This is a genomic window from Streptomyces sp. NPDC003032, from assembly GCF_053591415.1.
In genome coordinates, this window is sequence record NZ_JBSFTT010000002.1 from 169,577 (window position 1) to 225,652 (window position 56,076).

The following is a 56,076-nucleotide window of genomic DNA, read 5'->3' on the forward strand; positions in this document are numbered from 1 at the left end:
ATGCGGAGGCGGGGGCTGTGGGAAGAGGCGCCCGCAGAGGGAGCGGCTACGGGGGAGGCCCCCGCTCCGGAGCCCCGCCGCCTACGACTGGGCGCGCCCCAGTTCCGCGAGGCGGGTCAGGGCGGGCAGGGCGTCCGTGATCGCCCGGCGCTGCTCGGGGGTGAGCTGCTCGACGAGTGGTCGCAGGTGCCGCGACCGGTCGGCGCGGCGGGAGCGGCCGACCTCGCGGCCGGCGTCGGTGATGTGGACCAGGACGGCACGGCCGTCGCTCGGGTCGGGGCGGCGCTCCACCAGGCCGTCCCGCTCCAGGCGGTTGATCAGCTGGGTGATGCCGGGCTGGCTGACCTGCTCGGTCTTCGTCAGCTCGGTCAGCCGCCTCGGGCTGCCGCCGAACGCGAGGGTGTCAAGCACCGACAGGGTCGTGAACGGAAGCTTCTCCAGTACCGGGAGGCGGATGTAGAAGCGGTTGAAGTTCTCCATCGCCGAGGTGAAGGCTTCCACGTCCAGGGCGCTGTCCGAGTCGCTCTCGAGGTCGGCGTCCGGGGCGTCGGCCAAGGCGGTGTGCAGTTCGTCGTTCGACATGTCGTCCACTCTAAGAATGCGTCGCTTACTTATCTAAGCTTCTTATGTTGTTCGGGTGGACGTGGCATGGGGGCAGGGCGAGTCCGCTACCGCTGCCGTGTTACTGGGTCCGCTGAAGGTTGATGGTTCCGCCGAAGCCTCAGGGCGCGAGGGCGATCCGTACGGCGCCGCCGCGCACATCCACCCGGTCGGCCCAGCTCCCGGTGATACGGAGAGGCCGGTTGGGGACCGCCGGGCGTCGGCGGCGGGCGCGGTGCAGGGTCCTGCCGTCCTGCGTGATCTCCAGCGTCGGACGCGCGACGAACTCCGTCGTCCGCAGGGTGAACCCGTCGCCGGGCTCCTCCAGGGTCAGCCGGTTGGGTGCGACCCAGGCGAGCGGGGCCGTGACCCGCAGCGGGACCGAGGCCGAGGGCCAGTCGCCGTCGGAGAGGTAGCGCCGCACGGCGGCTGAGACGGCCGCGCCCTCGCGCGTCACCACACGCGCGGGTTCGACGGCGTGCAGTACGTTGCCCACCGCGAAGACGCCCCGCTCGGCGGTGCGGAAGGCGCTGTCGATGGCGGGGCCGCGCGTGCCGGGATCGAGCGGCAGGCCGCCGCGGCGGGCCAGTTCGTGGTCGGGGACGAAATCGCCGGTGAAGACCACCGTGTCGCAGGCGACGTACGCCGTCCTGCCGTCCCGGTGCCGCAGCCGGACCCCCGACAGACGTCCGCGCCCGAGGAGTTCGGCGACGGTGGCGTCCGTGAGCAGGGGGATGCCGTGCCGCAGCCGGGCATCGGCGGCGCGGCCCGGCGATGCCTGGTGGCGCGGGTGCTCCGTGATCAGCGCGGCGACCTCGACCCCGGCGCGCCGCAGCGTGTCCAGGGCGGCGAAGCTCACCGGCTCGGCGCCGACCACGAGGGCCCGCGTGCCGATCGGCGGCCGGTGCACGTGGACCGCCCGCTGCAACTCCCCGGAGGTGTAGACGCCGGCGGGTCGCGTGCCCGGCACCAGGCGTGCGCCGCGCGGCCGTTCGCGCGCCCCCGTGGCCAGCACGATGGCGCGGGCGGTGATCCGCTCCAGGCCGAGCGGGCTCGTGGTGTCCACGGTCAGCGGGCCGGACCAGTCCGTGACGGTGACGCCGGTCCGCAGCACCGCGCCGACGCCCACCGCCGCCGCCACACAGCGCTCCGCGTACCGCGGCCCGGTCGTCCCGAGGCGGCCGAACCCGCCGTGCGCGCGGTACCGCGGGGCGCCGCCCGCCCGCTGCTCCCGTTCGACCACCTCGACCTCGCCCGCGCCCGCCCCGGCGAGGCCCACGGCCGTGGCGAGGCCCGCCGGTCCCGCGCCCACGACCAGCACGTCGACGATGCGCTCACGCCTCATCCGGACACCGCCTCCCGACCCTGTTCGAAGAGTTCCCGCACCTGGGCCCCGCAGTGAGAGCCCTGGCAGCGTCCGCCGCGCGCCCGTGTGCGGCGCCGCAGCCCGTCCGGTGACCCGGGCGGGACGGTCGCCGCGAGGGCGTCGCGGATCTCGCCGAGCGTCACCCGCTCGCAGTGGCAGACGATGGTGCCGTACGCGGGGTCGGCGGCGATGAGGTCGGCGCGCTGGTAGGGGCGCGCGAAGGCCTCGCCGAGGTTCGGCATGCGGACGGGCGGCAGGTCCCTGGTCCGGGTGAGGTCCAGGCCCGTGGCGGCGAGGAGTTCCGTGACGTGGGCGGCGATGGCCAGGGAGGCGGTGAGTCCGGTCGAGCGGATGGAGCCGACCGTGACGTAGCGCTGTTCCTTGTGGGCGCTGATGCGGTAGTCGTCGTGCTCGGTGGCGGCGCGCAGTCCTGCGTAGACGGCGGTGACCTCCTCGTCGAGCAGTTCGGGGAGGATCCGGCGGCCCTTCTCGCGCAGCGCGGCGATGCCTTCGGCGGTCGAGCCGGTGGCCGTCTTGTCGTCCAGCTCCTCGGCGGTGGGCCCGAGGAGGACGTTTCCGTACACGGTCGGGGCCACCAGGACGCCTTTGCCGAGCGCGGTGGGTACGGGCAGCAGGATGTGGCGCAGCAGGCCGCGGGCGAACTTGTCGAAGACGATGAGCTGGCCGCGGCGCGGTGTGACGGTGAAGTCGTCGTGGCCGAGCAGACGGTCGATCGCGTCGGCGTGCAGGCCCGCGGCGTTGACGAGGTGCCGGGTGCGCAGGGGGCCGCGGCTCGTGGCCAGCTCATGCCGGTCCGGCGACGCTTCGACGCCCTCCACGCGGCAGTTGAGGTGCAGGTCGACGCCGCCGCGCACCGCTTGAGTGGCGTACGCGAGGGTGGTCGTCCAGGGGCAGATGACGCTCTCGCCGGGGACGTCGAGCGCGCCGAGTGCGCCGGGCCCCAGGTGCGGCTCGCGGGCCCGGACCTCCTCGGGACCGATGATCCTTGCTGCTCCGTAGCCGTTGCGGGCGGATTTCCCCAACAAGCCCTCCAAGGCGCTGAGTTGAGCCTCGTTCCAGGCGACGAGCAGCGCGCCGACCGGCTCCACGGGGATGCCGGACTCGGCGGCGTAGGCGGCGAGGAGCCGCTGTCCCTCGCGGACGAGGCGTGACTCCAGGGAGCCGGGCACGGCGTCGAAGCCGGTGTGCAGGATCGCCGTGTTGGCCTTGGACGTGCCTTCACCGACGTCGTTCGCGGCATCCACCAGGGCGATGCGCAGGCCGTGGTGGCGGGCCAGTTCGCGGGCGATGGCCGCGCCCACGACTCCGGCGCCGATCACGGTCACGTCGTACGTCACGTCCGGCGGCGCCCCGCGCCGCAGCACCCGCCCGGCGGTCCCGCCTTCCGCTCCGGCCTCCCTCATGAGGGCCCGCGTTCGAGAAGTGCCGCGACGGCCGAACGGAAGCCCGCGAGGCACTCGGCCGCCCGGTCCGCGTCGATCCGCGGTTCGTAGACGGCGGCGGGCCGCCACGCGGGGACCGCGTCGGCGAGCGGGAGGGCGGGGTCCAGGCCGATCCGGGCGACGGCGGCCGCGCCGAGCGCGGTGACGTCGGGCAACGCCGACACCTCGACGGGCAGTTGGAGCAGGTCCGCCTGGGTCTGCATGAGCAGCGCCGAGCGGGTCAGGCCGCCGTCGACCCGCAGGCTCGTCAGGGGCCCGCCCAGGTCGGCCGCCACCGCGTCGGCGAGCGAGGCGACCTGCGCGGCGATGCCCTCGCACAGGGCGCGGACCAGGTGCCCGGCGGTGGTGTCCAGGCCCAGCCCGGTCAGCGAGCCGCGCAGGTCGCCGCGCCACCAGGGGGCGGCGAGGCCGGCGAGGGCTGGTACGAAGGTGACGCCGCCCGCGTCCGGGACGGCGGAGCCCACGGGGTCGATGTCCTCGGCGCCGCCGATCACACCGAGGTCGGTGAGCCAGCGGACGGCGGACGCGGCGGTGTAGACCTGCCCGTCGAGGCAGTAGCTGCTCTTCCCGTCGAGCCGCCAGGCGACGCAGCTGACCAGGCCCGAACCGCCGCGGCGGGGCCGCGCGCCGGTCTGGGCGAGCAGGAACGCCCCCGTTCCGTACGTGCACTTGGCGCCGCCCGGCTCCGTCACGTGCTGGGCGAGCAGCGCGGCCTGCTGGTCGACGAGGAGCCCGGTGAGCGGGATCTCGGGGCCGAAGGCGGTGGTGGTGCCGACGGGTCCCGCGGCGTCGACGACACGGGGCAGGCGTTCCCCGGCGAGGCCGTAGAGGTCCAGGGCACGCGGTGACCAGGCGACGTCGTCGAGGTCGAGGAGCTGGGTGCGGCCCGCCGTGGCGGCGTCGGTGACGAAGGCGCCGGTGAGCCGGTGGACCAGCCAGACGTCGCTGGTCGTGACCACACCGCGCCGGGTGAGGTGGCGGCGTATCCACGCCATCTTGGGCGCGGCGAAGTAGGGGTCGAGCGGCAGGCCCGTGAGGTCTCTCAACTCTTCGGCGTGGACGGCGAGTCCGGCGCAGACCGACGCGGCGCGGCGGTCCTGCCAGACGAGGGCTTCGGTGAGCGGTTCCCCGGAGTCGGGGTCCCAGGCCAGGACCGTCTCGCCCTGGTTGGCGAGGCCGACGGCGGCGACCGGTTCGCCCGCGTCGGCCAGTGCCCGCCGTCCGGCGTCGATGACGGAGGAGAGCAGTTCGGCGGGGTCGACCTCCACCAGGCCGCCGGGCAGGAAGCGGGGGCGCACGTCGGCGGCGCCCGAGCCGATCACGCCGCGCTCCGGGCAGACCACGAGGGCCTTCGTCCCCGAGGTGCCCTGGTCGACGGCGAGCACGGGCCGCCGCGCCGGAGACCGCTCATAGGTGATCACCGCGGAAGCCTGCTACAGGGGGCCGGAGGGCGTCAAGGGATCGGTATATCGGTGATGGCACGTCAATTGGGCTGTCAGGCGCGCCGCTTTGACAAAAGCAGGTCATAAAAGATGCAGGAAGTGCCCTGAAACCGGAAAGGCCGGATCTACACTGACCGCCGAACAACATCGTCAACCCCCTTGCGCTCCCCATCAGTTCACACCGCCCCCGCCCTCTTCCCCCAACAGAGGACTCATGCCCATGCCGTCAGGCCGCCCGGTGTATCACCCGGCGGGCCACGACGAACCGCTGCGCGCGGTGCTCCAGGACCTCAAGGCGGGCCGCTGGGTCTCCACGCGCAATCTCCTGACCGAGACGCCCGACTGGGGGCTGTGGACGCAACGTACGCAGATACTGGCGGCCGCCGTCGCCGGTTCCGACGTGGTGCTCACCTGGCGCGCCGAGGAGCCGCGCAGCGCGTCGGCGGCCGTCCTGCACAGCAGGGTCCTGGTGGAGCGGGCGCTGCGCGCCCACCGGGCGGGGCACCGGCACACCAACGACCTCTGGCGCGACGCGGTCGCCGCGTGCGCCGCCGCGTCGTCCCTGTCGCCGGAGGACCCGGTGCCGTGGATCTGCCTGCTCGCGCTGGCCCAGCTGGACGTGGGGCAGCGGTGGGACGAGCACCGGGTGGCGCCTCCGGAGCCGATGCTCTTCCCCGGCCCCTGGCAGCTGCTGGCCGAGGCCGACAAGCGCGACCCCGGCAACCGCGAGGCGTACCACCGGATGCTGCAGTTCGCGTACGGGCGCCACGCCCGGGGCCCGCTCACCGAGGCGTACAACTTCGTGCAGTGGGCGGCGGCGGCCGCTCCCGCCGGTTCGCCGCTGCATCTGCTGCCGCTGTATGTGCGGGTCGAGCGCTACCGCAGGGAAGCCGGCCACGAACGGGCGCTGGACCTGCACTGGATCTCGGAGGACGCCACACGCGCCGCGCTGCGCGCCCTGCAGCTGTGGTTCGATCACGCGCTGCCCTCGGCGACCTCGCTCCTCGACCTCAACCACTTGGCGCACGCGTTGTGGGGAGCGCACCAATTCCACGACGCGTCACGGGTCTTCAAGGCGCTCGACCCCTTCTACACGGTCGTGCCGTGGACGTACCGCACGCACTCCCCCGGCGACGCGGACGCGGCCGCCGAGGTCTTCGTCCAGGCCCGCGCCCGCTGCTTCGCCGTCTCCCGCGGACCGGGCTAGGCCCCGCTTCTCTCCCCGCTCCCCCTCACCGCTCACCGCTCACCGCTCATCCTCCGGAGGTCCCCACGTGTCCCGCACCACCTGGTCGTCGAGCACCGTCCCAGCGCCCCCACGCCAGGACGAGGAGGAGAGACTCAGGGAGCTCGGCTACCAGCCGGTCCTGGCCCGCCGCATGGGCGGGTTCGGCAACTTCGCCATCAGCTTCTCCGTCATCTCCATCCTCTCCGGCTGCATGACGCTGTACGGCTTCGGCATGAAGACCGGTGGCCCGGCCGTGATGCTCTGGGGCTGGGCGGGGGTCGGCCTGTTCGTGCTCTGCGTGGGCCTCGCGCTCGCCGAGGTGACCAGCGCGTACCCGACATCGGGGGCCCTCTACTACATGGCCGACCGGCTGGGCGGGCGCCGCTGGGGCTGGTACACAGGCTGGCTGAACCTGCTCGGGCTGCTCGGCGCGATCGCGGGCATCGACTACGGCGCCGCGCTCTTCACCGGCGCCTTCCTGAACCTGCGGTTCGGCTTCACGCCGACCCCGGAGAAGACCTTCCTGATCTTCCTCTGCGTCCTGCTCCTGCACGCCCTGCTGAACCTGTTCAACGTACGTCTGGTGAGCCTGCTCAACTCGATCAGCGTGTGGTGGCACGTGGCCGGTGTCACCGTGATCGTCGGCGTCCTCGCGATCGTGCCGGACCACCACCAGTCGCCGTCGTTCGTCTTCGGCGAGTTCTTCAACGGCACCGGCTGGGACAACCCGCTCTACGTCACGGCGATCGGCCTGCTCCTCGCCCAGTACACGTTCTCCGGGTACGACGCGTCCGCGCACCTGTCCGAGGAGACCTCCAACGCGTCGGTGACCGCGGCACGCGGCATCGTGCGCGCCATCTGGGCGTCGTGGATCGCCGGTTTCGTACTGCTCGCCGGACTGACGTTCGCCATCCAGGACTACGCGGGCACCCTGAAGACGGAAACCGGCGTTCAGCCCGCCCAGATCATGATCGACGCGCTGGGCGAGTCCGGGGCGACGGCGCTGCTGCTCATCGTGATCGTGGCCCAGCTGTTCTGCGGCAACGCCGAGACGGCCGCCGCCAGCCGGATGGTGTTCGCGTTCAGCCGCGACAACGCGCTGCCCGCCTCCGCGCTGTGGCGCAAGGTCAGCTCCCGCACCCAGGTGCCGGTGCCCGCGGTGTGGCTGTCGGTGGGCCTGGCCGCCGCGATCGCCCTGCCGTCGCTGTACTCGGCGACCGCGTACACCGCCGTGACCGCCATCAACGTCATCGGCATCACGCCCGCCTACGCCATCCCGATCTTCCTGCGGCTCCGCGCCGGCGACCGCTTCCAGCCAGGCCCGTGGAATCTGGGCCGCTGGAGCAAGCCCATCGGCTGGATCGCGGTGCTCTGGGTGGCGTTCGTGACGGTGCTGTTCTGCCTGCCGCAGGCCTCGCCCGTGACGGCTGACTCGATGAACTACGCGGTGATCGCGCTGGCCGTGGTGCTGGTCCTGGCCACCGTGTGGTGGTTCGTGGCACGCCGCTCCTACAGCACGCCGCAGGCGTACGGCTCCGACCGGGAACAGGCCGAGGTCGCGGAGGGCATCGTCTGAGGCGGGTCAGCTCCGCGATTCCTCGTGGCGGGCGGCGCGGCGGGCCCCGGCCAGCAGCAGCCCGCTCGCGACGAGGAGGACCGGCCAGGGCGTGAGCAGGAGGATCACGGCGTCGGCCACGGTCCACAGCCCCAGCGTCCAGGCGATGAACGACGGTGGCGTGATGCCGCGGCGCTCCAGCCACAGCACCATCAGCCCGACCACGACGAGCGGCACGCCGAAGCTGCCGAGACTCAGCCAGTACGCGCTGTTGGCCGGGCCCATCGCGGAGAGTTCGTCGTGCCACAGCTTCCCGCCGAACCACGCGCCGGCGTGGTCCGCGGCTCCCTCCACCGTCAACGCGCCGATCGTGTGCGCGGCTCCGTAGAACACGATGAGCCGGCCCGCCCATTTGATCATCACTGCTCCCCCGTGCTTGTACGGTGGCGTACAAGACCGAGAGTAGACCCGTTATACGGGCCCGTACAACTTGCCGGAAGGATGGGTGGACCACCGATGGGCGCGCTGCGCACGCCACGCGAGAAGTGGATCGAGGAGGGGCTGCGGGCGCTTGCCGCGGGCGGCGTCGAGACTGTGCGCGTCGAGGCGCTGGCCAAGGCGCTGGGGGTGACCAAGGGCGGGTTCTACGGCTACTTCGCCAACCGCGGCGCGCTGCTGGAGGCCATGCTGGACACCTGGGAGCGGGAGTGCGTCGACGACGTCCTCGACCGGGTGGAGCGGGAGGGCGGCGACGCCCGGCAGAAAGTACGGCTGGCCGGGCGGCTCACCTTCTCCGGCGATCGCCTGCTCCCCATCGACCTGGCCGTCCGCGACTGGGCCCGCCGCGACGAGGCCGTCGCCGAACGCCTGCGCCGCGTCGACAACCGGCGCATGGAGCTCGCGCGCGACGCGATCAGCACCTTCTGCGCCGACCCCGACGAGGTCGAGGCCCGCGCCCTGCTCGCCTTCTGCATGGCCATCGGCAACCACTTCCTCGCCGCCGACCACCCCGGGCGCACCCGCCCCCAGGTCATGGCCCGCGCCTCCGACCTCATTCTCGGCCTCTAGGTCGTCGTCGGCTGCTGGAACGTCGTCCTCGGCTGCTGGAAAGCGGGGCGGTCGTTGAGGATCCGCTGGAACAGCCGGTGGTCGCGCCAGGCGCCGTTGATGTAGAGGGACTCCGGCGCGACCCCGTACTCCTGGAAGCCGCACTTGGTGAGCACACGCTGCGAGGCGGTGTTGTCGAGCAGGGTGCCCGCCTCGACGCGGTGCAGGCCGAGCCGGCTGTCGGCGACCTCACAGGCGTGGCGCGTGGCCGCGGAGGCGAGGCCCCGGCCGACCTGCTCCGCGTCGATCCAGTAGCCGAGGACCGCGCTGCGGGCCGGGCCGAGCACGATGTTCACCAGGGCGGCGTGACCGACGATCTCGTCGCCCTGGGCGAGCACCCACTGCGCGCTCCGGCCCACCCGCATCTCCTCCAGGTGCCCCCGGACCCGGTCGGCCTGGCCCTCCGCGGTGTAGAAGGCCTCGGGCCGGTCCGGATCCCAGGGGGCGAGGTGGGCGCGGTTGCGCCGATAGGCGCGGGCGAGCGCCTCGGCGTCGTCGAACGTGACGGGCCGCATGAGGACATCCGTTGTGAGTGCTGCCTCTCCACCGATCATGCGACCAGCGTACGAGGGGTCCCGCTCGGGGAGTGTCAGCGGCCGCCCGCGACCCGCAGGACCGTGCCCGTCGTGTACGAGGCGTCGTCCGAGAGCAGCCACGAGACGGCCGCGGCGATCTCCGAGGGCTGACCGGAGCGCCCCATCGGGATGCCCGCCGCGAGCTTCGCGGGACGCTCGGGGTCGGCGTGGAACTCGGTCCAGATGACGCCCGGGGCGACGGCGTTGACGCGGATGCCGTCCGCCGCGACCTCCTTGGCCAGGCCGACCGTCATGGTGTCGGCGGCGCCCTTGGCGGCCGCGTAGTGGACGTACTCGCCCGGCGAGCCGAGGGTCGCGGCCGCCGACGAGACGTTCACGATCGCGCCGCCGCCGTTCGCCTTCAGCTCCCGCACCGCGCGCCGGGCGCAGAGCAGATACCCGAGTACGTTCACTTCGAGCGCCCGGCGCATCCCTTCCGCGTCGGCGTCGGCGAGGGGGCCGACGGGGCCGCTCACCCCCGCGTTGTTGACGAGCCCGGTGACCGGGCCGAGCTCGGCCGCCGCGACGTCGAAGAGGCGGTCGACGTCGGCCTCGTCGGCGGTGTCGACCTGGACGATGACGCAGCGGCGCCCGGCGGCGCGGACCGCTTCGGCGGCCTTCTCCGCCGCGGCCTCGTCCGAGCGGTAGCCGATGACGACGTCGTGACCGTCCTCGGCGAGGCGGGCGCTGACAGCTGCGCCGATACCGCGGCTGCCGCCGGTGACGACGGTGACGGGGTGGTGCTGCACGAGGGCCTCCGGCTGTGGGTGACTGAACTTGCGTGCCGTCCGCTTGCCGGGGGCACGGGGATCGCTACTGGCCGCCGCTTCGCGGCGATGTCTCCCACCCACCCGCCCGGCACTCCGCATCAAGAGGCCCGGGCCCAGCCCAGGCCGTACCGCCTCACCGCTCGATGCAGGGCAAACGGGTGGGTGGGTGGGAAGTATCGCCGCGAAGCGGCGGCCAGGTGGGGCCCCGGCGACACACGACGCCGGACAGCCCCAAAACAGGCTTACCGCCCCTTCGAGGGAACGACGACGTCCTCGGGGGCGGCCTCCTCCGCAGGCAGGCTGTCCATGAAGGAGCTGACCGAGAAGACCGCGTTGCCGGGCCCGGCGGGACCGTAACCGGGCGGCGACGTCAGACCGTTCGCCTCCATCGTCGCGCGGTAGGCCTCAAGGAGCCGCACGTGATACTCCAGCGGAGCGCCCTGCGGATTCGCCTTGCCGAGCGGCGTCGTGGGCTCCGGGCACCACGTGGTGAAGCGGGGCGTGATGCCGCGCGACATGAAGTACTCAAGCCCCTCGACGGTCGATCCGATGGCCTCGTCGACGGTCTTGAAGCCGAACGGCTCCGCCATCTCCACACCCGCCACGAAGTTGGGGATCACATTGCGCGGGCCGAACACCTCGGCGGAGTCCAGGATGCGGCGGTGCCACTCGTCGCGGCCGACGTAGCGCTCCTTGCCGGGGCAGTAGCGCTCGAAGAGATACGGGTCCCACACCTCGTAGTTGGGGTGGTAGATCCGCACGCCGTAGTCGTGGAAGCGCTGTACGTCCGCCTTGGGCAGGGCCTGCGCGACGACCTTGCCGATCCAGCGGCCCGGGAAGCGCTCCTCGATGGCCTTCGCGTACTGCCCGTAGAAGTCCGCCTCGTCCTTGCCGCCGACCTTCGAGGTGACGGCGCCGCCGGTCAGCGTGTACGCGGTGGAGGACTTGTTGGTGTCGTACTTGTCGATGATGGCGAGCGCCTCAAGGACCTCGTCGACCGGCTTCACGCCGGTGTAGGGGCGCCCGGCGGCCTTGTGCTGGCGCCAGTTGTGGTTGATGTCGCAGTACTGGCACTCCTCCTTGGCGCCGAAGTACTGGCAGACCCGGAAGACCGTCAGATAGATGAGATAGCCCCACTGGATGGTGGGGGCGACCTCCATCACGGACTTGCCGTTCTCCAGCGTGTGCCGGTAGTAGTCCGGCATCGGCGGCAGGCCCACGTCGGATATGCGGACGCCGTCCAGGTAGAGGCCGAGTACGCCGTCGTCGTCGGCCGCGACCCGGTAGGGCGACGACGGGTTCACGCGGACCGAGACGACGGTGCGGCGCAGCTCGTACGGGCCGCCGGTGAGGACGATCTCCTCCGGCGGGCGGCGCAGCGCGGCGGCGCCCAGCTCGGGCAGCGTGCCGTGGTCGAAGGAGAAGATGAAGTACGACTTCGGCTTGATCTCCCCGCCTTCGTTGTCGCTGAGCGCCGACTCGTCGAAGGCCATGCCGCCGCGCAGCAGATCCTCCTTGATCACGGCTTCCCGCGGCACATGCGGGAACCGCTCCATGAGTGACTCGATGAGCTGAGTACGGCTCTCGCTGCGGCTTGGCATGGGCCGGGCACCTCGGATCCTGTCGGTCGATCTGTTCCGACCACGCTAGTACCCGCCCGGACCGCTTCGGATCCGACTCCGGTCGCAGGCCGCATCCGCCTCGGGTCTAGGCTTCGGGTGGTGTGCCGTGACCGCGGCCGACGCCGGCGCGCGGCCGCCCGGTACGATCTCCGGCATGCCGCCCGCCGACCCGCACATACCCGCACCGAACTGCGGAAACGGGCCCTGCGCGGACGCCGCCCCCACTAGAATGAACACTGCCGCAGCGGGGCAGCGGGGCAGCGGGGCAGCGGGGCAGCGGGGCAGCGGGGCAGCGGGGCAGCGGGGCAGCGGGGTCCCTTACGGCTCCTCTACGACTCCTCGTCCCGAGGCTGCTTCCCGCCGTGAGAGGCACGTACTCTTCGCCGCAAGGTCGGCGACCGCCCTGCACCGGCTCCTCGACACCCTTCCCGTCTTCGGCGGCGACCACCGCGTCCACCGCTGGTTCACCCTCGTCCCCGGCTCCGACTTCGACGCCGACGCCCTCGCCGCCGTCGAACGAGCGGGCGGCCGCACCATCCCGTGGGCCGAGGCCCTGCTCCGCCGCCACGATCTGATCCTCTCCGCCAGCCCCAAAGGCGACCTCCACCTGTTGCGCGGACCGCGCGTCCTGCTGCCGCACGGCGCGGGCTACAACAAGGCGCTCGCTGACGACGACGGCCATGGCGACTCCGCCTCCGGCCTCGACCGCACACTCCTGCTGCGCGACGGACGCCCCCTGGCCGCGCTCCACGCCCTCGCCCACCCCACGCAGGTGGCCCGTCTCGCCGAGGAGTGCCCGCCCGCCGCGGCGGTCGCGACCGTCACCGGTGACCCCACCTTCGACCGCGTCCTCGCCTCACTGCCGCTGCGCGACCGGTACCGCGCGGCCCTGCGCACCCACGGGCGGAAGCTGCTCGTCCTCACCTCCACCTGGGGCCCGCGGTCCCTGCTCAGGCGCCGGCCCGGCCTGCCCGCCCTGCTGGCAGGGCTCCTCCCGCACGACACGTACCAGCTGGCTCTGGTCCTGCACCCCAACGAGCACTGCCGGACAGGGGAGTTGGAGCTACGCGAGCAGCTGGCGCCCGCCGTCGCGGCCGGTCTCGTCCTGGCCCGCCCCCACGAGGAGTGGGCCACGCTCCTCGTCGCCGCCGACGCCCTGATCACGGACCACGGTTCGACGGCCCTCTACGCCGCCGCGGCCCGGGACCTGCCGATGCTCGCCGCGTGCGACGGAGCGGACGAGCTGATTCCCGGCACCCCCATGGCCGACCTCCTCGCCCGCGTCCCCGCCCTCGGCACGCCCGCGAACGCCGCGGACCTGGAGCGGGCCCTGGCCGCGTGCCGCCCCGGCACGTCGAGCGCCGCGGCCGAACCCGCCTTCGCCGAGCGGGGAAACGCCCTGCGCCGCCTGGGCCAGGAGCTCTACCCCCTCCTCGGCCTGACCCCGCCGACAGCCCCGCCCGAGCCGGCCCCGCTGCCCGATCCGGCGCCCGCGTCACGTACGCCCGCCGCCTTCGCCGTACGGGCGACCATCACGGCACCGGACGGTGACGCAGGCCCTCCCGAGGTGCGCGTGGAGCGGCGTCCGGCGGCCGCCGACGCGGCCGCGCACCACCTGGCGGCCGAGCACGGCCTCGCCTCGGGCTTCCAGCTCCAGAGCGCGGGCCTCCTCTACCGGCGTACGGTCCACTCCGCCGTACCCGCTCAGGGCGAGACCTGGACCGCCGACGCGTGGACCACCCACGTCCTCGCCACCCACCAGGGACTGCGGACGGCCGCGGTGATCCTGTCCGCCGCCCACTGTCTGCTGCGCAGAACCGACGGTGCCCTGCTGTCCCTGCGTATCGAGCCCAGCCACGAGAACGGCCGTCTGGTACGCGCCGACCCGGCCGCCGCCCTCTCCTGCGCCCACGCCTGGCTGGCCCACCACCGCTCCCCGCCCAAGCTCCCGGTGGCCCTGAACTGCGCCATCGCGGGCCGCACCCACCTGGCGGTACTGGCCCCGGCCACGGAGCGGGAGGCGCGGCTGGAGGCGTGAAGGCCGACCTGAGCACCGGACGCCCCACCCTCAACCCGGGCCGCTTCGACCCGTCGGCACCGCGCACCGCCGCGAGGCTGGAGGCCGTCGACCGGTTCGTCGCCCTGACCGATGAAGTGGGCTGCTCCCTGCCGGAGTTGGCGACCGCGTTCCCGCTCGCGCACCCGGCCGTCACCTCGGTGATCATCGGCCCGCGCACGATGGAACAACTGCGGAACACCCTCAAGGGCGCCTCCGTGGTATTGGACGACGCGGCCCTGGACCGCATCGACGAGATAGTCCCGCCGGGCACCGACGTCTACCCTCCGGACGGTGTCTGGACTCGGCGGTCTTTCAGCGCCTTGCCGACGATCGTCTCCGACTCTCCGGCGGAGTACATGTCGGCGGTGTCGACGAAGTTGACGCCCTCGTCCAGTGCGGCGTGGATGATCCGGACGGAGTCGTCGTGATCGGCGTTGCCGACGGATCCGAACATTTCGAACGTCCGCGACCTTACGTCCTGGAGTCCGCTCCAGGGCAACCACGAATCAGCCCGACGCCGCCGAACACCAGCCCCTTCAGCTCGCCCCTCAGCCCGTCCCTTCCTGGAGCCCGCCGCCGCGTACCCGGACCTCCTCCGCCCGTGCGTGGAACTCCCGGGCCCGCGCCGCGTCCCCGGCCTCCTCGGCGAGCGCGGTCAACGCCCGTAGTGTGCGCAGCTCCTCCTTGGCCGAGCCCCGCTGCCGCGCGGCGGCCAGCGCTGAGTCGAACAGTGTCGCCGCCTCGTCGAAGCGGCCGAGGCGGGCCAGCGCGCGGCCCAGTTCGAAGCCGGTGCGGCCCGTCATGCGGGCCCTGCCCAGCGCGTGGGCCTCGGCGTGGGCCCGGGCGAGAAGGGTGGCCGCGCGGTCCGGTTCGCCCAGTTCCAGGACGGCCTGGCCCAGGCGGTACGTCTGCAGCATGGCGCCGTACGCGTTGCCGATCTCCGTGTGGATGCGCCCCGAGGCCTCGAAGTCCGCCGCGGCCGCCGCCCAGTCGTCCCGCGCCGAGCTCAGCATGCCCCTGAACTCCAGGACGGAGGCGCGGAGTTTACGTTCCCGCGCGCCGTCGCCCAGCGTCTCCGCGGCCGCGGCGGCCTGGCGCAGCTCGGTCGCGGCCTCCTCGTGGCGGCCCTGTTCCCACAGGGGGCGGGCCAGCTGGCAGCGCATGCGCACCAGCGCGGCGAGCGGGTGTCCGGCGCGCAGCGCGGCGTCACGGCCGGCCTCGAAGGCCTCCAGGACCTGGGTGTGGTGCGGGTGGTCGAGGTAGTGCGTCCACAGGGGTTCACACAGCGACCAGGCCTCCTCGTCGAGACCTTGGACGCGTGCGATGCGCACGCAGTCGAAGAGCGCGAGCCGCTCCCCCTCCAGCCAACGCGCCGCACCCGCCTTGACCCGCGTTCCCTCCACGAGCCCCTCGTCCGCCCGCCTCCCGGCGTCACCGGCCCCGGCGGCGAAGTCCACGGCTGCGAAGTCCACGTCGGGCGTGTCCGGCAGTGCGGGCACCGGGGGCGCGAACGTCATCCGCGTGCCGGCCGCTAGGGCGTCGGCCCGCTGTGCCTGGCGCAGGTACCAGCGCACGACGCGCCGCCCGGCCTCGGCGGCCTCCCGCGTACCCCCGTCGTGGCGCCGCGCGCAGCGCGCCGCGTGGGCCCGCAGCAGGTCGTGCAGTCGCAGTCGGCCGCCCCGGCCCCGGGAGAGGAGGCTGGCGCGGACGAGTTCCCCGAGGGCGTCCTCCGCCGCGTCCCGGCCCCGGCCGAGGAGCGCGGTGGCGGCATCGGGGTGGACCGTCGGGCCGGGGTGTGCGGCGAGGAGGCGGTAGAGCGCGGCCGCGTCCGGGGCGAGGTCTTCGTAGACGGCGTCCCAGACGGCCTCCACCATGGGAACCCCCTTCCCTTCGAGGTCGGCGGTGAGCTGGGTGATCACCCGGGAGATCCGGCGCGTCTCGTGCTTGCGCAGCAGCGTGGCGGCGACTTCGAGGGCGGCGGGCAGACCGCCGCAGACGCGGGCGAGCGCGGCGGCCGACGCGGGGTCGGCGGTCAGCCGGGGGTCGCCCGTGATGCGGTGCAGCAGCCGCTCCGCGTACGCCTCTTCGAGCGGGTCGACCGGCAGCTCCAGATCGACGCCGCCCTCCACGTCGTACAGCCGCCCCTGGCTGGTGACGATCACCAGACCGGCGGCGCAGGACGGCAGCAGCGGCGCGATCTCCGTGCCGAAGCGGGCGTTGTCGACGACGAGGACGAGGCGTCTGCCGCCGGTCTGTTCCCAGTACTGGCGGCGGCGCCGCGCGAAGGTGCCCTCCAAGAGGTCGGTCACCTTGAAGGAGCGCAGCAGTTCACCGAGTACGTCCGTCAGGTCGACGCCGCCGTCGCGACGGTGGTCGTCGAGATCGACGTACCGCACGACGCGGTCGCCGTCCGAGGCGAGGCGGTGCGCCAGATGCACCGCGAGCGCGGTCTTGCCCACGCCCTGCACGCCGGTGACCGAGACGACCAGGGGCCGGCCCGCGGACCTGGGGCTGCCCGCGGCGCTCAGCACCCGTGCGCGCTCGTCGTCGCGGTTCTCGAAGTGCCGTACGTCCGGCGGCATGTGGACCGGCAGCACGCCGTCTCCGTCGGGAGCGGCGTGCATGTGCAGCTCGCCCACGCTCCCCGCCTGGACGACCGTCCCCACCCGCGCCTGTCCGCCCACACTGTTCCGCGTCCGTTCGTCCACGGCACAACTCTAGGCGCCCGCACGGGCGTACGCCTCAGCCTGGGGCGAAGCCTGGGGCGATCTCCACAGGGGCGCCGCCGCGGGACGACGCGTACCCGGCCGCAACGACGCGCAGGGTCCGCAGGCCGCCCTCCCCGTCGGCGACATCCATGCCGCCCTCGCCGGGCCCGTACAGGAAGGCGCGCAGCATCCGCTCGTCCAGGTCGACGCCGAACGGCAGCTCCGTGCCGCGCCCTTGCCGCTCGTTGAAGCCGTGCACCTTCTGGTCGAAGGCGTCCATCTCCAGCGTGGCCCGTTCGCCGACGACGGTGAGTTCGAGGCCGCCCCACGAGTGGTGGGAGCGAGGGTGGGACCAGCTGCAGTCGACGGTGGCGACGGCGCCGTTGGAGTACGTCACGCTGACCAGTCCGGCGGTCTCGACGGCGACCTCGTCCGCGTACAGGAGATTGTTGGTCTGCGCGTAGACCTCCACGGGGCGGGCGTCCCCGAAGAGGTCGTCGAGGAGGTCCGCCAGGTGCACGGTGTGGTCCATGAGGGCGCCGCCTCCCGCGAGTCCGGGGTCGGCGAACCAGCGGCGGTCACGGTTGGGCATGGCGCCGTTGTTCGCGCCGGTCACCGCGAGGACGCGCCCCGCCACACCGGAGTCGACGGCCGCCTTGACGGCCGCGTACGCGGGACTGAAGCGGACGGGAAACGCCACGGCGAGCCGCACTCCGGCGGCCCGGCAGGCGGCGACCACGGCCTCACCGTCCGCCACCGAGGCGGCGAGGGGCTTCTCGCACAGGACATCCACGCCGTGCGCGGCGGCGAGTTCGACGAGCGGGCGGTGGCGGGCGTTCTCGGAGCAGACGATCACCGCGTCCGGCTGCCAGGCGAAGGCGTCCTCGTACGTCTGCGCGTACGTGACGCCCAGTTCGTCGGCGAGCGCGCGGCCACGCACCTCGCCGGGCGCCGCGAGTTCCGTGTCCGGGTCGCTGCCGAGGGTCTCGACCCCGGGCATGCGGGCGAGCAGCCGCAGATAGCCGGCCGCGTGGACGTGGGCGAACGACAGGACGGCGACCTTCATCGCGCTGCCTCCTCGGTCCGCTCGGTCTGTTCGGCGTGCTCGGCGTGCCCGATCTCGATGACGCGGCCCGTGCGGCTGGACTCCACCGCCGCCTCGGCGATCCGCACGGCTTCGACGCCGTCGCGGGTGCTCACGCGCGGTACGGGCCCGCCGGGCCGCCAGGACGCGGCGAACTCGCGGAGTTCGGCGAGGAAGGGGCTCTCGGTCATGGGGCTGGAAGGTACGCCCTCACCGGCGGCGCGCACGCCCTGCGCGGTGATGCGGAAGCCGGGCACGGCGGTGGAGTCGTGGTGCAGCAGGCCGTCCGCGCCCGCGACCCGGAACGTCGTACGGAACTGCTGGTCGGGCAGGCCCCAGAGCCCGCTGATGTGGCTGACGGCGCCCGAGGCGTGGGTGAGGACGGCGGTCGCGGTGACGACCTCGGCCGGGGTGCCGGTGGCGTGCTCGACGCCGCGGGTCCTCGCGTGTACGCGGACCACGTCGCCCGCGAGCCAGCGGGCGATGTCGATGTCGTGGACCATCAGGTCCATGACGACCCCGCCGGACTGGGCGGGATCGCCGAACCACGGTGCCCACTGGGGGCGCGCCCCGCCGCGCGTGAAGCGCAGCACGGCGAGTTCGCCGAGGTCGCCCCTGGCCACGGCCGCGCGCAGCGCCGCGTACGCCGGGAAGTAGCGGACCACGTGGGCGGGGTGGAGCCGCACCCCTGCCGCGTCGGCGGCGGCCGCGATCCGCTCGGCGTCGCGGGCGGTGAGGGCGAGCGGTTTCTCGCAGACGACGTGGCGGCCCGCCGCGATGGCCGCGAGGGCGAGTTCCTTGTGGGTGGGGGTGGGGGTGCAGACGTCGACGGCCGTCACCTCCGCGAGGAGGTCGCCTAGGCTGTCGACGGCGCGTACGGATGAGGGCCGGTGCTCGGCGTATTCGGCCGCGAGCTTCTCCGCGGAGCCGTCGACGGTGTACACGCTCACCCGGGCGCCGAGCGCCAGCCAGCCGGGCAGATGGGCGCGGGCGATGCCGCCCGCGCCGAGCAGGCCTATGTGAAGCGGTGGCATAAAGAGGGGCTGCCTTTCCTCGGGACGTGCTCAGCTCTTCGAGCCGGACAGGGCGACGCTCTGGACGAAGTGCCGCTGGAGGAAGACGTAGACCAGCAGCATGGGCAGGCTCGCGATGAGCGAACCGGCCATCATGACGGGGTAGTTGGTCTCGAACTGGCCCTCAAGGGAGGTCAGTCCGGCGCTGATCGGCATCTTCGCCGGGTCGGTGTTGACGATCAGCGGCCACAGCAGGTCGTTCCAGGACCACATCGCGGTGATGACGGCGAGCGCGGCCAGTGCCGGCCTGATCAGCGGCAGCATGATGGACCAGAAGATACGGAAGGAACCGGCGCCGTCGATGCGGGCGGCCTCCTCCAGTTCCTTGGGGAGCGTGAGGAAGAACTGTCGGAGCATGAACGTGCCGAACGCGCTGAACATGCCGGGCAGGAACAGCGCGGGCGCGGAGTTGAGCAGCCCGAGCCCCTGGATGATGTCGTACTGCGGGAGTACGAGCAGTGAGCTCGGCACCATCAGGACGGAGAGGAACAGCGCGAACAGGACGTTGCGGCCCCGGAATCGCATACGGGCGAAGGCGTAGGCGGCGAGCGAGCAGAACACCAGCTGGCCGAGGGTGCGCCCGAGCGTGTTGAGCACGCTGTTGGTGAGCATTTCGCGGAACGGCAGCGCGGTGAAGACTTCTTCGAAACTCGCCCGGTTCCAGTTGTCGGGCAGGAAGGTGGGCGGCACGCGGGAGGTCTCCGCGAGGGTCTTGAGCGCGGTGAGCAGTTGCCAGAGGAACGGGAAGACCATCACGAGCGCGCCCAGCGAGAGGACGGCGTGGGTGGCGATGGATCCGGCGCGCCCGTGCTTTCGGGTGTCAGGTGCCCTTCGGGTGTCAGGCATAGTGCACCCACCTCTTCTGGAGCCGGAACTGCAGAAATGTCAGGGCGGCGATGAGGAGCATGAGCAGGAAGGCCAGCGCGGCCGCCGCGCCCTGCGCGTTCTCGATGAACGCCCATTTGTAGAAGAGACCCACGACGGACTGCGTATCGCCGATCGCGGGGTTCTTCTCGGCCATCATGATGTAGATCAGGTCGAAGGTCTGCAGCGAATTGATCATGCAGATGACCGAGGCGAAGAAGATGGTCGGGCTGAGGAGCGGGAGCGTGATCGTGAAGAACCGGCGCAGCGCCCCGGCCCCGTCGATCTCCGCGGCTTCGTAGTAGTCCCGCGGGATTCCCTTGATGCCCGCCATGAAGATGATCAGGTAGTAGCCGGTGGTCGACCAGACCATCACGGTGCCGATCGCGTAGACGGCGGTGGACGGGTCGGACACCCAGTGGTGCCGGTCGGCGCCGAAGCGGCTCAGGATTTCGTTGAGGAGCCCGAAGTCGCCGTTGTAGAGCCAGTTCCAGACGAGCCCGACGGCGACGGGCAGCGTCACGAACGGCACGAAGTACAGGGCGCGGTAGAGGGCGACGCCGCGCAGGCCGCGCCGGTTCAGGAGGGACGCGACGACGATCGCGATCGGCAGGGCGGTGAGCCCGATGAGGCTGTAGATGAGCGTGTTGCCGAGCGCCTGCCAGACCGTGACGTCCTTCACGACGCGGACGTAGTTGTCGGTGCCTATGAACGTATGGCCGCCGAACGCCCCGAATTCGGTGAAGCTGAAGTAGAAGGTCTGGAGCAGCGGCCAGAAGTAGAAGACGGCGAAGCCGAGACCGAGCGGCGCGATGAAGAGGTAGGCGGTGCGCTGGCCTCGGGGCTTGGAATGGCTGCCGGAGGAAGCGGCCGTACGCCCCGCCGCTTCCGAGGCCGCCGTGGCGGGAAAGACACTCATGAGGCACGCTCCTCCTTCAGGGCCCGGTCCATCTGCTCGCCCAGCGTGCGGGCGGCGCTCTCGATGCCACCCTTGCCGCTGAACGCGGCGCCGAGCAGCGGGTATTGGAGGTTCTCCCAGACCGCGGTGTTCTCGGAGCTCGGATAGGGGACGGCATACTTCTGCATCTCGATGAAGTGCTTCAGGTCGAATTCGGGCATCGACTTGAGCCAGGCGTCCTGCGTCCCTTCGTACGAGGAGATGGTGGCGCCCGCTTTCGCCTGGATCTCGGCGGCCTCGCGTCCCGCCATGAAGTGGACGAATTTCCAGGCGGCTTCCTTCTTGCGGCTCTTGGCGGAGATCACGTTCGCCAGGCCATGGATGATGGTGGCCCTGCGGCGCCCCTTGGGAAGGACGGCGATGCCGCCGTGGTCCTTGAGCGCGGGCACGGCGTACATCTGCCCTGCCATCGCGGAGAGGTCGTAGTTCATGGCGACCTTCTCGGACCAGTAGCGCACGCGCCCTATGGACCCGACCATCGCGCTCTGCGGCGGCGACCAGCCCCGGTCGATCATGTCGGTGAGGAAGCGCAGGCCCTCGATGGACCGCTCGTCGCCGAAGCCGGAGCGGCCGTCCTCCAGGACGTATCCGTCGGCGCCGCAGATGGCCGGGTAGATCTTCATCTGCCGTTCCATCTCGGCGGCGAAGCCGTGCACGCGCCGCCGGGGGTCGGTGAGTTCGGCCGCCGCGTCGCGTACGTCGTCCCAAGTCCAGGAAGTGTCCGGGTACTTGATGCCCGCCTTGTCGAAGAGCTCCTTGTTGTACCAGAGGCCGATGGTGTCGAAGTCCTTCGGGAGGCCGTACTGCGTGCCGCGGTAGGCGTAGAGCTTCACCAGGGACTCCGGGTGGCGGTCCACGGGTGTGGCGTCGGCCTTGATGTGCCCGGAGAGCGGTTCGAGGACGCCGCCCGCCGCGTACAGCTGGAAGTTCACGGCGTTCATCCAGAAGACGTCGGGGGCGGTGCCGCCGCGCATCGACGTCTTGAGGGTGGTCCAGTAGCTCGCCCAGGGCGTGAGCTCGATGCGCACGGAGATCCGCGGATGCTTCTTCTCGAAGGCGGCGATGATCTTCTCCATGCCCGGCGCCTGCGCCGGGTCCCACATCCCGTACGACAGCGTGGTCCCGCCCCCGCTGTCCGCGCCGTCGCCCCCGCCGGAGCAGGCGGCGAGCAAGGGGGCGGCCAGCGCCCCGCCGAGCAGAGTCCTTCTGCGCATACGTGCCTTCGCCTCCCAGGAAGTCGTCGGGCGCCGGCCGGGCCGCCGCGGGCGCTGACAGAGGCCGCGCGCCGCGGTGCCGCTACGACGCCGTGTCCGCGAGCAGTTCCTCCTCCACCTGGTCGAGCGCCTTGCGTACGGCGCCGATGGCCACGCCCCGTTCGCCGAGCGAACTCAGCGCGATGCGCGGGACGTGCAGGGTCAGGGGGCGCAGCCGCTCTTCGAGCAGCGGCACCAGATGCCGGCCGACCGGGGTGGCCCCGCCGGTGAGCACGATCAGTTCCGGGTCGACGGCGAGCGCGAGGGCCGCGACGCCCGGGGCCAGCCGGTCGGCGAAGTCGGCGACGGCGTCGAGCGCGCACGGGTCCCCGGCCTCGGCCGCGCGGGCGAGCGCGGCCACTTCGGACTCCCCCGCACGCCGGGTGCCCGGCAGCCGCAAGGCCTCCTGTGCGGTGCTCATGCCGAGCAGCGGCAGCATGCCGAGTTCGCCCGCGCCGCCGCGCCTGCCGCGGTGCAGCCGTCCTCCGATGGTGAGGCTGCACGACACGCGGTGTCCGGTGAGCACGCAGACGACGTCGCTCGCGAGGGTGGCGGCCCCTTGCCACATCTCGGCGAGGACCGCGAGGTTCACGTCGTTCTCGACGAGGGTGCTCCCCGGTTCGCCGTCCGACAGCAGCCGTCCGAGGTCGACGCCGGACCACTCGGGCACCACCACGGAGGTGACGACGCCGCTCGCGTCCACCACACCGGGCACGCCCACGCAGCGGGCGAGGACGGTGGCGCGGCGCGGTACGTACGCGCCGAGGAAGGTCTCCATCGCGTGGCCCAGCAGGTCGAGCCGGGCGCCGCCGCTCAACCGCGGGTCGACGTCGTGGCGTTGGGCGGAAAGGACGGTGCCGCCGAGGTCGGCGAGGAGCAGCACCATCTTGTGCAGCCCTATGTCGACGCCGAGGACGTGGCCGGCCTCGGTGCGGAAGCGGAAGCGCCGCGCGGGTCGCCCGGGCGCGCGCTCGCCCGCCGCCTCCGGGGCCTCACCGGCGAGGCCCCGCGCGGCCAGTTCCTCGACGGCGGCTTCCACGGTGGGTCGGGAGAGGCCGGTGCTCGCGGCGAGTTCGGCGAGGGTCTGCGGGCTGCGGCGGTGCAGGGCACGCAGGACGACGGTGGTGTTCAGCCGCCGCAGGGCGACCAGATCGTGCCCCCGTGCCGGATCGTACCTTCGTGCCGGATCGTTCCCTCGTGTCGAGTTCCGCACCAGTGCTTCACCCCGAACCCGCGCCGTGACAGCCCAGTTGACGGGCCGGAACGCCTATCGGCCCGCCGAGTTCGGTAGGACACTTTCATATCTGCTCCGGCCCGGGAAGCCCTGCGACCGAATGCGTGCGGCGTGGGCGGCCGGCGCTCAGTCGAAGTACGACTCCAGCGTGCCGCGGCGCCGGACGTCGAGCGTCGCGCAGTGGAACGAGCCGCCGAACGGCGCGTAGTGCAGCAGGTCGCACGGGATCGGTTCGAACCCCCACGCTTCGAGCGCGCGCAGCATGCCGGTGTGGTGTCGCTCCGCGATCACCCGCTTCTCGTCGAGCATCAGCACGTTCATGCTGAGCCACTTGCCGCACATCGACGTCATCTTGAGCAGGTGCTGGTCGATGGGGTCGGGTTCGGGGGCGATCAGGACGTCCCACGAACTCAGCACGTCGGGCAGGCGCTCCACATCGATGTACTCGGGGTTGACCAGGACCTTGCCGGGCGCGAGCAGGACGAACGTGGTGTCGATGTGCATGGGCGTGCGGCAGCGGCTCTCGATCTCGTGGATGCGGTAGCCCGGACCGAGATGGCGGCGCAGCCATTCGATGCCCATCAGGTTGGTGACGTTGCTCCGCGTGACGAACAGATCGCGGCCCGCGCGCACGAAGTCCGCCGCGTCGAATACCGGCTCGAACTCGGTGAGGATGTAGCGCATCGGCTCACCGGCCTCGGGGGGACGGAAATCCTTGTCGTACAGCGCGTCCGTGAGCTGTGGCTTCGGCGCCGCCGTCCAGCGCGCGCCGCGCCTGAAGTAGTCCTTGAAGAGTTCACGATAGGAGTGGGTCTCGAAATACCGGCACGGCCACGCCATCGGGGTCTCGATGATCTCGTCACCGACGACGAGCATGCCGTCACGCGGACAGGAATTGCAGAATCCGCGCGACGACCAGTCGGGGGTGGCGAAGCGCTGCTTGTGATCGACCGCGTCCGGCCGGGTGACCGTGACGCCGAGGGACCGCAGGAGAGCGATGAACTGGTCGAGTTCCTGCTGCGCCGGCTCGATCAGCCGCTGCGGATACTCGAAGCCGGCGGCGAGTCCCTGCAACCGGGCCGCCCACGGCGGGATGTTGCAGGCCACGACCGGGTGGCTGGAGGGGATCGTCGCGCCGTCGAGACGGCCGACGACGACTTCCTCAAGGGGATCCCACTCATTGTGTGAATTGACCGGCGGGACGAGAGGTTCGTCGCCTGTCTCCCCCGCATGAATTCCGGGCCTTTGCACTACCGTCATGCTCAACCGCTTCCGCTCGCAGAAACCAACGGCTCACCGGACTCGACGCCGCACGGGAAAGAGTTCCCACAATGCGTCGGGCGTCGAGTACCAGCATCCGCGATATTCATGCCGTTGCCAGCTCTGACACCGTGTCAGGGCCGACCGGTCGACAGACGTGACCGGTTCGTGAAGATCCAGGTGGGGGTATGCGCACCGGCCGTGCGCGGATGGGGCAGGATGACGACCGCGCCGGGCCGGCTCCCCGTTCCGGCGTGACCGAACCCCCGGAATCGAGCAGGTATCTCAAGGTGACGACAGATCACATACGCGGCGTGCGGGCGCACTCCCTCCCACACTCGCCCTCGCCCTCGCATTCGCCCGCGCCCTCGCTCACGCCTCGTACGGCGGGAGTGAACCGATGACCCGTGCTCTCACCCTGCACGACTGGATCGTGGCCGGTATCGCGGTGGTCGCCGGCGTCGCGGCCGGACTGCTGCTGCGAGCCCTGCTGCGCTGGCTGGGCGAGCGGGCCAGCCGGACCCGGTGGAGCGGGGACGACGTCATCGTCGACGCCCTGCGCACCCTCGTGCCCTGCGCGGCCATCAGCGCCGGGCTCGCCGCCGCGGCGGGCGCGCTGCCGCTCACCTCGCGGACCGGACGCAACGTCACGATGACGCTGACGGCGCTGCTGATCCTGGCGGCGACGCTGACGGCGGCCCGGATCGTCACCGGCCTGGTCAAGGCCGTGACGCAGTCACGCTCCGGGGTGGCGGGCTCGGCCACCATCTTCGTGAACATCACGCGGGTCATCGTGCTCGCGATGGGGTTCCTCGTCGTCCTGCAGACCCTCGGCATCTCCATCGCGCCGCTGCTGACCGCGCTCGGCGTGGGCGGTCTCGCGGTCGCCCTCGCGCTCCAGGACACCCTCGCCAACCTCTTCGCGGGTGTCCACATCCTCGCGGCGAAGACCGTGCAGCCCGGTGACTACATCCAGCTGAGCAGCGGCGAGGAGGGGTACGTGGTCGACATCAACTGGCGCAACACCACGGTCCGCCAGCTCTCCAACAACCTCGTGATCATCCCGAACGCCAAGCTGGCCAGCACCAACATGACCAACTTCAGCCGCCCCGAGCAGGAGCTGTCGATCATGGTGCAGGTCGGGGTCAGCTACGACAGTGACCTGGAGCAGGTCGAGCGGGTCACGACCGAGGTCGTGGACGAGGTGATGAAGGACATCACGGGCGCGGTCCCGGACCACGAGGCGGCCATCCGCTTCCACACGTTCGGGGACTCGCGGATCAGCTTCACGGTGATCCTGGGCGTCGGCGAGTTCAGCGACCAGTACCGGATCAAGCACGAGTTCATCAAGCGCCTGCACCAGCGCTACCGCGCCGAGGGCATCCGGGTCCCCGCCCCGGCCCGCACGGTCACCGTCCAGCAGGGCGAGCTGCCGCCGCCACTGGGCATCCCACACCAGCGGGACATCTCGACGCCGCCGCGGGTGCACTGAGTAGCTGCCGCAGGCGCTGAGCAACCGCCGCGGATGCGCTGAACAGCCGCCGCGGCCGCCCTGAGCCGACTGGCCGTCCGCTCGGTGGCGGGCGCCGCGATGCCGTGATCCACTCGCGGGCATGGGGCACGACCACGGCCCGTCCGCCGCGGCGACGGGCGGCACGCTCAGCGGGACGTACCGCGGCCGACTGCTGTGGACCATCGGCATCAGCGCCTCGATCACCGTCATCCAGGTGGTCGGCGCGCTCCTGTCCGGCAGCCTCGCGCTCCTCGCCGACGCCGCGCACAGCCTGACCGACGCGGTCGGCGTCTCCCTCGCCCTCGGCGCCGTCACCCTCGCCCAGCGCGCGCCGACGCCGCGGCGCACGTTCGGCTTCTACCGGGTGGAGATCTTCTCGGCGGTGCTGAACGCGCTGCTCCTCGTCGCCGTCTTCGTATGGGTCCTGTGGTCGGCGATCGGCCGGTTCAGCGAGCCGGTGGAGGTCAAGGGCGGCCTGATGTTCGCGGTCGCGGTCGGCGGACTCCTCGCGAATCTGGTGGGCCTGTGGCTGCTGCGGGACGCCAAGGAGAAGAGCCTCAATCTCCGCGGCGCCTACCTGGAAGTGCTCGGGGACGCGCTCGGCTCGGTCGCCGTCATCGTGGGCGGCCTGGTCATCCTCCTGACGGGGTGGCAGGCCGCCGACCCGATCGCCTCGATCGTCATCGGCGTACTGATCGTGCCGCGCGCGTACGGGCTGCTCCGTGACTCCGTCCACGTCCTTCTGGAAGCGACCCCGCAGGACGTCGACCTAGGAGAGGTACGGCGCCACCTCCTGGCGGAGCCGGGTGTCGTCGCCGTGCACGACCTGCACGGCTGGACCGTCACGTCGGGGATGCCGGTCCTCACCGCGCACGTGGTGGTCACGGACGCGGCCCTCGCGGGCGGATACGGCGCACTCCTCGCAAGGCTCCAGCGGTGCGTCGCCGGACACTTCGACGTGGCGCACTCGACGCTCCAGCTGGAGCCCGAGGGATACATGGAGGATGACGGGGCGCTGCACAGCTAGGCGTCGCCGCCATGCCGGGTGAACGCCCACAGCACGAGCCCGAGGCAGCTGAACGCGGCACCCAGTGCGCAGACGGCGCCCCACCCGGCCACCGTATAGAGGGAGGTCGCGGCGATGGCGCCGGTGGCGCTGCCGATCGAGTAGAAGACCATGTATCCGCCGATCAGTCGGCTCCCGGCGTCCGGGTGCAGCGCGTAGATCAGGGTCTGGTTGGTGACATGGACCGCCTGCACGGCGAGGTCGAGAAGGATCACGCCGACGAACAGCGCCCAGAGCGAACTGCGGGTGAAGGCCAACGGCAGCCAGGAGGCGGCGAGCAGGGCCAGCGCGACGCCGGTGGTCCGCCGGGAGAGTCCGCGGTCGTTGAGGCGGCCCGCCACGGTCGCGGCCAGGGCCCCGGCGACACCGATGAGACCCAGTGCCCCGATCGCGCTGTGGGACAGGAAGTACGGGGCCTCGCTGAGCGGCAGCGCGACGCTGCTCCACAGGGTGCTGAAGGCGGCGAAGACCAGCAGACCGAACAGGGCCCGGAGCCGCAGCAGCCGTTCCCGTGCGAACAGGGTGACCGTGGAGCGCAGGAGCTGTCCGTAGCGCAGGGTGGTTGGCGGCGGAGCGTCGCTGTGGCGCGGCAGCACTCGGTACAGGACGAGGGCGAGCAGGACGGTGAGCGCCGCCGAGGCGAGGTAGACGGAGCGCCAGCCCGCGAGATCGGCCATGAGCCCGGACGCGGTGCGGGCGAGCAGGATTCCGATGACCACGCCGCTGGTGACCAGACCGACGACCCGTCCGCGCCCGGCGGCGGGGGCCAGTGACGCCGCGTAGGCCACCAGCGTCTGCGTGACGACCGCGAGAAGCCCCACCGCGGCCATGCCCGCGAGCAGGACCGCCGCCGTGTGGGACGCGGCCACCGCGGCCAGCGCCACCACCAGGAGCAGCAGTTGGGCGACGACGAGCCGTCGCCGGTCGGCCATGTCGCCCAGCGGCACGAGGAAGAAGAGCCCAAGACCGTAGCCGACATGCGTGAGGGTGACCACGCTGCCGACGAGCGCCGGGCTCATGGCGAGGTCGTGGCCCATGGTCACCAGGAGCGGCTGCGAGAAGTAGACGTTGGCCACGGCGGCCCCGCAGGCGACGGCGAAAAGTATGACGACGCCACGGGACAGGACGAATGGGCCGGGCATGAGGGTCCTCCACGGATCGGATTTGGTTTCAACTTGCTACCAACAATGGCCGACCGTAGCTTTCCTGGTAGCATGTTGCAACCAGATTGCCCCTGGAAAGTGAGCAGGAGTGAGGACGCCATGGTGACCAGGACGCGCTTCGACGACAGCGACTGCCCCGTCGCCCGGTCCGTGGACGCGATCGGCGACTGGTGGTCCCTGCTGATCGTGCGGGACGCCTTCGACGGAAGCCGCCGCTTCGGAGAGTTCCAGCGCGGCCTCGGCGTGGCGAAGAACATCCTCACCGCGCGTCTGCGCACCCTGGTCGCCGGTGGCGTCCTGGAATCCGTCCCCGCCTCGGACGGCAGCGCTTACCGCGAGTACGTACTGACTCCGAAGGGCAAGGCGCTCTTCCCCGTCATCGTGGCACTGCGCCAGTGGGGCGAACAGAACTTCTTCGCCCCCGGCGAACCGCACTCGGAGTTGGTCGACCGCCGGCAGGGACAGCGCCTGCGCGCACTGGAAGTGCTGTCCGAGGACGGACGGCGGCTGAACCCCGACGACACCGCCGTCCACAAGGTCTCTCACGGAGCTCGAGGATGAAGCGGGAGCGCGCCTGACGTACCGGAGCCCGTCCCGCGCAAGGGATTCCGGGCGCCGCCGCGGAGGCCCATGATGTGGGTCAGGCGAACGGGGGTCTCGTCATGGGTTTTCGCGTCGGCTCAGGAGCCGTTCGGATTCCGGTCTGGGCATTCGCCGTCGTGGGATTCGTCCTTGTGGTGGGACTGTTCGTCGGCGTACGAGGGCTCGCGTCGCCCGAGGGCGGGGCGCGGGGAGGCGGAGGCGGCAACTCCGTGAACGGCGGATCGGGCACCGACGGCGGCGGTACGGGCACCACGGGCGCGGGCGGGAACGGAGGGTCCGGCTCGGACGGCGGAGGCGGCACGACGGGCGGTACGTGGCAGACGGGCGGGTCCGACGGCGACGGGAACGGAAGCGGGGACGGGGGCAAGGACGGCGACGGCGACGGCGACAAGAGCGGGAACGGAAGCGGGAACGGGAACGGTGGCGGGCAGCCGCCCGGCTGGCTCCCGTGGGGTCCCAAGTCGCCCAACACGGACACCGAACCGGAGCCGGACAGCGTGTACGACGATCTCCAGACGGGCAAGTGCCACGAACCGTACGAGATTGCCACCGACCCCGCCGAACAGACGGGCGGCGGGAGTCCGGGCTCCTGGAAGGTGATCGAGGGGCTGGCCGGAATCTGCAAGGCCGCGCGGGGCGAGTCGGACGGAATGGACATCGCGACGAAGGCCGACGCCTGGCTCCGCGCCTCGAACTACCGTCCCGGCGGCGCCGGACAACTGTGCAAGGACGGGGACGCCCTCGGCGTCCTGCGACGCTTCGTCGCGTACTACCGACAGCATCCCCGCGAACGCGTGGCGCTGCGTGCCGCCCCGTCGGGTAGCAGGGCCTGTGAGAGCCACCTCGCCGTCACGGACGGCCGCGTAGAGCCCGGCGGGACGATCAGCCTCCACGGAACCTGGCCCGACTCGCCGGCCACCGTGGAACTGCGCGCGGCGGAGCTGACGGAACCGGTCGTCCTGGAGCCCATCGGCGACCCGGAGGACCCCAGCAAGTGCTGCAAGGACGCGGGATTCGCCGTCGACCTGCCGGGCGGGGACGGCTTCGGCGGACGCCGCCCGACGTCGGTCGACGTGACGCTGGTGACGAGAAGCGGGGCCCGGCTCGTCAAGGAGGCGGCGTTCACCATCGACTGGACCGGCATCGCCCCCTCGCCCCCGCCCGGCCCGTCGGGCCCGAGCCCCTCGATATCCGGCCGCACGTCGTCCCCCGGGTCATCACCCGTCCCGTCGCTCCTGTCCGTCCCGTCCCTCCCGTCCCTCCCGTTCATGGCATCCATGACGTCCAACGCGACCTCCCGATGAGCGGCCCCCCACCCCCACAACGGCTCCCTGCCCCGGACCCAGACTCCGGGGAACCCGTACCCGGGAGCCCAGACCCCGGCCTCGCCCCGCGACCCGCCCCCGCGCCCAGCCCTGATCCACCACCCCCACCACAGCCCTCATCCCCTCCCACGCCCGGCACGCCCGGCACGCCCGGCACCACCGCCGCCCCCGGCGCCCACGTCGGCTGGGTCGAGATCATCGGAGCCGTCGGTTCTCTCGTGACGCTCCTCACCGCCGTCCTCTTCTACTTCGGCTGGGCGAGCACCGACGCCGAGACCAGGGCCCTCGGGCTGCGCGACACCGTCTTCCACCTCTCCACCAGCGACTATCTACTGCGGAGCGTCGGCGCACTGTACGTTCCGGCCTGGCTCGCGGCCGGCGCCGCCCTCGGCGCGCTCGGGCTGCACCGCTGGGCGGTGAGCGAACCGGAACGGCTCGCCCGCGCCGTGCGCGTGCTGCGGTTCAGCTGGACGGTGCCACTCATCCTCGTACCGCTGTATCCGCTCAGCCCATGGCTGTTCGACCTGCTGCTGCCGCTCACCGCGATCGGCGGCTTCGCGCTCAACGCGTACGCCCGCACCCGCGAACGCCGCGACCTGCGGCTGTGGGGGCTCACCCTCTTCGTCTGCGTCCTGTCGCTGTTCTGGGCCGTGTCGGCCTACGCGCAGATCGCGGGCCGGGGCCGGGCGGAGCTGACGGAACGCACCGTCCGCAGCGACTTCCCCGCCGTCGCCGTCCTCAGTGAGAAGGACCTGATGATCCGCGGCGGCGGCAGCTGCTTCCGCCGTGTCACGGAGAAGGGCAGCAAGTACGCGTACGAGTACGCCGGGCTGCGCCTGTTCCACGTCTCCGGAGACCGCGTCTTCCTCGTCCCCCGCGACTGGACGCCCGGCGACGGCACCCTCTACGTCCTCAAGGAGGGCGAGGGCCAGCGCGTCGACCTGCTCAGCGGACCCGGCCGCCGGGAACGGGAGTGCCGGGGGTAGCCCGGCCGGCCGTTGCCGCGACCGAAGGTCCAGGCGTACGCGCGGCCGGCGTACGCGACGCAGGCGTACGCGACCCAGGCGCGCCCCGTACGCACCTCTACGGCACTCCACGTGCAGGTTGTCAGTTCGATCGGTCGCAGATTACTGTCACCACGCCTTGGTGAACGGGAAATCCGGTGTGATGCCGGTGCGGCCCTCGCCACTGTGATCGGGAAGTCCGGCTCCAGCCCTCGCGGCAGCCACTGGGTGCGCATGCACCCGGGAAGGCGGAGTCCGGTCGGTACGACCCGTCAGCCAGGAGACCGGCCAAGGCGCGTTGTCCATCCACGAGGTGCTGGAGAGGGTCTGCTGAACCATGCACATAGCCGAGGGTTTCCTCCCACCGGCGCACGCGATCGCCTGGGGCGTAGCGTCCGCGCCGTTCGTCGTCCACGGAGTCCGCTCCCTGACCCGTGAAGTCAAGGAACACCCGGAGAGCACGCTGCTCCTCGGCGCGTCCGGAGCCTTCACTTTTGTTCTTTCCGCCTTGAAGATCCCCTCCGTGACGGGCAGTTGCTCGCACCCGACGGGAACCGGGCTCGGCGCCATCCTGTTCCGGCCGCCGATCATGGCGGTGCTCGGCACCATCACGCTGCTCTTCCAGGCCCTGCTGCTCGCCCACGGCGGGCTCACCACGCTCGGCGCCAACGTGTTCTCCATGGCGATCGTCGGGCCCTGGGCCGGCTACGCCGTCTACCGGCTCCTCAAGCGGTACGACGTGCCGCTCATGGTCGCCGTGTTCTTCGGGGCCTTCGTCGCGGACCTCTCCACGTACTGCGTCACCAGCGTCCAGCTGGCGCTGGCGTTCCCCGATCCGAGCAGCGGGTTCATCGGCGCGCTTGGCAAGTTCGGCGGCATCTTCGCCGTCACGCAGATCCCTCTGGCGGTCAGCGAGGGACTGCTCACCGTCGTGGTGATGCGGCTGCTCGTGCAGTCCAGCAAGGGCGAGCTCACGCGGCTCGGCGTACTGCTGCGGGGCAAGAAGGCGGGCACGGAGACCGAGACGAGGGCCAGCGCCTGATGAGCCGGAACGCGAAGATCAACACCCTGCTGCTCGTCATCGTGGCCGCACTCGCGGTGCTGCCCCTGGCGCTCGGCCTCGGCGACCACAAGGAAGAGCCGTTCACCGGCGCCGACGCCCAGGCCGAGTCGGCGATCACCGAGATCGAGCCGGACTACAAGCCCTGGTTCTCCCCGCTGTACGAACCCCCGTCCGGGGAGGTCGAATCGGCGCTCTTCGCCTTGCAGGCGGCCCTCGGCGCGGGCGTCCTCGCGTACTACTTCGGGCTGCGCAAGGGACGCCGCCAAGGCGCGGCACAAGCGCGAGCCCATGACGACGCCGCCCACGCGGAGCCGGAGACCCGCGCGGAGCAGCGTGCCGACGCGCAGGGCACGCGGCCCGAGGCCGGGCAGGTCTGACCCGGCGTGCTGCCCATCGACGCGGCGGCGCACAGCAGTCGCTGGCGCCGCCGCCACCCCGTCGACAAGGCCGTACTCGGGCTCGGCCTCACCGTCCTCGCCATCTCCCTGCCACCCTGGCCGGGCGCCGCCCTCGTACTGATCGCCGCGCTCGCGGTGCTGCTCGGCGCGGCGGGCGTGCCGCCCCGCAAGCTGTGGCGCGCCTACCGCGTACCGCTCGGCTTCTGCGTCACCGGCGCCCTGACCCTGCTCGTCCAGGTCGGCGGGCCCGACGGGTTCGTCACGCTCGCCGACAGTGGTCCGGCGCGTGCGGGCGGTCTGCTGCTGCGGACCTCGGCGGCCTCGCTGGGGGTGCTCCTCTTCGCCTTCACCACGCCGATGTCGGACCTGCTGCCGCGCCTGGTGAAGGCCGGGGTGCCCGCGCCGGTCGTGGACGTGGCGCTCGTGACGTACCGGATGAGTTTCCTCCTCCTGGACTCCATGAGCCGGATCCGGCAGGCGCAGGCCGCTCGGCTCGGCCACACCACCCGGGCCGCCGCCTGGCGCTCCCTCGGCGGTCTCGGCGCCACGGCGTTCGTACGGGCCTTCGACCGGGCGAGCCGTCTGCAGGCCGGGCTCGCCGGACGCGGCTACGACGGCACCCTGCGGGTGCTCGTGCCCGAAGCCCGGATCTCACGGCGCTTCGTGGCCGCGAGCGTGGTCCTTCTCGTGGCCCTGGCGGCCCTCACCCTCGTACTGGAAAGGTTCCTTCCATGAGCGAGCCGAGCGCTCCTCGCGAGCCGGGCGACTCCTTGGTCGCTCTACGCGGCGTCTCCTACGCGTACGAGGACGGGCCCACCGTGCTCAGCGGCCTGGACTTCGATGTCGCCGAAGGGCGCGCCCTCGCCCTGCTGGGGCGCAACGGCAGCGGCAAGACCACGCTCATGCGGCTGCTCAGCGGCGGACTGCGTCCGGGCTCCGGCGTGTTGACGGTCGGGGGCACCCCCGTGACGTACGACCGCAAGGGCCTGACGCGGCTGCGCACCACGGTCCAGTTGGTCGTCCAGGACCCGGACGACCAGCTCTTCGCCGCCTCGGTCGAACAGGACGTGTCCTTCGGCCCGCTGAACCTGGGACTGCCCGACGCCGAGGTCAGGACGAGGGTGGCCGAGGCGCTCGCCGCGCTCGACATCACCGCCCTGTCCGACCGCCCCACCCACCTGCTCTCCTACGGCCAGCGCAAGCGAACCGCCATCGCCGGTGCCGTGGCGATGCGCCCCCGGGTGCTGATCCTCGACGAGCCGACGGCGGGCCTCGACCCCGACGGCCAAGAACGTCTCCTCACCACCCTCCAGCGGCTGCGGGACGCCGGGACGACCGTGGTCATGGCCACCCACGACGTGGACCTGGCCCTGCGCTGGGCCGACGACGCGGCACTGCTCACCCCCACGGGCGTGCGCAGCGGACCGGTCGCGGAGATGCTCGCCCACAGAGAGCTCCTGTCCCTGGCCGGGCTCCACCTGCCGTGGGGGATCGCCGTCCGCGAACTGCTTCTCTGCCAGGGCCTGTTGCCCGCCATGGACGAGGGGCCGCGCACTCCGGACGAGTTGGCGCGGCTGGTCACAGGCGGCTGTGCGGGGCTGGCGTAGGCAGTTCCACAGTGATACGGAGGCCGCCGGCGGAGCACGGGGTGAGGGCGAGCGTTCCGTCGTGTGCCTGGCGGTTGGGACTCTCGTGGAGAAGTCGGCGGTCCCCATCGTCGTTCGACGCGGACGCTCAGCTCCGACGCCTGGCACGGTGCGGCCGTCCCGGTAGACCTCGCGGCGGAACGGGTCGGTAGTCGTCGGCGCCGAGTTCGAACCCGGAGGCCCTGTCGTCGAGACGGTCGGCCGCGGTGAGCATGAGGATCGGCATGCCGCTGCCGGAGGCGACGATGCGTTCGGCGATGTCGGCCGCGATCGCGGCCAGGCGCGGGGCGTCGCGGATGGCTTCTGCCAGAAAGGGTCCGTCCTCGACGATCAACACGCGCATGCTCTCGATGCTACGAGTCGGCACATACCGTCGGCGTATCGAAAACCCCATACATGCCGACAACACCGTACTGCCTTGACTGGCGGCATGAACAACAGCCCGCCAGCAGCGCGAACAGCGACCCTTCGTATTCACCGGCTTCTTGTTGTCGGCCTGGCAGCCGTCATCACAGCGATCGCCGCGACCGCAGCGATCCTCGGCTATCAGGCGCGGAATTCCTCGTCTCCCCCGGCCTTCTCGTCCTCCCTGTCCGCACCAACCGCGTTGGGCGAGGCCGACGGTGCCGTCCCCGACGGCACGACAGTCTTCGACGAACACATTCCGGCTGTGGCCAACCTCGGTCCGGATGTGCTCAAGGCCCTGCGCCAGGCCGCGAAGGATGCCGCAGGCGACGCGGTCGCCCTCTACGTCAACAGTGGCTGGCGTTCCGAGGAGTACCAGGACCAGCTTCTTCGTAAGGCGGTCTCCCAGTACGGGTCCGCGGCCGAGGCCGCCCGGTGGGTGGCCACGGCGGAGACGTCTCCTCACGTGTCGGGGGAGGCGGTCGACATCGGGCGCTCCAACGCGACGGAGTGGCTGTCCGAACACGGCGCCGAGTACGGGCTCTGTCAGATCTACCGGAACGAGCCCTGGCACTACGAGCTGCGCCCCGAAGCGATCGATCACCGCTGCCCGCGTATGTATGCCGACCCCACGCAGGACCCGAGGATGCAGCAGTGACCGGTAGTGAGCGAGAACAGACGATCGTGCGGGTCGACACGGTGGAGCAGACCGGACAGGCGGGCGCCGGCCGCGTGGATGCCCCGTCCGGCTCGCGGCCGGGGCCCTGGAAGCGGGGCCCGGTGTTCACAGTGCTGGCGCTGCTGCTGGGTCTGCTCATGCTGCTGCACGCACAGGTCACGGATCGCGGGGGCCTCGGCAGCCTGGTGGAGACCTTCCTGCCGTGGTTCGGCCTGTTCATCCCGGTGCTGCTGGCCGGGGCGTTGTGGCGCCGCTCCGCCTCAGCGGTGGTCGCGCTGCTGCTACCGCTTGCGGTGTGGCTGAGCCTCTTCGGCGGGCTGCTCATCGACAAGTCCCACTCGGGCAGCGATCTCACCGTGGTCAGCCACAATGTCGGCGCCGACAACCCCGATCCGGCCGGCACCGCCCGTGACCTGGCCGCCTCCGGCGCGGACGTGCTGGCCCTGGAGGAGATCACCGCGCAGGCGAAACCGCGGTACGAGAAGGAACTGGCGAAGGCGTATCCGCACCACACTGCTCGGGGCACGGTCGGGCTGTGGAGCAAGCTGCCCCTGTCGGACACCCGGCCGGTGGACATCAAGATGGACTACGGGCCGCTGGCGGACACCAAGCCGGTCGACGTCAAGCTGACCTACAACCGGGCGCTGCGCACCACCGTGGCCACCGACCAGGGTCCGCTGGCGGTGTACGTGGCCCACCTGGGGTCCGTGCGGGTGTTTCCCAAGAACGGCTTCTGGACGGGCAGTCGGGACCGCGGCGCGCAGGAGCTGGCCAAGGCCATCGCCACCGAGCGCAACGAGCGGGTGGTGTTGCTCGGTGACCTGAACGGCACCATGCACGACCGCGCGTTCGCCGGCATCACTTCGCACCTGCGCTCGGTCCAGGACTCAGCCGGGGACGGCTTCGGCTTCAGCTGGCCGGCGAGGTTCCCGGTGGCGCGGATCGACCAGATCCTGGTTCGGGGAGTGGAGGCGGAGAGCTCGTGGGTGCTGCCGGAAACCGGCAGCGATCACCGGCCGGTGGCGGCAGGAATCAGCTGGTGAACCTCGCGACCGCTTGGACGTACCGTCGTACCCTCGTACCGAATCCCACGGCAACGAAGCTGGCCGCCCTGTCACCCGATCGGGGTGTTTGACAGCGAGTCCAGGCCTCCCACCCGGGGCCGCCCGGAGTCCATCGGGATTCGTCGGACGCCCACCTCATCGGCGGTCTACTGTGCGGACACGCCGCACCGACCGCCGCGGTCGCATGAGGAGGAATCCTGTGTCATCACCCTGTGACCCCCAGTACGCTCCCGTCGGTGATGTGGGCGCAGCGCTCATGATGATCGACTCCCGGCTCAAAGAGATCCATGCCGGCAAGACCGGGACCGACCCCGAACAGCAGGCGCTGATCGACCAGTACATCGCGTCCCTGGGCCCGGGGGAAGCCGAAGACCTGCTGGACGGCGCGTGCACGCTCATCTACATGTTCATGCAGTGGCTGTGGAGGGCCTACGAGGACCACGACAAGGACGTGATCGAGTACGTGGTGCCCAACCTCGTGGCCTCGATGCGCATGATGCCCAGGAGTGTTCCTCCCCAGACCATCCCCACCATGGCCGGCCTGCTCGTCGCCGCGGGCACCGGCCTGAGTCCCAGTCTGTGGCGCCAACAGTACGGAGACTGGACCAAGGAAGAGCTGACTCCCCTGGAAGCCACCGCTCTCCTGCTCGCGGAGCACATCAACCGCCTCACCGACGACCAGGACTTCGCCACCCGCATGGTCACCACAGCTCTGACCAGTGCGGACGAAAACTGACGTTCCGCGTCCTCCGCCAGAGCCCCTGGCGGGGCCGAGTCCGCGGCTGGCCCCTGTTCCCGCTGTCCCCCTGTTAATCTCGCACAGGATTTCGAATCAACTGACGGGGTGGCACGTGAGGAAAAAGTTGTTCGTGTTCGGCGGCGCGGTGATGGCCGCCCTCGCAGCGGTTCCCGCGGGGGCGGCACCGCTTCCCCGGCCACCGCTGGTGAGCCTGAACGTCGCGGGCGATCACTACGCACTGACCGAGAAGACAAACCCGTACCAGACCCCGCCGGCCGCCGAGTACGCGCCCGTGGGGATCGACGGAGCGCTGTCGGGTACCGACCGCACCGCGATGCTGGGGAGCGGCGATCCCGAGTGCGCGGCACGCGCCGACGCGCTGCCGCGACCGACCGTGCCGACCAGCGCGGCGTACTGCTGGGACACCGTGATGCAGGGTAAGCAGGGCGCGGAGAACGCACACCTGATGCCCTGGGTACCGCAGGGCATCGCCACCTCCGGTGAAGCACAGCTGAGCGGCATCCCTGTCGGCGGCAACAACCGTGCCGCGGTGGTGAGTTGGACGTGGCAGAACACCAAGCAGGACCCGGTGACGGACCCCGAGAACCCTCCGCCGCCCAAGAAGGACTACCGCCACAACTCGGTGAAGCTGGCCTTCGTCAACCTGGACGACATGAAGTACCGCTTCGTGCTCCCTGTGTGGGTGGACGAAGCGGGCGTGCAGCGGCGGATCTACGGGCACGGCGGCGGACTGGCCTGGTACGGCCCGTACCTGTTCATGTCCAGCACCTCCAACTGGGAGGGCCAGCCGGGCCCTGACGCGGGCAAGGCCGGCGTCCGCGTGTTCGACACCCGCAAGATCTACCGGAAGAAGGACGGAGGCGGCGGCGACTACCAGTACGTACTGCCGGAGGTACGGCACTACGTCTCCGGCGGCGCCTCCTTCGACTACGTCTCGCTGGACCGCAACAGTGCCGGCGGCGCCAGCCTGGTGGGCGGCAACTACAGGTCGTCGTCGACCACGGGCAGCTACGCCGGCACCGAGGTCTACCGTTACCGGTTCGGCGACGACTACCGGCTGAACCGGACGCCCGTACAGGGCTGGAAATCCACCGTCCCCCAGGACAACGCCGACGCGATCAGCGACGTCCAGGGAGTCCAGGCCAACGGCGACACGCTGTACTTCAACATGTCGAAGGGAACCGTGGCCAACCGCCGCTTCGCCACGGCCGGCGTCGGCGGGGCCGCGCCGGACTGGACGATCAAGTCCCGCAAGGACTGGTCGTACCGCCCCCAGGACCTCTCCCTCTGGTACGCCACCAACGAACTCTGGAGCCTGACCGAGGGCGAGGAGGACAGGGTGCTCTACTCGGTGAAGCTGGACGCCCTGAAGTAGGACCCGGCCGATCTGGTCCCCTCGATTCCCCAAAAAGATCAGGGGCCGTTTCAGATTGCTCTGAAACGGCCCCTGATCTGCGACTCTCACGAGTCGGGACGACAGGATTTGAACCTGCGACCCCTTGACCCCCAGTCAAGTGCGCTACCAAGCTGCGCCACGTCCCGTTGCCCGTGTGACCTGGGGTTTCTCCCTGGCCGAACGCGCACCGAAACAATACCGCACTCTGACCGGTGATCGCTCACCCGTTTCCCGGGGGCCGACCCTTGACCTCAAGTGCGGTTCAGGTTGCACGCTGCTCGGCATGACGACGACCACGGAACGCGGACACGGGCACGGATTCGGATACGGATACGGATACGGATACGCAGACCTGCCCCGGCTCATGGGGCTCATGACGGGGGACGAGAAGCATGGGCCCGCCGCGACGTCGACGCTGGACGCGCTCTGGGTGCTCTACGACCGGGTGCTCCGCGTCACGCCGGAGCGGATGGAGGACCCCGCGCGCGACCGGTTCCTGCTGTCCAAGGGGCACGGGCCCATGGCCTACTACGCCATCCTCGCCGCCAAGGGCTTCCTGCCCGTCGACTGGCTGGAGGGATTCGGGTCGTACGACTCTCCGCTCGGGCACCATCCGGACCGGGTGCTGGTGCCCGGCGCCGAGATCGGCAGCGGGTCCCTCGGGCACGGGCTGCCGATCGCCGTGGGGACGGCACTGGGGCTGAAGGCGCGAGGCCTCACCGAGCCCGGCGTGTGGGTGCTCGTCGGGGACGCCGAGATGGACGAGGGCAGCAACCACGAGGCCATCGCCTACGCGGGTCCGGCCGGCCTCGAACAGCTGCACGTCCTCGTGATCGACAACGCCTCCGCCAGCTACGCCAGGCCCGGCGGGATCTCCGCCCGCTTCGAGGCCGCCGGGTGGTCCGCCGAGACCGTCGACGGGCGGGACCACGACGCGCTGTACACGGCCTTCACGGCGCCGCACCCGGGGCGGCCGCGCGTGGTGGTCGCCAGGGTCGAGCCCAAGGAGTACGCGGGCGAGCCCAAGTCCGCGTGAGCCGAGCCGACGCCCACCTCCCCCATCGCCGTACTTCCGGAAGGACCCCTCTGCCATGGACACCATGCGTGACCGCTTCGCCCCTGTCGTCTCGCGGCTGCTCGACGAGGATCCCCGCGTCGCCGTCGTCCTCGCCGAGATCGGCAAGGACGCCTTCGAGGAGGCGATGCGCAGGCACCCGGACCGGGTGATCAACGTCGGGATCAGGGAGCAGCTCCTCGTCGGGGCGGGCGCCGGGCTCGCGCTCGCCGGGCTGCGGCCCGTCGTCCACACGTTCGCCAGCTTTCTCGTGGAGCGGCCCTTCGAGCAGATCAAGCTCGACTTCGGGCACCAGGACCTGGGCGGCGTCCTGGTGAGCGCCGCCGCGTCCTTCGACTGGCCCGCCGGCGGCTTCACGCACATGTCGCCGGGCGACGTCGCGCTGCTCGACACCCTCGACGGCTGGACCGTGCACGTGCCGGGCCACCCCGACGAGGCCGAGACGCTTCTTCGGCACGCCGTCGCGGCGGGCGACGACAAGGTGTACGTACGTCTGTCCGCCCAGTCCAACTCCCGGCCGCTTCCCGTGGACGGCGAGCGGTTCCTCACAGTGCGGGAAGGGCACGGGGGGCGTGAGGGGCGCGGAGGGCGTGGCGGTGTGGTGATCGCCGTTGGGCCGATGCTCGACCAGGTCCTCGCCGCGACGGAGGCGCTCGACGTCACCGTGCTGTACGCCACGACCGTGCGGCCCTTCGACGAGCAGGCGCTGCGGCGGGCCGCGGGTGCCGGGGAGGCCGTCGATGTGGTGGTCGTCGAGCCGTACCTCGCCGGGACCTCGACCGGCGCGGTGAACGACGCGCTCGCCGATCTGCCGCACCGCGTGCTCGGCCTGGGTGTGGGCCGCCGTGAGCTGCGCCGCTATGGGCAGGTCGAGGAGCATCTGGCCGCCCACGGCCTCGACGCGCGGTCGCTGCGCGGGCGGATCAGCGGCTTCCTGGGTTGAACGGTGAGTGGTCAGTCCCAATCCGCGGCCGGAACCCCCACTCCCGGGTTCTCTTCGAGGAGTCGGGGCGGCGCGGCCTGGCGCCAGGAGTCGGACAGGATGTCGGCGAGCTCCTCCGTGTCCAGCGCCGAGAGGCGCACCCGCACCCATGCCGAAGCCGCCTCGTGCGCCGCGACCCAGAACTTGTCCGGCTCGGCGAGGACCAATTCGTCCCGCTCGACCTTCGGGCACCGCACCGCGATGGACGTCTCGTCGTCCGGAACCGTCACGAACATCTTTCCGGACACACGGAACGTGGGCATGCTCCACGCGATCTTCTCCGCCGTGTCGGGCAGGGCGAGGGCGATGCGGCGCACGTCATCGGAGGTGACGCGGGTTCTGGATCTGGACTTCGACATGCCATGAACCGTAGCCAACGCCACTGACAGTCACCTGCCGAGCGCACGGTCTCACGGCATCTCACCGCGTCTCACCGCGTCTCACCGCGTCTCACAGCACCCGCTTGTCCAGCCAGGCCGTCAAGTCCTCCTGGACCTCGTCCCTGTTGGTCTCGTTGAGGATCTCGTGGCGCGTGTCCGGGTAGCCCTTCCACGTGAGGTCCTCCACCCCGACGTAACGGAAGTCCTCCAGGAGTTCATGGACGAGCGTCATCCGCTGGTTGCAGGGGTCCTGCTCGCCGACCGCGACGTGGATCGGCAGATCGGCGGGCACGCGCGCGAGGTTGCGGGGATCGTTGATCTTGCGCAGGCCGCGTACCCAGTCCAGGGACAGTCCCGCGGAGAAGGCGAACCCGCAGCGCTCGTCGGCGACGTACGCGTCGACCTCCGCCTCGTCCCGCGAGAGCCACTCGAAGCCGGTGCGACGGACGTACGGGTCGTTGAACGAGGCGAAGAGGTCGGGGACGTACGAGGAGGTCGCGGCGCGGCCGCGCTCGGCGATCTCGTGTTCCAGGCGGGCGATCGACTCCTCCGGCTCGGCGCCGGGCAGCGAGCGGAACGTGCCCGAGAGGATCACGCCCGCCAGGTCGTCGGCGTACTCCTGGGCGTAGTCCCGCGCGAGCATCGAACCGAGGCTGTGTCCCAGGAGGAAGTACGGCAGGCCGGGGTGCAGGGCGCGCACCTGGTCGCCGACGGCCTTGAGGTCGTCGACGATCGCCCGCCAGCTGTCGGCCTCGTCGGAGCCGTCCGGTCCGGAGGTCACTCCGTAGCCTCCCGTTGCCTGCGCGGTGGCACCGTGGCCGCGGTGGTCGGAGGCGACGACGCCGTAGCCGTGGGCGGTCAGGTGACGGGCGAAACGGTCGTAGCGCAGGGCGTGCTCCGCGGCTCCGTGCGCGATCTGGACGTAGGCACGCGGCCTGCCGTCGGCCGGCAGCCAGGTATACGTGGCAACGGGCACGCCGTCCGCCGCGTTGAGCAGTCCCGCGGTGTAGGTGGCGGAGGAGGTGCCGGAGGAGGTGGTTGCGGTCTCGTCGGCTCGGTGGTCGGACATCACGCGGGCTCCCTGAGGTGGATTCCTGCGGGTGGAATCTGTGGACGGTTTCCGGTGGGTGATTCCCTGCGGGTGGATTCTGTGGACGGTTTCCGGTGGGTGATTCCCTGCGGGCGGATTCTGTGGACGGCTTCCGGTGAGTGATTCCCTGCGGGTGAATTCTGTGGACGGCTTCCGGTGAGTGATTCCCTGCGGGCGGATTCCTGCGGGCGGTTTCCTGTGGGCGATTGTCTACAGGTGGCTCCCTGCTGGCTGTTCCGGCAGGTGGCTCCTGCGAGCAGCTCCCTGCGGGGTGGACTCTGTGGGCGGCTTCCCGTGAGTGACTCCCTGCGGGCGGATTCTGTGGGCAGTTTCCCGTGGGCGATTGCCTGCGGGCGGCTCCCTGCGGGCTGTCCCGGCAGGTGGCTCCTGCGAGCAGCTCCCTGCGGGGTGGACTCTGTGGGCGGCTTCCCGTGAGTGACTCCCCGCAGGCGGATTCTGTGGGCAGTTTCCCGTGGGCGATTGCCTGCGGGCGGCTCGCTGCGGGCGGCTCCCTGCGGGCTGTCCCGGCAGGTGGCTCCTGCGAGCAGCTCCCTGCGGGCGGTCCCCGCCGGGTGGCTCCCGGCGGGCGGTTTCCCGTAGGCGGTTTCCCGTAGGCGGTTCCCCGCAGGTGGCTCCCCGCAAGCAGCTCCCTGCAGGCCGTCCCGGCAGGTGGCTCCTGCGGGCAGCTCCCCGCAGGGGCCCCCATACAGGCAGCTCCCCGCGCGCGGGCGGCGCCCCGCACGCGGGCGGCGCCCCGCACGCGGATGGTTTCCGCGCGCGGACCGTTCCCTTCGGCTAGGTTTTCTCCGGCTCAGCCTCCCCCACGCGCGAGACCTCATGCCGACCACGCGCCGAACCGTCTCCGCGTCCGCCCCTTCCGACCCATTGACCCCCTGTCGAACCGGAACCTACGCTGAACGACGCTCTGCGTAAGCGCTTTCTAGCCGCTTCCAGCAGGAGCAGACGCGACTCACCGCACACCCGGCGACCGGCAGCCCTCCACCAGCCAAGCCAGCTCAGCCCAGGGAGCGCCATGAGTTCCACGGCAGCACGAAGAAGCGCACGGCCAGGAGAGAGCGCGCGGCCACGAAGAGACGCTCGGCCACGAAGAAGCGCACCGCGCTCCTTACTCGTCCTCATCGCCCTTCTCTCCCTCGTCGTCGGCCTCGGGCTCGCCGTCCCGCCGCGCGCGGAGGCCGCGCCCGCCTTCCGTGTCCTGGTCTTCTCCAAGGTCACCAATTTCGCCCACGACTCGATCCCCGCAGGCATCGAAGCGATCAGGAAACTGGGCGCGGAGAACGGTTTCGAGGTCGAGGCCACCGACGACGCCTCCGCGTTCACCGACGCCAACCTCGCCCGCTTCCAGGCCGTCGTCTTCAACAACACGAACTCCACTCCCGAGAAGGGCGACCTGCTCGACGCCGGGCAGCGCGGCGCCTTCCAGAAGTACGTCCGGGCGGGCGGCGGCTGGGTCGGGCTGCACGCGGCGTCGGCGAGCGAGCGTGACTGGGGCTGGTACGAGGGTCTGGTCGGCGCCATCTTCGACAAGCACCCCGCCGTGCAGACGGGCCGCATCAAGGTCCTCGACCGCGCGCACCCCTCGACCAAGGCGCTTCCCGAACTCTGGGAGCGCACCGAGGAGTGGTACAACTGGCGCACCAACCCCACGGGGAAGGTGCACACCCTCGCGCAGATCAAGGTGCGCGACGGCGTCACGGGGCTCGACGAGGGCGTCGACCAGCCGTGGTCCTGGTGCCAGAACTACGACGGCGGCCGCTCCTGGTACACGGCCGGCGGGCACGCCAAGTCGGCCTTCCAGGAGGAGGGGTTCCTCCGGCACATCCTCGGTGGCATCCAGTGGGCAGCGGGCGACAAGCCCGGCGACTGCACCGCCACCAGGACGGGCAGCTTCCAGCGCACGCCGCTCGCCACCGCCGATCTGGCGGACCCCTTCGAGCTGGCGGTCGCGCCGGACCGCCGCGTGTTCTTCATCCAGCGCACCGGAAAGCTGAAGATCATCGACCAGGAGACGCTCAAGGTCTCCACGGCCCTCGACCTGGCGTACACCCCGGACATGACGAGCCAGTCGGACGGCCTGCTCGGTCTCGCGCTCGATCCGCAGTTCGAGGAGAACCACTGGCTGTATCTGCTCCACTCCGACAAGACCGAGAAACGCATCAATCTCTCCCGGTTCACCGAGGCGGGCGGAGAGGTGGACGCCTCGTCGGAGAAGCGGCTGCTGACCATTCCGACGTGGCGCGGCGAAGGCCGGGCCAATTCGCACATGGCGGGCTCGATCGCCTTTGACAAGAAGGGTGATCTGTACGTCGCGACAGGCGACAACACCGATCCGTTCGCGTCGGACGGTTTCACGCCGATCGACGAGCGTGCGGGGCGCCGCGCCTGGGACGCCCAGGGCACCTCGGGAAACACCGACGACCTGCGCGGAAAGGTTCTGCGGATCACGCCGAAGGACGATGGGACGTACGCCGTCCCGGCCGGGAATCTCTTCCCGTCCGGGACGGAGAAGACGCGTTCCGAGATCTACGCGATGGGGATGCGCAACCCCTTCCGGATCACGACGGACCCGATCAGCGGGGCTCTCCTGGTCGCCGACTACGGGCCCGACGCCAGAAAGGCCGTCGCGGACCGCGGCCCCGAGGGAACGGTCGAATTCGACCGCGTCACCGAGGCGGGCAACTACGGCTGGCCCTACTGCGTCGGCGACAACACACCCTTCACCGACTACGACTTCGCCACGAAGACCTCGAAGGCGAAATTCGACTGCGCGAAGATCGTGAACGACTCGCCGAACAACACGGGACTCCGTCAGCTTCCGCCCGCCAAGCCCGCGGACGTCTGGTACGCCTACTCCGAGTCGAAGGAGTTCCCCGAACTCGGCACGGGTGGCGGCGGCCCGATGAGCGGTCCCGTCTACAACTACGACGCGGACAACACGTACAGGACGAAGTTCCCCGAGTACTTCGAGGGGAAATGGCTCACCTACGAGCTGACCCGGCAGTGGTTCAAGGCTTTCTCGGTCCAGGAGAAGGACCAGACGTTCACCGATCCGCGGTTCGAGCCCGCGAAGGCCGGTGATCTGCACTCCATCAACTCCGTCTTCGCCGACATGAAGTGGAATCAGCCGTTCGATGCCGACTTCGGTCCCGACGGAGCGCTGTACGTCATCGACTTCGGGCTCGGCAGTGGCACGGGGCGCGGCGGCAGCAACGAAGGCTCGGGCATCTACCGCATCGACTACGTGGCGGACGGCCGCCTCCCCGACGCCCGCTCCACGGCGACCCCGGACAACGGACGCGCGCCCCTGACGGTGAAGTTCTCCAGCGCGGGTTCCGGCCTGCCGGACGACAAGCCCGTCCATTACGCGTGGGACTTCGACGGCGACGGCACGACCGACTCGACCGAGGCGAATCCGACGTACACCTACACCGAGAAGGGGCGGTTCAGTGCCCGGCTGAAGGTGACGGGGCCGGGAGAGCTGAGCGGCCTCGCGGTGCGTGAGATCACGGTCGGCAACACCCGGCCCACGGTGACGATTCAGCAGCCGCCCGACGGCGGGACGTTCAGCTTCGGCGACACCATCCCCTTCAAGATCAAGGTCAAGGACCCGGAGGACGGGCGGATCGACTGCGACCGGGTCGTCGTCCAGTCCCAGCTCGGCCACGACTCGCATCTGCACCCGCTGGACAACTACACCGGCTGCGCGGGCGAGATCGTGACGGACGCCGGGGACAGCCACGGGCCCGGCCAGAACCTGTACTACGGCATCACGGCCCAGTACGAGGACAAGGGCGCGGGCGGCGACGTACCCGCGCTGACCGGGTCGGCCTCCTTGACCCTGCGCACGTCCTTCCGCGAGGCCGAGCACCGCACCACGACGGGCGGCGCGCACGACGGGGCCGTCACCGCCGACCGCGCGGACGCGTCGGGCGGCAAGCGGCTCACCGAGATCGAGGACATGGACTGGATCTCCTTCGACCCCGTGCACCTCAATGGCATCGAGTCCGTGACCGTCGGCGCGGCGTCGGGCGGCCTCGGCGGCGATGTCGAGTTCCGGGCCGGCTCGCCCACGGGTGAACTGCTCGGCAAGGTGACCGTGCCGAACACCGGAGGGTGGGGCAACGTCGTTTCCCCGACCACCGGGCTCGCGGACCCCGACGGCCGGATCAGCGCCATCGACACGGTGAAGCTGTACGCGGTCTTCACCAACCCCCAGTGGTCGGCGGACAAACCGGACCTGTTCGCGGTGGACTGGCTGCGCTTCAACGGCCCCGGCGTCGAGAGACAGCCCGCCGCGACGGTCGCGCTCACCGCCGCCCCGGACAGCGGGGCGCCGTCCCTGGCCGTGAAGTTCACCAGCGAGGTGAAGCTGCCCGCCGGGCGCACCGCCGCCTCGTACCACTGGGACTTCGGCGACAACTCCAAGCCGGGCGGCGGTACGGAGGGGCCGGGCGCCGCGCACACCTACGCCCGCGCGGGGACGTACACGGCCCATCTGACGGTGACCGACGACAAGGGCGACACGACGACTGGTGCCGTCCCGATCGAGGTGAAGTGAGGATGACCATGAGCGCCCACGGAACGTCGGGCACGCCGTCGTCCCTCAGCGGCACCAGGCGCGCCTTCCTCAGTACGTCCGTCAGGGCTTCCCTCGGTACGGCGCTGGGGCTCGCGGCAGTGGTCGGCGGGGCGCTGCCCGCGCGGGCCGGGGAAGCGCGCGGGCGTCGCCGCCGCATTCCGCGCGGCGGCATCGGCATGCACCTGTACACGATGCGGGACGCCCTGGCGCGGGGCTTCGCGGGGACGCTGGAGCGGCTCGCGGAGATCGGGTACGCGACGGTGGGCGTCAGCGGCCGGCGGTCTCTCGCGGACGCTTGTAGAACAGGGTCGTCGCACGGAGGGTCCCGGGCGCAGAGGCGGTCCCGGACCCAGAGGCGGTCACGACTTCACCACCACGAGCGCGTACCGCACGGCCTGCTCGCCCAGGCAGCGGAACCGCGAGGCGCCCCACAAGCGGTAGCGCAGGCAGTCGCCGGTGCGCAGGGCGTGCGCCTCTCCCTGGACCGTGACCTCCAGGGCGCCTTCGAGCACCCAGATGTGCTGTTCCAGACCGGGCACGGGCGGCCGGTCGTACGTGATGTCGGCGCCCGGCTGCAACCGGGCCTCGACCAGCTCGCCGCGCATCCCGATGTGCGGGGGCGAGACATGCCAGCGCATGAAGCCCTCGTCGTCGTCCGCCCAAACCGCCTGGTCGACGGCGCGCACCAGCTGTGCGGGCTCCGCCTCCACCTCGCTCAGGAGCTGCGACATGGTCCGCTCGTAGACCGCGCAGAGGCGGTTCAGGAGGGCCGCCGTGGGGCTAATCTCCGCGCGCTCGGCGCGGGACAGGGTGGAGCGGCTGATTCCGCTGAGTTCGGCCAACTCGCCCAGCGACCAGCCGCGTTCGGCGCGCAGCTCGGACAGTCGGGCGGCGAGGCGCGCGTCGACTCCGTCATGTTCCATATTCGGCACGCTATCCCGTATTCGGGATGTCGAGCAAGTGGCGTCCGGCTCGGCGGTGCTGCCGCTACTCAGTCGTGTGCCGTGACCACCCCAGGAGTTCCCTGATCCGCCCGGTCGCCGTGCGAACTCGACCGACTCAACCGAGGCAGTAGGCGGGACTGGGGTTTCGTGGTGCGGCAGAGGGCGGGTGTGACGGTCGCGGCGTCAGCCCGCCGCTTCCCCGAGCGCCGTCAGGACCGGACGGATCAGCGGATGCCCCTCCGCCCCGCACCGCACCGCCGCGAACACCCTGCGCGTGGGAGCCGCGCCCTCCACCGGGCGCACCACCGCGCCCGACACATCCATGCCCCGCAGTGCCGAGCGCGGCACGAGGGCGACGCCCGCGCCGGCCGAGGCGAGCGCCACGACCGCGCGGAAGTCGTCCGACCAGTGCTCCAGCAGCGGCTGGAACCCCGCCTGTTCGCAGGCGAGGACGACCACGTCGTGGCACGGGTTGCCGGCGAAGGGGCCTATCCAGGCGTCCTTGGCCAGCTCGGCCAGCGGCACTCGTCCGGCGGCGGCGAGCCGGTGGCCGAGCGGCAGGACCGCGTCGAACGGCTCCGCGTAGAGAGGGACGCGGGTCAGCCGGGGGTCGTCCGCGCCCGGCGCGCCGCGGTACTCGACGGCGACCGCGACGTCGACCTGCCGGTCGAGCACCATCGGCAGGCTGGCGTCGCCCTCCGCGTCCCGCACGCGGACCCTGATCCCGGGTGCGGAGGCGGCGAGGCGGGCCAGGGCCGGGCCGACGACCAGGCCGATGCCGGTGGCGAAGGACGCGACGGTGACCGTGCCCGCCTCGCCCGAGCTGTACGCGGCCAGCTCGGCCTCGGCCCGCTCCAGCTGGGCGAGGACCGCGTTGGTGTGCGTGAGCAGGATCTCTCCGGCGGCGGTCAGTCGTACGCCGCGCGCCGAGCGGTCGACCAGGCGGTGGCCCGTCTCCTGCTCCAGGGCGGTGAGCTGCTGGGAGACCGCGGAGGGGGTGAGGTACAGCGCGGCGGCAGCGGCCGTGACCGTGCGGTGGTCGGCCACCGCACGGAGGATGTGCAGCCGCCGCGCTTCGATCATGTGACCGATTCTCCCGTACCGGCGGCCCGCGCCGCACCACCGGCCTCGTCTGTCACCTCCCGCACGGGACCGTCGACGGCATCGACCACCGGACCGTCGATGGCACCGACCGCCGGACCGTCGACGGCACCGACCGCAGAACGACGGCATCGACCGCAAAACCGATCGACAGACGAGCCTCGACCCACTGTGATGGCTCCGACTGCCCGCCGTACGGAGCGGGCCGACCGCAGGAGCTGCCCTTGACGACGGAACAGACACCGGACGTCCGTCCGACGATCGACGCGACACTGGTCAGCCGCCTGGTCTCGGCGCAGTTCCCGCAGTGGGCCGAGCTGCCTCTCGAACTGCTCGACCCGGCCGGCTCGGACCACGTCATCCACCGGCTGGGCGACGAACTGTCCGTCCGGTTGCCCCGCCACGCCGGGGCCGTCGGACAGGCCAGGAAGGAGTCCGAGTGGCTGCCCCGGCTCGCCCCGCACCTGCCGCTGGCCATCCCCGAGCCGGTGGGCGTGGGCGAACCCGGTCTCGGCTATCCGTGGCCGTGGGCGGTGTCACGCTGGCTGGACGGCGAAGTGGCGACCACGGAGGCCCTCGCCGACTCACCCGGGGCCGCTGTCCAACTGGCGGAGTTCCTCGCCGCCCTTCAGGACTTGACGCCCCCCGGGGACTTCCCCGCCGAGGGCGCTCCTCGCGACTTCACGGCCGGTTCGCTGGCCGACCGGGACGGTGCGACGCGGGCCGCCATCGCCGAGGTAGGCGGCGTGTTCGACGCGGAGGCCATGACGGCGCTCTGGGACTCGGCCCTGAGCGCCCCCGGGTGGGGTCGCCCCCCGGTCTGGTTCCACGGCGACTTCCACACCGGCAACCTCCTGACCGTCGACGGACGCCTCAGCGCGGTCATCGACTTCGGCGAGCTCGGCATCGGCGACCCGGCGTGCGACCTGACCATCGCCTTCACCCTGATGACGGCGGAGAGCCGGGCCACGTTCCGCGCCGCGCTCGGCGTCGACGACGCCACGTGGACCCGGGGCCGCGGCTGGGCCCTGGCGACAGGCCTGAACGCCTACACCTGCTACGCCGCTGTGAACCCCCGGGTCGCCGCGCAGACCATGCGGCAGATCACCGAGGCTCTGACCGGTTGAGCAACCGGTTGCTCAAGACCGCTTGAGCAACCGGCTGCCGCGGCGACAACCGTCGGCGTCACGCCGCGCCCGACGTCTCCCCCAGCTCCCCCAGCTCCGCCCGCGCCGCCACGAACGCGTCCACCGCCCGGTTCACGTCCTCCGTGGAGTGCGCCGCCGACAGCTGGACCCGGATGCGGGCCGCGCCCTGCGGCACCACCGGGTAGGAGAAGCCGATCACGTACACGCCACGCTCCAGGAGCAGCTCGGCCATGCGCGCCGCGACCGACGCGTCGCCGATCATGACGGGGGCGATGGCGTGGTCGCCGGGCAGGATGTCGAAGCCCTCCTCGGTCATCCGCGAGCGGAACAGTGCCGTGTTCGTGGCGAGCCGCTCCCGCAGGTCGTCCGCCGACTCCAGGAGGTCGAGGACCTTCAGGGAGGCAGCCGCGATCACGGGAGCCAGCGTGTTCGAGAAGAGGTACGGGCGTGAGCGCTGGCGCAGCAGTGCGACGATCTCGGCGCGGGCGGCGACATAGCCGCCGGAGGCACCGCCGAGCGCCTTGCCCAACGTACCGGTGATGATGTCGACGCGGTCCATGACGCCGTGCAGCTCGGGGGTGCCGCGGCCGCCGGGGCCGACGAAGCCGACGGCGTGCGAGTCGTCGACCATGACCATGGCGTCGTACCGGTCGGCGAGGTCGCAGATCTCCCGCAGCGGGGCGACGTAGCCGTCCATGGAGAAGACGCCGTCGGTGACGATCAGCCGCCGCCGCGCACCGGACGCCTCCTTCAGCTGCCGCTCCAGGTCCGCGAGGTCACGGTTGGCGTACCGGAAGCGGCGCGCCTTGCAGAGGCGGATGCCGTCGATGATCGAGGCGTGGTTGAGCGCGTCGGAGATGACGGCGTCCTCCGCGCCGAGGAGCGTTTCGAAGACGCCGCCGTTGGCGTCGAAGCAGGAGGAGTAGAGGATCGTGTCCTCCTGGCCGAGGAAGGCGGAGAGCCGCGCCTCCAGTTCCTTGTGCACCTCCTGCGTACCGCAGATGAAGCGGACGGACGCCATGCCGTAGCCCCAGCGGTCCAGCGCCTCGTGGGCGGCGGCGACGACGTCGGGGTGGTCGGCGAGGCCGAGGTAGTTGTTGGCGCAGAAGTTGAGGACCTCGCCGGGGCGGCCCCCCGCGGTGACGGCGACCGTGGCGGACTGCGGGGTGCCGATGACGCGCTCGGGCTTGTGCAGGCCCGCGGCGGCGATCTCGTCGAGGGTGGCCTGGAGGTCTTCGCGTACGGAGTCGAACATGCTGGGTTCCTTAGGGGATGCGGCCGAGAAGCCGGGCGGGAACGGGTCAGGAGGTCCAGTCGAGGATGACCTTGCCGCCGCGCCCACTGGCCGCGTCGTCGAAGGCGGCCTCGAAGTCGCGGTGGCCGTACCGGCCCGTGATGACGGGGGCCAGGTCGAGGCCGCCTTCGAGCAGTACGGACATCGCGTACCAGGTCTCGAACATCTCGCGGCCGTAGACGCCCTTGATCGTGATCATGGAGGTGACGATCCGTGACCAGTCGACGGCGAACTCCTCGGACGGCAGGCCGAGCATGGCTATCTTGCCGCCGTGGGTCATGTTGGCGACCATGTCGCGCACGGCGCGCGGGTTGCCGGACATCTCCAGGCCGATGTCGAAGCCCTCGCGCAGGCCGAGCGTGCGCTGGCCGTCGGCGATCGTGGAGTCCGCCACGTTGAGGGCGAGGCTGACGCCGACCTTGCGGGCCAGCTCCAGGCGCTCCTCGCTGACGTCGGTGACCACGACGTTGCGGGCGCCCGCGTGCCGGGCGACGGCCGCCGCCATCAGGCCGATCGGACCGGCCCCGGTGATCAGTACGTCCTCGCCGACCAGCGGAAACGACAGGGCCGTGTGCACGGCGTTGCCGAACGGGTCGAAGATCGCCGCCACGTCGAGGTCCACGGGGACGCGGTGCACCCACACGTTCGCGGCAGGCAGGGCGACATACTCGGCGAACGCGCCGTCCCGGCCGACGCCGAGGCCGACCGTGGCGCGGCACAGGTGGCGCCGCCCGGCGAGGCAGTTGCGGCACTTGCCGCAGACCAGGTGGCCTTCGCCGCTGACCCGGTCGCCGACCTCGATGTCCGCGACGTCACGCCCGGTCTCCACGACCTCGCCGGCGAACTCGTGCCCGACGACCAGGGGCGCGGCGATCGCCTGCTGTGCCCAGCCGTCCCAGGCGCGGATGTGCAGATCGGTGCCGCAGATCCCGGTGCGGAGCACCTTGATCAGGACGTCGCCGTGGCCGACGACCGGCTCCGGTACGTCCATCAGCCGGAGTCCAGGCTCCGCTTTCTCCTTGACCAGCGCCTTCAACGCTACGGCTCCTGTCGTACGTCGCTGTTTCCTCCGACGGCACAGGAATCTTCCTTAAGGAGGCGTCCCGGTCCATCGAGGATTTCTTAAGCGCTGCCGCAGGTTTCCTTCAGACCTGGTGGGTCAGTGGGTCTGGCCGCGTTCGAAATAGGCGATGAGGGCCGGGTCCAGCCCGGGCACCTCGCGCGGTGTGCCGCCGTCGCGCAGCGACTGTGTCGCGCCCACGCCCGCCGCCACGGCCATCCGGGCCGCGACCGGTGACGTGTCGGTGCGTCCTCCCTCGCGTACGAAGCGGACGAACTCGTCGACGAGCAGCGGGTCGGCGCCGCCGTGTCCGCCGTCGTCCTGGGTGTCGGGCACGGGGTAGGTGGCGTCGGCCTCGGGCCGGTGGCCGGAGCGGCGCGCGTTCCACACTTTGACCACTCCCCCGGGGCCGTCGCCGAAGTTCTCCAGGCGGCCCGCGTCGCCGATGACGGTGTAGTTGCGCCAGTAGTCGGGGGTGAAGTGGCACTGCTGGTAGGCGGCCAGCACGCCGTTGTCGAGGCGCATGTTGACGAGCGAGACGTCCTCGACGTCGATGACGGGGTTGAGGCCGCGCTGGGTGTGGGGCGGCCAGTGGCCTTCCTTGGTGTACCAGTCGTCGGTCTTGGGTTCGCCGGGTGCGCGGCGGTGCGGGTTGTCGCCGTAGACCATGAGGTCGCCCAGCGCCTGGACCTGCCGGGTGCAGCCGTTGGCCAGCCAGTGGAGTACGTCGATGTCGTGGGCGGCCTTCTGGAGCAACAGCCCTGTGGTGTACCGCCGTTCGGCGTGCCAGTCCTTGAAGTACCAGTCGCCGCCGTAGCCGACGAAGTGCCGTACCCAGATGGTCTTGACCGCGCCGATTTCGCCGCGTTCGATGATGTCGCGCATCAGCCGGACGATGGGCATGTGGCGCATGTTGTGGCCGACGTACAGGCGGGTGCCCGTCTCGTACGCGGTCCGCAGGATCTCGTCGCACGCCTCGACACCGATCTCCAGGGGCTTCTCGACGAAGACGGGTCTGCCTTCACGCAGCGCCTCGCAGGCGAGCGCGGCGTGGGTGTGGTCAGGGGTGAGGACGACGATCGCGTCGACGTCGGGGTCCTCGACGACCTTGCGGTGGTCGCCGGACATGAGGGCGCCGGGGAAGGCCACGGCCGCCTCGGCCCGGGCGGCGGAGTCGTGCTCGGCCAGCGCGGTGACGCGCGAGCCCGCTCCCGGCCGGTGGGCGATACGGGCGAGCGAGCCGCGCAGTCCGTAGCCGAGAACGCCTAGACGGAGGTCGGTCATGAGACTCCCTTCGCTTGTACGGGTGTTGCGGTAACGGGTGTTGCGGCCGGTCGGGTCCTTTTCTCGGCCATGGAGCGGCAACGTAGTAATCGCTTACTGCCGCGTCAATCCCGTAACTCCGAGCAGCATCCGCCCGGCGAGCCACCACCGGGACAGAAAGACGCAGAAAGATTCCCGGCCCCCTTGCGTTGCATAGCAACCGCTTACATGCTGTCGCGCACTCGCCATCACCTCGCGTGTCCCCCGACACCCCTGGGAGTTCGCATGCCCCTGCCTCTTTCCGGCTCCACCGGGCCCAGCCGTCGCGCACTGCTCACGGCCGCGGCCGGGGCGGGGGCCGCGTCCGCAGTCGCGTCGGCGTCGGCGTCGGCGTCGGCCGCTGCGGTGTCGGCCGCCGGCCCCGAAGCCCCGTACGACACGCTGCTGACCCGCGCCGCGACCCAGCTGACCGGCGGCGCGTTCGACGCCACGGACCCGGACTTCGCCGCCGCGCTCAAGGCTCTGGACACGCGGGCGGCAGCCCTGTGGCGGCAGTTGGACCGCTCGGCGGGCAGGACCGCGCTGTGGCCCGACCTCTCCCCCGCGTCGGAGCCCGGCAACTTCGGCCAGAGCTACACCCGTCTGCGCACCCTCGCCACGGCCTGGGCCACGCCCGGCACATCGCTCGGCGGCAGCGCGGAGACCGCCGACGCGCTGCTCGACGCCCTGCTGGATGCGCTGCGCTTCCTGCACTCCACCGGCTACCACCCGAACCGCCCGGAATCCGGCAACTGGTGGTTCTGGGAGATCGGGGCGCCGCGCGCCCTGATGGACACCTGCGTCCTGCTGCGCGCGCGGATGCCCGCCGAGGACCTGGCCGCGTACACGGCGACGGTCGCGAAGTTCTGCCCGAACCCCGACCGCCGCACCAACGCGCCCTCGCTCTCGGAGACCGGCGCCAACCGCGCCGACAAGGCCGTGATCGTGGCCCTGCGCGGTCTGCTCGCCCGGGACCCGGCCACGGTGGCGCTCGCGCGCGACGGCCTGCCCGACGTGCGGGACAGCGGCAGGAACAGCCTCTTCAAGTACGTCACTTCGGGCGACGGCTTCTACGAGGACGGGTCGTTCGTGCAGCACGGCTCCGTCGCGTACACGGGAACGTACGGCAGTGTCCTGCTCGGCAGCACCGGCCAGCTGATCGCGCTGCTCGCGGACTCCCCGTGGGCGGTCACCGACCCGAAGACATCGGTGCTGTACGACGCGGTGGACCGGGCGTTCGCACCGGTGATCTTCGATGGGCTGATGATGGACGCCCTGCGCGGCCGGGCGGTATCGCGGGAGAAGGCGCGGGACCACAACGACGGAGCGGCGACGCTCTCCCACATCCTCCAACTCGCCTCCGGCGCCCCCGACGCGTACGCGCGGCGCTGGCGGGCGCTCGTCAAGGGCTGGGTCCGCCGCAACACGACCACCCCGTACCCGGGTCTGGTCGGCATCCCCGCGCTGGCCCGCGCCAAGGCCGTCCTCGACGACCCCGCGGTTCCGGCCGCCGACCGGCTCACCGGGCACTTCGCGTTCGCCGACATGGACCGGGTGGTGCACCGGCGGCCGGGCTGGGCCCTGACGCTGTCGCTCTCCTCGAAGCGGATCGCCGCGTACGAGGCGGGCAACGGCGAGAACCTGCACGGCTGGTACACCGGCGACGGCATGACGTATCTGTACGACGGCGACGACCTCGGGCAGTTCGGCGACGGCTTCTGGGCGACGGTCGATCCGTACCGCCTGCCGGGCACGACCGTGGACACGCGCGCGCGGGCCGACATCGGCTCCGGTGCGGGCACCGGGACGTACCGCCCGAAGAACGCCGTGGCGGGCGGCGCCGCCCTCGACGGCGGCTACGGCGCCGCGGCGATGGAGCTTCTCGCCGACGGCAGCACCCTGCGCGCCCACAAGGTGTGGTTCTTCCTGGACAACGTGGTCGTCGCGCTCGGCGCCGGCATCAGCGCGAGCGACGGCCGCACGATCGAGACGGTCGTCGAGAACCGCAACCTGCACGCCGCCGGGCCCGCCCGGACCCTGACCGTGGACGGCCGTCGGCAGCCGGGCCACCAGGGCTGGTCCGCGCGCCTCGACGACGCCCGGTGGGCGCACCTGGAAGGCACCGGCGGCTACGTCTTCCCAAGCTCCCCCGGTTACCCCGGGCGGGCAGACGGCCTCGCTCCGCGCGTTCTTCGCGCCCTGCGCGAGGAGCGCACCGGCAGATGGCGGGACATCAACACGGGGGCGGACACGGCGGGCGGCACCGCACCGGTCACGCGCCGCTATCTGACGCTGTGGCTGGACCATGGCACCTCCCCCTCTGACGCCTCGTACGCGTACGTCCTGCTGCCCGGCGCGAGCGCGTCCGCGACCGCCGCCTGGGCGCACGCCGGGCCCGTGCGGATCGTGGCCAACGACGCGACCGCCCAGGCCGTCGAGGCGCGCCGCACCGGTCTGCTCGCCGCGCACTTCTGGCGGCCCGGGACCGCGGCGGGCCTCACGGCGTCGGGGCCGGGCACGGTCCTGGTGCGGCGCGACCATCGAGGCGTATCGGTGGCGGTGGCCGACCCGGGCCGAACGGGGACGACCCTCGCCGTCGAACTCCCCTTCCCCGTACGGAGAGTGGTCCGCGCCGACGACACGGTGACGGTCACACCGGGGCGCCGTCCCCTCGTCACCGTCCACGTGACGGGCTCCCGAGGCCGTACCCACACGGCCGAACTGGAGTGAGCCGCACGCACCGCCGCCGAGGCACGGCCCCGACCCGCACCGCCGCCGCCGGAACGGTGCCCCA

At 71.5% G+C, this 56,076-nt stretch carries 47 protein-coding genes, 1 tRNA gene, 2 pseudogenes and 1 riboswitch; of the genes and pseudogenes, 23 read left to right on the top strand and 27 right to left on the bottom strand.

The annotated features are described in order from the left end of the window. Positions 1 to 81: 81 nt before the first annotated feature. From ACWDZ7_RS03305 to ACWDZ7_RS03320, 4 genes are all read right to left on the bottom strand, one after another. Positions 82 to 582 carry a MarR family winged helix-turn-helix transcriptional regulator gene (locus tag ACWDZ7_RS03305; RefSeq protein ID WP_451794373.1) on the bottom strand — a complete coding sequence of 167 codons (501 nt, stop codon included), beginning with the start codon at positions 580 to 582 and terminating at the stop codon, positions 82 to 84. 139 nt (positions 583 to 721) lie between these two features. Next, the gene (locus ACWDZ7_RS03310; protein WP_451794375.1) at positions 722 to 1,945 is read right to left on the bottom strand and encodes an NAD(P)/FAD-dependent oxidoreductase; all 1,224 of its coding nucleotides are present in this window, start codon (positions 1,943 to 1,945) and stop codon (positions 722 to 724) included. Next, on the bottom strand, positions 1,942 to 3,390 hold the full coding sequence (locus ACWDZ7_RS03315; RefSeq protein ID WP_451794377.1) for an FAD-dependent oxidoreductase: 1,449 nt from the start codon (positions 3,388 to 3,390) through the stop codon (positions 1,942 to 1,944). Before ACWDZ7_RS03315 ends, ACWDZ7_RS03310 begins: the two co-directional genes overlap by 4 nt. Beyond that, complete coding sequence (locus ACWDZ7_RS03320) at positions 3,387 to 4,850, bottom strand: FGGY family carbohydrate kinase (protein WP_451794379.1); 1,464 nt, start codon at positions 4,848 to 4,850, stop codon at positions 3,387 to 3,389. The genes ACWDZ7_RS03315 and ACWDZ7_RS03320 overlap by 4 nt, the downstream gene beginning before the upstream one ends. Positions 4,851 to 5,085: 235 nt before the next feature. On the opposite strand from ACWDZ7_RS03320, the gene ACWDZ7_RS03325 reads away from it, so the two are divergent. Both ACWDZ7_RS03325 and ACWDZ7_RS03330 read left to right on the top strand, forming a co-directional pair. After that, on the top strand, positions 5,086 to 6,078 hold the full coding sequence (locus ACWDZ7_RS03325; RefSeq protein WP_451794381.1) for a hypothetical protein: 993 nt from the start codon (positions 5,086 to 5,088) through the stop codon (positions 6,076 to 6,078). Positions 6,079 to 6,145: 67 nt separating this feature from the next. Continuing rightward, the gene (locus ACWDZ7_RS03330; RefSeq protein ID WP_451794383.1) at positions 6,146 to 7,675 is read left to right on the top strand and encodes an amino acid permease; all 1,530 of its coding nucleotides are present in this window, start codon (positions 6,146 to 6,148) and stop codon (positions 7,673 to 7,675) included. A 6-nt stretch (positions 7,676 to 7,681) separates the two neighbouring features. On the opposite strand, the gene ACWDZ7_RS03335 is transcribed toward ACWDZ7_RS03330, so the two are convergent. Beyond that, positions 7,682 to 8,074: a DUF6463 family protein gene (locus ACWDZ7_RS03335; protein WP_451794385.1), complete on the bottom strand. Its 393-nt coding sequence runs from the start codon at positions 8,072 to 8,074 to the stop codon at positions 7,682 to 7,684. A 96-nt stretch (positions 8,075 to 8,170) separates the two neighbouring features. On the opposite strand from ACWDZ7_RS03335, the gene ACWDZ7_RS03340 reads away from it, so the two are divergent. Then, on the top strand, positions 8,171 to 8,722 hold the full coding sequence (locus tag ACWDZ7_RS03340; protein ID WP_451794758.1) for a TetR/AcrR family transcriptional regulator: 552 nt from the start codon (positions 8,171 to 8,173) through the stop codon (positions 8,720 to 8,722). Here the strand turns inward: ACWDZ7_RS03340 and ACWDZ7_RS03345 are convergent. The 3 genes from ACWDZ7_RS03345 to ACWDZ7_RS03355 all read right to left on the bottom strand — a co-directional run bounded on the left by ACWDZ7_RS03345 (position 8,719) and on the right by ACWDZ7_RS03355 (position 11,707). Further along, positions 8,719 to 9,315 carry a GNAT family N-acetyltransferase gene (locus ACWDZ7_RS03345; protein ID WP_451794387.1) on the bottom strand — a complete coding sequence of 199 codons (597 nt, stop codon included), beginning with the start codon at positions 9,313 to 9,315 and terminating at the stop codon, positions 8,719 to 8,721. The two genes, ACWDZ7_RS03340 and ACWDZ7_RS03345, sit on opposite strands and share 4 nt — an antisense overlap. A gap of 35 nt (positions 9,316 to 9,350) precedes the next feature. Further along, positions 9,351 to 10,085, bottom strand: coding sequence for an SDR family oxidoreductase (locus tag ACWDZ7_RS03350; protein ID WP_451794389.1), 735 nt, complete (start codon positions 10,083 to 10,085; stop codon positions 9,351 to 9,353). Positions 10,086 to 10,348: 263 nt separating this feature from the next. Then, on the bottom strand, positions 10,349 to 11,707 hold the full coding sequence (locus ACWDZ7_RS03355; protein WP_451794391.1) for a radical SAM protein: 1,359 nt from the start codon (positions 11,705 to 11,707) through the stop codon (positions 10,349 to 10,351). Positions 11,708 to 11,957: 250 nt separating this feature from the next. On the opposite strand from ACWDZ7_RS03355, the gene ACWDZ7_RS03360 reads away from it, so the two are divergent. Together ACWDZ7_RS03360 and ACWDZ7_RS03365 are read left to right on the top strand one after the other, a co-directional pair. Further along, positions 11,958 to 13,766: a translation initiation factor 2 gene (locus ACWDZ7_RS03360; protein ID WP_451794393.1), complete on the top strand. Its 1,809-nt coding sequence runs from the start codon at positions 11,958 to 11,960 to the stop codon at positions 13,764 to 13,766. Further along, positions 13,760 to 14,104, top strand: a pseudogene (locus ACWDZ7_RS03365) (aldo/keto reductase); the annotation flags it as partial. The gene ACWDZ7_RS03360 and the pseudogene ACWDZ7_RS03365, both read left to right, overlap by 7 nt. On the opposite strand, the gene ACWDZ7_RS03370 reads toward ACWDZ7_RS03365, so the two are convergent. The 9 genes from ACWDZ7_RS03370 to ACWDZ7_RS03410 form a co-directional block, all read right to left on the bottom strand. Further along, positions 14,065 to 14,241: an aldo/keto reductase gene (locus ACWDZ7_RS03370; RefSeq protein WP_451794395.1), complete on the bottom strand. Its 177-nt coding sequence runs from the start codon at positions 14,239 to 14,241 to the stop codon at positions 14,065 to 14,067. The pseudogene ACWDZ7_RS03365 and the gene ACWDZ7_RS03370 sit on opposite strands and share 40 nt — an antisense overlap. Positions 14,242 to 14,335: 94 nt before the next feature. Next, positions 14,336 to 16,495 (bottom strand): tetratricopeptide repeat protein, encoded by a 2,160-nt coding sequence (locus ACWDZ7_RS03375; RefSeq protein WP_451794397.1) that lies wholly within the window; start codon positions 16,493 to 16,495, stop codon positions 14,336 to 14,338. 34 nt (positions 16,496 to 16,529) lie between these two features. After that, positions 16,530 to 17,561: a Gfo/Idh/MocA family protein gene (locus ACWDZ7_RS03380; protein ID WP_451794399.1), complete on the bottom strand. Its 1,032-nt coding sequence runs from the start codon at positions 17,559 to 17,561 to the stop codon at positions 16,530 to 16,532. Further along, positions 17,558 to 18,613 carry a Gfo/Idh/MocA family protein gene (locus tag ACWDZ7_RS03385; protein WP_451794401.1) on the bottom strand — a complete coding sequence of 352 codons (1,056 nt, stop codon included), beginning with the start codon at positions 18,611 to 18,613 and terminating at the stop codon, positions 17,558 to 17,560. Before ACWDZ7_RS03385 ends, ACWDZ7_RS03380 begins: the two co-directional genes overlap by 4 nt. A gap of 30 nt (positions 18,614 to 18,643) precedes the next feature. After that, positions 18,644 to 19,498, bottom strand: coding sequence for a carbohydrate ABC transporter permease (locus ACWDZ7_RS03390; protein ID WP_451794403.1), 855 nt, complete (start codon positions 19,496 to 19,498; stop codon positions 18,644 to 18,646). Continuing rightward, positions 19,491 to 20,435, bottom strand: a complete 945-nt coding sequence (locus tag ACWDZ7_RS03395) for a carbohydrate ABC transporter permease (RefSeq protein ID WP_451794405.1) — start codon at positions 20,433 to 20,435, stop codon at positions 19,491 to 19,493. Before ACWDZ7_RS03395 ends, ACWDZ7_RS03390 begins: the two co-directional genes overlap by 8 nt. After that, a complete protein-coding gene (locus tag ACWDZ7_RS03400; RefSeq protein WP_451794408.1) occupies positions 20,432 to 21,688 on the bottom strand; it encodes an ABC transporter substrate-binding protein in 1,257 nt (418 codons plus the stop codon). The genes ACWDZ7_RS03395 and ACWDZ7_RS03400 overlap by 4 nt, the downstream gene beginning before the upstream one ends. An 82-nt stretch (positions 21,689 to 21,770) precedes the next feature. Further along, on the bottom strand, positions 21,771 to 22,940 hold the full coding sequence (locus ACWDZ7_RS03405; protein ID WP_451794410.1) for an ROK family protein: 1,170 nt from the start codon (positions 22,938 to 22,940) through the stop codon (positions 21,771 to 21,773). 147 nt (positions 22,941 to 23,087) lie between these two features. After that, entirely contained in the window at positions 23,088 to 24,221 is a 1,134-nt protein-coding gene (locus tag ACWDZ7_RS03410; RefSeq protein WP_451794412.1) for an amidinotransferase, read from the bottom strand. A gap of 400 nt (positions 24,222 to 24,621) precedes the next feature. On the opposite strand from ACWDZ7_RS03410, the gene ACWDZ7_RS03415 reads away from it, so the two are divergent. Together ACWDZ7_RS03415 and ACWDZ7_RS03420 are read left to right on the top strand one after the other, a co-directional pair. Further along, complete coding sequence (locus ACWDZ7_RS03415; RefSeq protein ID WP_451794414.1) at positions 24,622 to 25,713, top strand: mechanosensitive ion channel family protein; 1,092 nt, start codon at positions 24,622 to 24,624, stop codon at positions 25,711 to 25,713. A gap of 121 nt (positions 25,714 to 25,834) precedes the next feature. Then, a complete protein-coding gene (locus tag ACWDZ7_RS03420; protein WP_451794416.1) occupies positions 25,835 to 26,761 on the top strand; it encodes a cation diffusion facilitator family transporter in 927 nt (308 codons plus the stop codon). Here the strand turns inward: ACWDZ7_RS03420 and ACWDZ7_RS03425 are convergent. Further along, the gene (locus tag ACWDZ7_RS03425; protein WP_451794418.1) at positions 26,758 to 27,942 is read right to left on the bottom strand and encodes an MFS transporter; all 1,185 of its coding nucleotides are present in this window, start codon (positions 27,940 to 27,942) and stop codon (positions 26,758 to 26,760) included. The two genes, ACWDZ7_RS03420 and ACWDZ7_RS03425, sit on opposite strands and share 4 nt — an antisense overlap. A gap of 120 nt (positions 27,943 to 28,062) precedes the next feature. On the opposite strand from ACWDZ7_RS03425, the gene ACWDZ7_RS03430 reads away from it, so the two are divergent. The 7 genes from ACWDZ7_RS03430 to ACWDZ7_RS03460 all read left to right on the top strand — a co-directional run bounded on the left by ACWDZ7_RS03430 (position 28,063) and on the right by ACWDZ7_RS03460 (position 33,963). Beyond that, entirely contained in the window at positions 28,063 to 28,524 is a 462-nt protein-coding gene (locus tag ACWDZ7_RS03430) for a winged helix-turn-helix transcriptional regulator (RefSeq protein ID WP_451794420.1), read from the top strand. A gap of 158 nt (positions 28,525 to 28,682) precedes the next feature. Further along, positions 28,683 to 29,870, top strand: a complete 1,188-nt coding sequence (locus tag ACWDZ7_RS03435) for a hypothetical protein (protein ID WP_451794422.1) — start codon at positions 28,683 to 28,685, stop codon at positions 29,868 to 29,870. 239 nt (positions 29,871 to 30,109) lie between these two features. Further along, complete coding sequence (locus ACWDZ7_RS03440) at positions 30,110 to 30,877, top strand: hypothetical protein (protein WP_451794424.1); 768 nt, start codon at positions 30,110 to 30,112, stop codon at positions 30,875 to 30,877. 141 nt (positions 30,878 to 31,018) lie between these two features. After that, a riboswitch (cobalamin riboswitch) is annotated at positions 31,019 to 31,202 on the top strand. A gap of 30 nt (positions 31,203 to 31,232) precedes the next feature. Continuing rightward, positions 31,233 to 31,937: an energy-coupling factor ABC transporter permease gene (locus tag ACWDZ7_RS03445; RefSeq protein ID WP_451794426.1), complete on the top strand. Its 705-nt coding sequence runs from the start codon at positions 31,233 to 31,235 to the stop codon at positions 31,935 to 31,937. Next, entirely contained in the window at positions 31,937 to 32,335 is a 399-nt protein-coding gene (locus ACWDZ7_RS03450) for an energy-coupling factor ABC transporter substrate-binding protein (RefSeq protein WP_451794428.1), read from the top strand. Before ACWDZ7_RS03445 ends, ACWDZ7_RS03450 begins: the two co-directional genes overlap by 1 nt. Positions 32,336 to 32,341: 6 nt before the next feature. Beyond that, positions 32,342 to 33,091 carry a cobalt ECF transporter T component CbiQ gene (gene cbiQ, locus ACWDZ7_RS03455; RefSeq protein ID WP_451794430.1) on the top strand — a complete coding sequence of 250 codons (750 nt, stop codon included), beginning with the start codon at positions 32,342 to 32,344 and terminating at the stop codon, positions 33,089 to 33,091. Beyond that, the gene (locus tag ACWDZ7_RS03460) at positions 33,088 to 33,963 is read left to right on the top strand and encodes an energy-coupling factor ABC transporter ATP-binding protein (RefSeq protein WP_451794432.1); all 876 of its coding nucleotides are present in this window, start codon (positions 33,088 to 33,090) and stop codon (positions 33,961 to 33,963) included. Before cbiQ ends, ACWDZ7_RS03460 begins: the two co-directional genes overlap by 4 nt. A gap of 175 nt (positions 33,964 to 34,138) precedes the next feature. Here ACWDZ7_RS03460 and ACWDZ7_RS03465 read toward each other — a convergent pair. Then, positions 34,139 to 34,345 (bottom strand): annotated as a pseudogene (locus tag ACWDZ7_RS03465) (response regulator transcription factor); the annotation flags it as partial. 87 nt (positions 34,346 to 34,432) lie between these two features. On the opposite strand from ACWDZ7_RS03465, the gene ACWDZ7_RS03470 reads away from it, so the two are divergent. From ACWDZ7_RS03470 to ACWDZ7_RS03485, 4 genes are all read left to right on the top strand, one after another. Next, on the top strand, positions 34,433 to 35,065 hold the full coding sequence (locus tag ACWDZ7_RS03470; protein WP_451794434.1) for a M15 family metallopeptidase: 633 nt from the start codon (positions 34,433 to 34,435) through the stop codon (positions 35,063 to 35,065). A gap of 74 nt (positions 35,066 to 35,139) precedes the next feature. Continuing rightward, a complete protein-coding gene (locus tag ACWDZ7_RS03475; protein ID WP_451794760.1) occupies positions 35,140 to 36,129 on the top strand; it encodes an endonuclease/exonuclease/phosphatase family protein in 990 nt (329 codons plus the stop codon). A gap of 220 nt (positions 36,130 to 36,349) precedes the next feature. Continuing rightward, positions 36,350 to 36,886, top strand: coding sequence for a hypothetical protein (locus ACWDZ7_RS03480; RefSeq protein ID WP_451794436.1), 537 nt, complete (start codon positions 36,350 to 36,352; stop codon positions 36,884 to 36,886). A gap of 115 nt (positions 36,887 to 37,001) precedes the next feature. Beyond that, positions 37,002 to 38,285 carry a hypothetical protein gene (locus tag ACWDZ7_RS03485; protein WP_451794438.1) on the top strand — a complete coding sequence of 428 codons (1,284 nt, stop codon included), beginning with the start codon at positions 37,002 to 37,004 and terminating at the stop codon, positions 38,283 to 38,285. A 93-nt stretch (positions 38,286 to 38,378) separates the two neighbouring features. Here ACWDZ7_RS03485 and ACWDZ7_RS03490 read toward each other — a convergent pair. Next, positions 38,379 to 38,452 (bottom strand) — tRNA-Pro (locus ACWDZ7_RS03490). Positions 38,453 to 38,589: 137 nt separating this feature from the next. Here ACWDZ7_RS03490 and ACWDZ7_RS03495 point away from each other — a divergent pair. Together ACWDZ7_RS03495 and ACWDZ7_RS03500 are read left to right on the top strand one after the other, a co-directional pair. Further along, positions 38,590 to 39,342, top strand: coding sequence for a transketolase (locus tag ACWDZ7_RS03495; protein WP_451794440.1), 753 nt, complete (start codon positions 38,590 to 38,592; stop codon positions 39,340 to 39,342). Positions 39,343 to 39,397: 55 nt separating this feature from the next. Beyond that, positions 39,398 to 40,324 (top strand): transketolase family protein, encoded by a 927-nt coding sequence (locus ACWDZ7_RS03500; protein WP_451794442.1) that lies wholly within the window; start codon positions 39,398 to 39,400, stop codon positions 40,322 to 40,324. 11 nt (positions 40,325 to 40,335) lie between these two features. On the opposite strand, the gene ACWDZ7_RS03505 is transcribed toward ACWDZ7_RS03500, so the two are convergent. Then, complete coding sequence (locus ACWDZ7_RS03505; protein ID WP_451794444.1) at positions 40,336 to 40,722, bottom strand: MmcQ/YjbR family DNA-binding protein; 387 nt, start codon at positions 40,720 to 40,722, stop codon at positions 40,336 to 40,338. Positions 40,723 to 40,813: 91 nt separating this feature from the next. Next, positions 40,814 to 41,812, bottom strand: coding sequence for an alpha/beta fold hydrolase (locus tag ACWDZ7_RS03510; RefSeq protein WP_451794446.1), 999 nt, complete (start codon positions 41,810 to 41,812; stop codon positions 40,814 to 40,816). Between the two features lie 1,054 nt (positions 41,813 to 42,866). Here ACWDZ7_RS03510 and ACWDZ7_RS03515 point away from each other — a divergent pair. After that, positions 42,867 to 46,412, top strand: coding sequence for a ThuA domain-containing protein (locus ACWDZ7_RS03515; protein WP_451794448.1), 3,546 nt, complete (start codon positions 42,867 to 42,869; stop codon positions 46,410 to 46,412). 380 nt (positions 46,413 to 46,792) lie between these two features. On the opposite strand, the gene ACWDZ7_RS03520 is transcribed toward ACWDZ7_RS03515, so the two are convergent. Both ACWDZ7_RS03520 and ACWDZ7_RS03525 read right to left on the bottom strand, forming a co-directional pair. Next, a complete protein-coding gene (locus ACWDZ7_RS03520) occupies positions 46,793 to 47,356 on the bottom strand; it encodes a helix-turn-helix domain-containing protein (protein WP_451794450.1) in 564 nt (187 codons plus the stop codon). A gap of 204 nt (positions 47,357 to 47,560) precedes the next feature. Further along, positions 47,561 to 48,460 (bottom strand): LysR family transcriptional regulator, encoded by a 900-nt coding sequence (locus tag ACWDZ7_RS03525; RefSeq protein ID WP_451794453.1) that lies wholly within the window; start codon positions 48,458 to 48,460, stop codon positions 47,561 to 47,563. 242 nt (positions 48,461 to 48,702) lie between these two features. On the opposite strand from ACWDZ7_RS03525, the gene ACWDZ7_RS03530 reads away from it, so the two are divergent. Continuing rightward, the gene (locus ACWDZ7_RS03530) at positions 48,703 to 49,605 is read left to right on the top strand and encodes an aminoglycoside phosphotransferase family protein (RefSeq protein WP_451794455.1); all 903 of its coding nucleotides are present in this window, start codon (positions 48,703 to 48,705) and stop codon (positions 49,603 to 49,605) included. A 58-nt stretch (positions 49,606 to 49,663) separates the two neighbouring features. Here the strand turns inward: ACWDZ7_RS03530 and ACWDZ7_RS03535 are convergent, their stop codons facing one another. The 3 genes from ACWDZ7_RS03535 to ACWDZ7_RS03545 form a co-directional block, all read right to left on the bottom strand. Then, entirely contained in the window at positions 49,664 to 50,881 is a 1,218-nt protein-coding gene (locus tag ACWDZ7_RS03535) for a glycine C-acetyltransferase (protein ID WP_451794457.1), read from the bottom strand. A gap of 46 nt (positions 50,882 to 50,927) precedes the next feature. Continuing rightward, positions 50,928 to 51,956 (bottom strand): L-threonine 3-dehydrogenase, encoded by a 1,029-nt coding sequence (gene tdh / locus ACWDZ7_RS03540; protein ID WP_451794459.1) that lies wholly within the window; start codon positions 51,954 to 51,956, stop codon positions 50,928 to 50,930. A gap of 123 nt (positions 51,957 to 52,079) precedes the next feature. Beyond that, complete coding sequence (locus ACWDZ7_RS03545; protein WP_451794461.1) at positions 52,080 to 53,264, bottom strand: Gfo/Idh/MocA family protein; 1,185 nt, start codon at positions 53,262 to 53,264, stop codon at positions 52,080 to 52,082. 264 nt (positions 53,265 to 53,528) lie between these two features. Between ACWDZ7_RS03545 and ACWDZ7_RS03550 the strand changes: the two genes are divergently transcribed. Further along, the gene (locus ACWDZ7_RS03550; RefSeq protein ID WP_451794463.1) at positions 53,529 to 56,012 is read left to right on the top strand and encodes a polysaccharide lyase 8 family protein; all 2,484 of its coding nucleotides are present in this window, start codon (positions 53,529 to 53,531) and stop codon (positions 56,010 to 56,012) included. Positions 56,013 to 56,076: the final 64 nt, after the last annotated feature.

Excerpts from the sequence above, each read along its gene's own strand:
- ACWDZ7_RS03315 (WP_451794377.1), bottom strand. The coding sequence starts at position 3,390 with ATGAGGGAGGCCGGAGCGGAAGGCGGGACCGCCGGGCGGGTGCTGCGG.
- ACWDZ7_RS03325 (WP_451794381.1), top strand. The coding sequence starts at position 5,086 with ATGCCCATGCCGTCAGGCCGCCCGGTGTATCACCCGGCGGGCCACGAC.
- ACWDZ7_RS03390 (WP_451794403.1), bottom strand. The coding sequence starts at position 19,498 with ATGCCTGACACCCGAAGGGCACCTGACACCCGAAAGCACGGGCGCGCC.
- ACWDZ7_RS03415 (WP_451794414.1), top strand. The coding sequence starts at position 24,622 with ATGACCCGTGCTCTCACCCTGCACGACTGGATCGTGGCCGGTATCGCG.
- ACWDZ7_RS03370 (WP_451794395.1), bottom strand. The coding sequence starts at position 14,241 with ATGTTCGGATCCGTCGGCAACGCCGATCACGACGACTCCGTCCGGATC.
- ACWDZ7_RS03515 (WP_451794448.1), top strand. The coding sequence starts at position 42,867 with ATGAGTTCCACGGCAGCACGAAGAAGCGCACGGCCAGGAGAGAGCGCG.
- ACWDZ7_RS03400 (WP_451794408.1), bottom strand. The coding sequence starts at position 21,688 with ATGCGCAGAAGGACTCTGCTCGGCGGGGCGCTGGCCGCCCCCTTGCTC.
- ACWDZ7_RS03425 (WP_451794418.1), bottom strand. The coding sequence starts at position 27,942 with ATGCCCGGCCCATTCGTCCTGTCCCGTGGCGTCGTCATACTTTTCGCC.
- ACWDZ7_RS03385 (WP_451794401.1), bottom strand. The coding sequence starts at position 18,613 with ATGCCACCGCTTCACATAGGCCTGCTCGGCGCGGGCGGCATCGCCCGC.
- ACWDZ7_RS03495 (WP_451794440.1), top strand. The coding sequence starts at position 38,590 with ATGACGACGACCACGGAACGCGGACACGGGCACGGATTCGGATACGGA.
- ACWDZ7_RS03380 (WP_451794399.1), bottom strand. The coding sequence starts at position 17,561 with ATGAAGGTCGCCGTCCTGTCGTTCGCCCACGTCCACGCGGCCGGCTAT.
- ACWDZ7_RS03520 (WP_451794450.1), bottom strand. The coding sequence starts at position 47,356 with ATGGAACATGACGGAGTCGACGCGCGCCTCGCCGCCCGACTGTCCGAG.
- ACWDZ7_RS03305 (WP_451794373.1), bottom strand. The coding sequence starts at position 582 with ATGTCGAACGACGAACTGCACACCGCCTTGGCCGACGCCCCGGACGCC.
- ACWDZ7_RS03470 (WP_451794434.1), top strand. The coding sequence starts at position 34,433 with ATGAACAACAGCCCGCCAGCAGCGCGAACAGCGACCCTTCGTATTCAC.
- ACWDZ7_RS03360 (WP_451794393.1), top strand. The coding sequence starts at position 11,958 with ATGAACACTGCCGCAGCGGGGCAGCGGGGCAGCGGGGCAGCGGGGCAG.
- ACWDZ7_RS03550 (WP_451794463.1), top strand. The coding sequence starts at position 53,529 with ATGCCCCTGCCTCTTTCCGGCTCCACCGGGCCCAGCCGTCGCGCACTG.
- ACWDZ7_RS03345 (WP_451794387.1), bottom strand. The coding sequence starts at position 9,315 with ATGATCGGTGGAGAGGCAGCACTCACAACGGATGTCCTCATGCGGCCC.
- ACWDZ7_RS03525 (WP_451794453.1), bottom strand. The coding sequence starts at position 48,460 with ATGATCGAAGCGCGGCGGCTGCACATCCTCCGTGCGGTGGCCGACCAC.
- ACWDZ7_RS03430 (WP_451794420.1), top strand. The coding sequence starts at position 28,063 with ATGGTGACCAGGACGCGCTTCGACGACAGCGACTGCCCCGTCGCCCGG.
- ACWDZ7_RS03535 (WP_451794457.1), bottom strand. The coding sequence starts at position 50,881 with ATGTTCGACTCCGTACGCGAAGACCTCCAGGCCACCCTCGACGAGATC.
- ACWDZ7_RS03460 (WP_451794432.1), top strand. The coding sequence starts at position 33,088 with ATGAGCGAGCCGAGCGCTCCTCGCGAGCCGGGCGACTCCTTGGTCGCT.
- ACWDZ7_RS03310 (WP_451794375.1), bottom strand. The coding sequence starts at position 1,945 with ATGAGGCGTGAGCGCATCGTCGACGTGCTGGTCGTGGGCGCGGGACCG.
- ACWDZ7_RS03410 (WP_451794412.1), bottom strand. The coding sequence starts at position 24,221 with ATGACGGTAGTGCAAAGGCCCGGAATTCATGCGGGGGAGACAGGCGAC.
- ACWDZ7_RS03445 (WP_451794426.1), top strand. The coding sequence starts at position 31,233 with ATGCACATAGCCGAGGGTTTCCTCCCACCGGCGCACGCGATCGCCTGG.
- ACWDZ7_RS03505 (WP_451794444.1), bottom strand. The coding sequence starts at position 40,722 with ATGTCGAAGTCCAGATCCAGAACCCGCGTCACCTCCGATGACGTGCGC.
- ACWDZ7_RS03420 (WP_451794416.1), top strand. The coding sequence starts at position 25,835 with ATGGGGCACGACCACGGCCCGTCCGCCGCGGCGACGGGCGGCACGCTC.
- ACWDZ7_RS03450 (WP_451794428.1), top strand. The coding sequence starts at position 31,937 with ATGAGCCGGAACGCGAAGATCAACACCCTGCTGCTCGTCATCGTGGCC.
- ACWDZ7_RS03500 (WP_451794442.1), top strand. The coding sequence starts at position 39,398 with ATGGACACCATGCGTGACCGCTTCGCCCCTGTCGTCTCGCGGCTGCTC.
- ACWDZ7_RS03395 (WP_451794405.1), bottom strand. The coding sequence starts at position 20,435 with ATGAGTGTCTTTCCCGCCACGGCGGCCTCGGAAGCGGCGGGGCGTACG.
- ACWDZ7_RS03335 (WP_451794385.1), bottom strand. The coding sequence starts at position 8,074 with ATGATCAAATGGGCGGGCCGGCTCATCGTGTTCTACGGAGCCGCGCAC.
- ACWDZ7_RS03510 (WP_451794446.1), bottom strand. The coding sequence starts at position 41,812 with ATGTCCGACCACCGAGCCGACGAGACCGCAACCACCTCCTCCGGCACC.
- ACWDZ7_RS03545 (WP_451794461.1), bottom strand. The coding sequence starts at position 53,264 with ATGACCGACCTCCGTCTAGGCGTTCTCGGCTACGGACTGCGCGGCTCG.
- ACWDZ7_RS03340 (WP_451794758.1), top strand. The coding sequence starts at position 8,171 with ATGGGCGCGCTGCGCACGCCACGCGAGAAGTGGATCGAGGAGGGGCTG.
- ACWDZ7_RS03355 (WP_451794391.1), bottom strand. The coding sequence starts at position 11,707 with ATGCCAAGCCGCAGCGAGAGCCGTACTCAGCTCATCGAGTCACTCATG.